The organism is Marinobacterium arenosum (assembly GCF_019795155.1).
Classification (GTDB): domain Bacteria; phylum Pseudomonadota; class Gammaproteobacteria; order Pseudomonadales; family Balneatricaceae; genus Marinobacterium_C; species Marinobacterium_C arenosum.
In genome coordinates this window covers 1-55,184 of the sequence record NZ_JAILYN010000006.1, presented here as the reverse complement: position 1 = coordinate 55,184, position 55,184 = coordinate 1, and the positions used below count along the sequence as shown (strand labels likewise).

The 55,184-nt window shown below is 60.2% G+C and carries 55 protein-coding genes, 1 tRNA gene and 1 riboswitch (1 of these 57 running past the window's edge); of the genes, 35 read left to right on the top strand and 21 right to left on the bottom strand.

Going from position 1 to position 55,184, the window contains the following annotated elements:
• The 5 genes from K6T12_RS04355 to K6T12_RS04335 form a co-directional block, all read right to left on the bottom strand.
• Positions 1–481, bottom strand: the 5' portion of a protein-coding gene (locus tag K6T12_RS04355; protein WP_222219837.1) for a diaminopropionate ammonia-lyase. The gene continues 710 nt to the left of window position 1, outside the view; only the first 481 of its 1,191 coding nucleotides appear in the window; it begins with the start codon at positions 479–481; its stop codon lies beyond the left edge, outside the window.
• Positions 482–845: 364 nt separating this feature from the next.
• The gene (locus tag K6T12_RS04350) at positions 846–2,447 is read right to left on the bottom strand and encodes an alkaline phosphatase (RefSeq protein ID WP_255611536.1); all 1,602 of its coding nucleotides are present in this window, start codon (positions 2,445–2,447) and stop codon (positions 846–848) included.
• 337 nt (positions 2,448–2,784) lie between these two features.
• Complete coding sequence (locus K6T12_RS04345) at positions 2,785–3,105, bottom strand: cupin (RefSeq protein ID WP_255611535.1); 321 nt, start codon at positions 3,103–3,105, stop codon at positions 2,785–2,787.
• An 11-nt stretch (positions 3,106–3,116) separates the two neighbouring features.
• Positions 3,117–3,497, bottom strand: a complete 381-nt coding sequence (locus K6T12_RS04340) for a hypothetical protein (RefSeq protein ID WP_222219833.1) — start codon at positions 3,495–3,497, stop codon at positions 3,117–3,119.
• Between the two features lie 155 nt (positions 3,498–3,652).
• Complete coding sequence (locus K6T12_RS04335) at positions 3,653–4,315, bottom strand: glycine-rich domain-containing protein (RefSeq protein ID WP_222219831.1); 663 nt, start codon at positions 4,313–4,315, stop codon at positions 3,653–3,655.
• A gap of 224 nt (positions 4,316–4,539) precedes the next feature.
• Between K6T12_RS04335 and K6T12_RS04330 the strand changes: the two genes are divergently transcribed.
• The 3 genes from K6T12_RS04330 to metE all read left to right on the top strand — a co-directional run bounded on the left by K6T12_RS04330 (position 4,540) and on the right by metE (position 9,762).
• Entirely contained in the window at positions 4,540–5,439 is a 900-nt protein-coding gene (locus K6T12_RS04330) for a LysR substrate-binding domain-containing protein (protein WP_222219829.1), read from the top strand.
• A gap of 175 nt (positions 5,440–5,614) precedes the next feature.
• Complete coding sequence (locus K6T12_RS04325; RefSeq protein ID WP_222219827.1) at positions 5,615–7,249, top strand: sensor domain-containing diguanylate cyclase; 1,635 nt, start codon at positions 5,615–5,617, stop codon at positions 7,247–7,249.
• A 239-nt stretch (positions 7,250–7,488) separates the two neighbouring features.
• Positions 7,489–9,762 (top strand): 5-methyltetrahydropteroyltriglutamate--homocysteine S-methyltransferase, encoded by a 2,274-nt coding sequence (gene metE / locus K6T12_RS04320; RefSeq protein WP_222219825.1) that lies wholly within the window; start codon positions 7,489–7,491, stop codon positions 9,760–9,762.
• A gap of 218 nt (positions 9,763–9,980) precedes the next feature.
• Here metE and K6T12_RS04315 read toward each other — a convergent pair whose 3' ends face one another.
• Positions 9,981–11,060: a nucleoid-associated protein gene (locus K6T12_RS04315; RefSeq protein ID WP_255611534.1), complete on the bottom strand. Its 1,080-nt coding sequence runs from the start codon at positions 11,058–11,060 to the stop codon at positions 9,981–9,983.
• A 143-nt stretch (positions 11,061–11,203) separates the two neighbouring features.
• Positions 11,204–11,310: riboswitch (SAM-I-IV-variant riboswitch) on the top strand.
• A 43-nt stretch (positions 11,311–11,353) separates the two neighbouring features.
• Between K6T12_RS04315 and K6T12_RS04310 the strand changes: the two genes are divergently transcribed.
• From K6T12_RS04310 to K6T12_RS04275, 8 genes are all read left to right on the top strand, one after another.
• Positions 11,354–11,728: a hypothetical protein gene (locus K6T12_RS04310; protein WP_222219823.1), complete on the top strand. Its 375-nt coding sequence runs from the start codon at positions 11,354–11,356 to the stop codon at positions 11,726–11,728.
• A gap of 60 nt (positions 11,729–11,788) precedes the next feature.
• Positions 11,789–12,322: a YaeQ family protein gene (locus tag K6T12_RS04305; RefSeq protein WP_222219821.1), complete on the top strand. Its 534-nt coding sequence runs from the start codon at positions 11,789–11,791 to the stop codon at positions 12,320–12,322.
• A 108-nt stretch (positions 12,323–12,430) separates the two neighbouring features.
• Entirely contained in the window at positions 12,431–12,646 is a 216-nt protein-coding gene (locus tag K6T12_RS04300) for a hypothetical protein (RefSeq protein WP_222219819.1), read from the top strand.
• Positions 12,647–13,040: 394 nt separating this feature from the next.
• On the top strand, positions 13,041–15,779 hold the full coding sequence (locus tag K6T12_RS04295) for a bifunctional acetate--CoA ligase family protein/GNAT family N-acetyltransferase (protein ID WP_222219818.1): 2,739 nt from the start codon (positions 13,041–13,043) through the stop codon (positions 15,777–15,779).
• Between the two features lie 175 nt (positions 15,780–15,954).
• Positions 15,955–16,929, top strand: coding sequence for a response regulator (locus K6T12_RS04290; protein ID WP_315853561.1), 975 nt, complete (start codon positions 15,955–15,957; stop codon positions 16,927–16,929).
• Positions 16,929–17,897 carry a GGDEF domain-containing protein gene (locus tag K6T12_RS04285; protein ID WP_222219816.1) on the top strand — a complete coding sequence of 323 codons (969 nt, stop codon included), beginning with the start codon at positions 16,929–16,931 and terminating at the stop codon, positions 17,895–17,897. The genes K6T12_RS04290 and K6T12_RS04285 overlap by 1 nt, the downstream gene beginning before the upstream one ends.
• Positions 17,898–18,008: 111 nt before the next feature.
• Positions 18,009–18,653, top strand: a complete 645-nt coding sequence (gene nth / locus K6T12_RS04280; protein ID WP_222219814.1) for an endonuclease III — start codon at positions 18,009–18,011, stop codon at positions 18,651–18,653.
• A 216-nt stretch (positions 18,654–18,869) separates the two neighbouring features.
• Positions 18,870–19,085: a cold-shock protein gene (locus K6T12_RS04275; RefSeq protein WP_222219812.1), complete on the top strand. Its 216-nt coding sequence runs from the start codon at positions 18,870–18,872 to the stop codon at positions 19,083–19,085.
• A gap of 838 nt (positions 19,086–19,923) precedes the next feature.
• Here K6T12_RS04275 and K6T12_RS04270 read toward each other — a convergent pair.
• The 5 genes from K6T12_RS04270 to K6T12_RS04250 all read right to left on the bottom strand — a co-directional run bounded on the left by K6T12_RS04270 (position 19,924) and on the right by K6T12_RS04250 (position 22,409).
• Entirely contained in the window at positions 19,924–20,238 is a 315-nt protein-coding gene (locus tag K6T12_RS04270; RefSeq protein ID WP_222219810.1) for a hypothetical protein, read from the bottom strand.
• Positions 20,239–20,271: 33 nt separating this feature from the next.
• Positions 20,272–20,712: a hypothetical protein gene (locus K6T12_RS04265; protein WP_222219808.1), complete on the bottom strand. Its 441-nt coding sequence runs from the start codon at positions 20,710–20,712 to the stop codon at positions 20,272–20,274.
• A 92-nt stretch (positions 20,713–20,804) separates the two neighbouring features.
• Complete coding sequence (locus tag K6T12_RS04260; RefSeq protein WP_222219806.1) at positions 20,805–21,221, bottom strand: hypothetical protein; 417 nt, start codon at positions 21,219–21,221, stop codon at positions 20,805–20,807.
• Positions 21,222–21,259: 38 nt separating this feature from the next.
• Positions 21,260–21,799 (bottom strand): TetR/AcrR family transcriptional regulator, encoded by a 540-nt coding sequence (locus K6T12_RS04255; RefSeq protein ID WP_222219804.1) that lies wholly within the window; start codon positions 21,797–21,799, stop codon positions 21,260–21,262.
• A 121-nt stretch (positions 21,800–21,920) separates the two neighbouring features.
• The gene (locus K6T12_RS04250) at positions 21,921–22,409 is read right to left on the bottom strand and encodes a MarR family winged helix-turn-helix transcriptional regulator (protein ID WP_222219802.1); all 489 of its coding nucleotides are present in this window, start codon (positions 22,407–22,409) and stop codon (positions 21,921–21,923) included.
• Between the two features lie 99 nt (positions 22,410–22,508).
• Here K6T12_RS04250 and K6T12_RS04245 point away from each other — a divergent pair, with 99 nt between their 5' ends.
• Positions 22,509–23,366 (top strand): EamA family transporter, encoded by an 858-nt coding sequence (locus K6T12_RS04245; protein WP_222219800.1) that lies wholly within the window; start codon positions 22,509–22,511, stop codon positions 23,364–23,366.
• A gap of 67 nt (positions 23,367–23,433) precedes the next feature.
• A complete protein-coding gene (locus tag K6T12_RS04240) occupies positions 23,434–23,781 on the top strand; it encodes a DOPA 4,5-dioxygenase family protein (RefSeq protein ID WP_222219798.1) in 348 nt (115 codons plus the stop codon).
• 31 nt (positions 23,782–23,812) lie between these two features.
• Here the strand turns inward: K6T12_RS04240 and K6T12_RS04235 are convergent, their stop codons facing one another.
• Positions 23,813–24,766: a LysR substrate-binding domain-containing protein gene (locus tag K6T12_RS04235; protein ID WP_222219796.1), complete on the bottom strand. Its 954-nt coding sequence runs from the start codon at positions 24,764–24,766 to the stop codon at positions 23,813–23,815.
• Between the two features lie 105 nt (positions 24,767–24,871).
• Between K6T12_RS04235 and K6T12_RS04230 the strand changes: the two genes are divergently transcribed.
• From K6T12_RS04230 to K6T12_RS04210, 5 genes are all read left to right on the top strand, one after another.
• The gene (locus tag K6T12_RS04230) at positions 24,872–25,069 is read left to right on the top strand and encodes a DUF1127 domain-containing protein (protein ID WP_222219794.1); all 198 of its coding nucleotides are present in this window, start codon (positions 24,872–24,874) and stop codon (positions 25,067–25,069) included.
• A gap of 86 nt (positions 25,070–25,155) precedes the next feature.
• Complete coding sequence (locus tag K6T12_RS04225; protein WP_222219792.1) at positions 25,156–26,115, top strand: bifunctional helix-turn-helix transcriptional regulator/GNAT family N-acetyltransferase; 960 nt, start codon at positions 25,156–25,158, stop codon at positions 26,113–26,115.
• Positions 26,116–26,175: 60 nt separating this feature from the next.
• Positions 26,176–26,949: an AzlC family ABC transporter permease gene (locus K6T12_RS04220; RefSeq protein WP_222219790.1), complete on the top strand. Its 774-nt coding sequence runs from the start codon at positions 26,176–26,178 to the stop codon at positions 26,947–26,949.
• Positions 26,946–27,266: an AzlD domain-containing protein gene (locus K6T12_RS04215; protein WP_222219788.1), complete on the top strand. Its 321-nt coding sequence runs from the start codon at positions 26,946–26,948 to the stop codon at positions 27,264–27,266. Before K6T12_RS04220 ends, K6T12_RS04215 begins: the two co-directional genes overlap by 4 nt.
• Before the next feature lie 251 nt (positions 27,267–27,517).
• Complete coding sequence (locus K6T12_RS04210) at positions 27,518–27,700, top strand: AzlD domain-containing protein (RefSeq protein WP_315853560.1); 183 nt, start codon at positions 27,518–27,520, stop codon at positions 27,698–27,700.
• Positions 27,701–27,960: 260 nt separating this feature from the next.
• On the opposite strand, the gene K6T12_RS04205 is transcribed toward K6T12_RS04210, so the two are convergent.
• Both K6T12_RS04205 and K6T12_RS04200 read right to left on the bottom strand, forming a co-directional pair.
• Complete coding sequence (locus K6T12_RS04205) at positions 27,961–28,602, bottom strand: LysE family translocator (RefSeq protein WP_255611532.1); 642 nt, start codon at positions 28,600–28,602, stop codon at positions 27,961–27,963.
• A gap of 12 nt (positions 28,603–28,614) precedes the next feature.
• Complete coding sequence (locus K6T12_RS04200) at positions 28,615–29,028, bottom strand: DUF2000 domain-containing protein (RefSeq protein ID WP_222219786.1); 414 nt, start codon at positions 29,026–29,028, stop codon at positions 28,615–28,617.
• Between the two features lie 152 nt (positions 29,029–29,180).
• Between K6T12_RS04200 and K6T12_RS04195 the strand changes: the two genes are divergently transcribed.
• Positions 29,181–30,056 carry a LysR family transcriptional regulator gene (locus tag K6T12_RS04195; RefSeq protein WP_222219784.1) on the top strand — a complete coding sequence of 292 codons (876 nt, stop codon included), beginning with the start codon at positions 29,181–29,183 and terminating at the stop codon, positions 30,054–30,056.
• A gap of 146 nt (positions 30,057–30,202) precedes the next feature.
• On the opposite strand, the gene nirD is transcribed toward K6T12_RS04195, so the two are convergent.
• From nirD to K6T12_RS04180, 3 genes are read right to left on the bottom strand one after another with little or no spacing between them, the layout of a single operon-like run.
• Positions 30,203–30,553, bottom strand: a complete 351-nt coding sequence (nirD, locus tag K6T12_RS04190; protein WP_222219782.1) for a nitrite reductase small subunit NirD — start codon at positions 30,551–30,553, stop codon at positions 30,203–30,205.
• A gap of 27 nt (positions 30,554–30,580) precedes the next feature.
• Complete coding sequence (gene nirB / locus K6T12_RS04185) at positions 30,581–33,076, bottom strand: nitrite reductase large subunit NirB (protein ID WP_222219780.1); 2,496 nt, start codon at positions 33,074–33,076, stop codon at positions 30,581–30,583.
• Entirely contained in the window at positions 33,073–34,407 is a 1,335-nt protein-coding gene (locus K6T12_RS04180; RefSeq protein ID WP_222219778.1) for an NAD(P)/FAD-dependent oxidoreductase, read from the bottom strand. The genes nirB and K6T12_RS04180 overlap by 4 nt, the downstream gene beginning before the upstream one ends.
• 348 nt (positions 34,408–34,755) lie before the next feature.
• Here K6T12_RS04180 and K6T12_RS04175 point away from each other — a divergent pair, with 348 nt between their 5' ends.
• Positions 34,756–35,190, top strand: a complete 435-nt coding sequence (locus K6T12_RS04175) for a VOC family protein (RefSeq protein WP_222219776.1) — start codon at positions 34,756–34,758, stop codon at positions 35,188–35,190.
• 33 nt (positions 35,191–35,223) lie between these two features.
• Here K6T12_RS04175 and K6T12_RS04170 read toward each other — a convergent pair whose 3' ends face one another.
• The 4 genes from K6T12_RS04170 to K6T12_RS04155 form a co-directional block, all read right to left on the bottom strand.
• Positions 35,224–35,676 carry a GNAT family N-acetyltransferase gene (locus K6T12_RS04170; RefSeq protein WP_255611531.1) on the bottom strand — a complete coding sequence of 151 codons (453 nt, stop codon included), beginning with the start codon at positions 35,674–35,676 and terminating at the stop codon, positions 35,224–35,226.
• Positions 35,677–36,296: 620 nt separating this feature from the next.
• The gene (locus K6T12_RS04165) at positions 36,297–36,962 is read right to left on the bottom strand and encodes a LutC/YkgG family protein (protein WP_222219774.1); all 666 of its coding nucleotides are present in this window, start codon (positions 36,960–36,962) and stop codon (positions 36,297–36,299) included.
• Positions 36,959–38,362 carry a LutB/LldF family L-lactate oxidation iron-sulfur protein gene (locus K6T12_RS04160; RefSeq protein WP_222219772.1) on the bottom strand — a complete coding sequence of 468 codons (1,404 nt, stop codon included), beginning with the start codon at positions 38,360–38,362 and terminating at the stop codon, positions 36,959–36,961. The genes K6T12_RS04165 and K6T12_RS04160 overlap by 4 nt, the downstream gene beginning before the upstream one ends.
• Before the next feature lie 16 nt (positions 38,363–38,378).
• Entirely contained in the window at positions 38,379–39,167 is a 789-nt protein-coding gene (locus K6T12_RS04155) for a (Fe-S)-binding protein (RefSeq protein ID WP_222219770.1), read from the bottom strand.
• A 159-nt stretch (positions 39,168–39,326) separates the two neighbouring features.
• Between K6T12_RS04155 and K6T12_RS04150 the strand changes: the two genes are divergently transcribed.
• From K6T12_RS04150 to K6T12_RS04075, 15 genes are all read left to right on the top strand, one after another.
• A complete protein-coding gene (locus K6T12_RS04150; RefSeq protein WP_222219768.1) occupies positions 39,327–40,025 on the top strand; it encodes a FadR/GntR family transcriptional regulator in 699 nt (232 codons plus the stop codon).
• Between the two features lie 231 nt (positions 40,026–40,256).
• Entirely contained in the window at positions 40,257–42,173 is a 1,917-nt protein-coding gene (gene thrS / locus K6T12_RS04145; protein ID WP_222219767.1) for a threonine--tRNA ligase, read from the top strand.
• A gap of 19 nt (positions 42,174–42,192) precedes the next feature.
• Positions 42,193–42,735 carry a translation initiation factor IF-3 gene (infC, locus tag K6T12_RS04140; protein WP_222219976.1) on the top strand — a complete coding sequence of 181 codons (543 nt, stop codon included), beginning with the start codon at positions 42,193–42,195 and terminating at the stop codon, positions 42,733–42,735.
• A 102-nt stretch (positions 42,736–42,837) separates the two neighbouring features.
• Positions 42,838–43,032 carry a 50S ribosomal protein L35 gene (gene rpmI, locus K6T12_RS04135; protein ID WP_222219765.1) on the top strand — a complete coding sequence of 65 codons (195 nt, stop codon included), beginning with the start codon at positions 42,838–42,840 and terminating at the stop codon, positions 43,030–43,032.
• Between the two features lie 37 nt (positions 43,033–43,069).
• Positions 43,070–43,426, top strand: a complete 357-nt coding sequence (gene rplT / locus K6T12_RS04130) for a 50S ribosomal protein L20 (protein WP_222219763.1) — start codon at positions 43,070–43,072, stop codon at positions 43,424–43,426.
• Positions 43,427–43,586: 160 nt separating this feature from the next.
• The gene (gene pheS / locus K6T12_RS04125; protein ID WP_222219761.1) at positions 43,587–44,570 is read left to right on the top strand and encodes a phenylalanine--tRNA ligase subunit alpha; all 984 of its coding nucleotides are present in this window, start codon (positions 43,587–43,589) and stop codon (positions 44,568–44,570) included.
• A gap of 55 nt (positions 44,571–44,625) precedes the next feature.
• Positions 44,626–47,016, top strand: coding sequence for a phenylalanine--tRNA ligase subunit beta (gene pheT / locus K6T12_RS04120; RefSeq protein WP_222219758.1), 2,391 nt, complete (start codon positions 44,626–44,628; stop codon positions 47,014–47,016).
• Positions 47,017–47,033: 17 nt separating this feature from the next.
• A complete protein-coding gene (gene ihfA / locus K6T12_RS04115; protein WP_222219756.1) occupies positions 47,034–47,342 on the top strand; it encodes an integration host factor subunit alpha in 309 nt (102 codons plus the stop codon).
• Positions 47,317–47,673 (top strand): MerR family transcriptional regulator, encoded by a 357-nt coding sequence (locus K6T12_RS04110; protein ID WP_222219754.1) that lies wholly within the window; start codon positions 47,317–47,319, stop codon positions 47,671–47,673. The genes ihfA and K6T12_RS04110 overlap by 26 nt, the downstream gene beginning before the upstream one ends.
• 66 nt (positions 47,674–47,739) lie before the next feature.
• Positions 47,740–47,816 (top strand) — tRNA-Pro (locus K6T12_RS04105).
• Between the two features lie 853 nt (positions 47,817–48,669).
• On the top strand, positions 48,670–49,473 hold the full coding sequence (locus tag K6T12_RS04095) for a hypothetical protein (protein ID WP_222219753.1): 804 nt from the start codon (positions 48,670–48,672) through the stop codon (positions 49,471–49,473).
• A gap of 15 nt (positions 49,474–49,488) precedes the next feature.
• Positions 49,489–52,443 (top strand): hypothetical protein, encoded by a 2,955-nt coding sequence (locus K6T12_RS04090; RefSeq protein WP_222219751.1) that lies wholly within the window; start codon positions 49,489–49,491, stop codon positions 52,441–52,443.
• On the top strand, positions 52,440–53,828 hold the full coding sequence (locus tag K6T12_RS04085; RefSeq protein ID WP_222219749.1) for a hypothetical protein: 1,389 nt from the start codon (positions 52,440–52,442) through the stop codon (positions 53,826–53,828). The genes K6T12_RS04090 and K6T12_RS04085 overlap by 4 nt, the downstream gene beginning before the upstream one ends.
• Positions 53,818–54,360: a condensin complex protein MksE gene (locus K6T12_RS04080; protein WP_222219747.1), complete on the top strand. Its 543-nt coding sequence runs from the start codon at positions 53,818–53,820 to the stop codon at positions 54,358–54,360. Before K6T12_RS04085 ends, K6T12_RS04080 begins: the two co-directional genes overlap by 11 nt.
• Before the next feature lie 440 nt (positions 54,361–54,800).
• Positions 54,801–55,184, top strand: a 384-nt coding sequence (locus K6T12_RS04075) for a helix-turn-helix domain-containing protein (protein ID WP_222219745.1), incomplete at its 3' end; no start/stop codon positions are given.

Below are 55,184 nucleotides of genomic sequence, written 5' to 3'. Positions count from 1 at the left end.
GGCCTTCGGAGACATCGCGGTGAATGTAAATCACGCACCCGCAGCCAAAGATCTGCGCGCCCCAGGCAACGGAGCGACCGTGGTTGCCGTCGGTTGCACAGCTGACCACCAGTTCGCTGACCTCGGATTGGTAGCGGCCTTCCAGCAGGTCGCCGATGCTGGGCCGAGTGCCGGTATTCTGCTCGATGATATTTTGCAGCTGGCGGGCCACCGCATAGGCGCCGCCAAGCGCCTTGAAGCTCTTCAGGGAGAAGCGCTGTGCTTCGTCCTTGTACCAGATTTTGCCAAGGCCGGCACTGGCGGCTAACGCGTCGAATGCGTGTAGCGGGGTAACCGAGTAGCCGGGCCAAAGCTGGATGTCACGCTTGGCCTCGGCCGCTTTGGCTACGCTGATCACCTCTCTCTGGGAATCGCTGTAGGCCCTGGCCTTGTCGGTTTTGGGGTTGGCAAAATGAGTCAAAGTTCCACTGAGTTCCAGCATAGCCCGCTATACCCTCTTCAAATCGTTCGGTATGAATTGAGCTTCTCAATCAGCTCGGGATTAAGGCACTCTCTGCAGACAGAAAGCCACCTGAAGCAAACGGGCAGGAACGGGTCGTGCGCCACTTGCTGTAAACGTTTGAAAAGTGTATCGGCTCGTTGTGCGGAAATACTGCGCATTTTGAGTCCTGGCTGTGTGTTCGACTTATTTCCCCGCCTTAAAACAATTTATTTCCGCATCCGTCCATTTCGTCTTACTAAGCGACGCACAGAGAAAAACCTGCACGACCGTTGGCCGCGCAGGTTTTTATGCAGATGCTGTTAGCTTGCAGCTTGCAGCTTGCAGCTTGCAGCTTGCAGCTTGCTTACTTGCTGACCAGGTCCATCATGTAGCTGCCCAGTTCGGCGTGGTGCATCAGGCCGGACAGCGGCTTGGTGACCTGTTCCGGCCCCCAGGCAATCACGTTGACCGGGGTGTGGGTGTGGGTGCCGGTCCCCCAGACCACGTTCTGCTGCTCGGCCAGCGCGCGGCCGATCAGGTTGTGGTGGATCTCTTCGCCGTACACGAAGAACGCCTGGAAATCGTCGACCTGCGGCAGCCGCTCGGCGCTCATGTACTTGTGGTCCTTTTTCAGGAACGGGTTGGCGGTGGTCTTCAGGATCCGTGCCGCCTGCGCCTCGGTGACCTGGAAGGCGTTGTTCTCGTTGATCACCTTGGCTAGATTGGCGGCGTTCTGCTGCTCTTTCGGCAGCGCGTGCAGCTGGGCCATCATCTTCGGGAAGCTGGCATTCTGGGCGTACAGCTTGTCCATCAGCTCAAACGAACCGAAATTGAAGTTGGGCTTGTAGTCGCGGTTGGCGAATGCCGGGCCGCTGCGCTTCTCCGCTTCCGGCAGGTTGGCGGCGGAGTAGGACAGGCCGAAGGAGCCGGTTTCGTGGTCGGCGGTGATCACCACCATGGTGTCGTCGCGACCCTGTACCCACTCGTAGACATACTGAACGGTTTCATCGAACTTCAGCATCTCGTGCAGCATGGTGCCGGCGTCGTTGTTGTGGCCGGCCCAGTCGATCTGGCCACCTTCGATCATCAGGAAGAAGCCGTCTTCATCCTTGGCCAGGATGTCCAGCGCCTTCATGGTCATCTCTTTCAGGGTCGGTTGCACTCGGCTGGCGTCGTCACGGGTCTGGCTGTACTGGATACCGTCCATCATGCCGGAGTAGGCGAACAGGCCCAGCACTTTGCCATTGGCCTGATCCAGCTGCGCGCGGTTGAACGCCAGCTGATAGCCCTTGTCGGCGGCTTCGCTGAGCAGGTTGCGGTCGTCCTTGCGCTTGGACTTCAGTTTGACGGTACCGCCGGTCTGCTCTTGCAGCGCCTGGTAGACCGCGCCTTTGTCGTTGGTGGATTTCGGAATCCAGTGGCGGATGCCGCCGGACAGCATCACGTCCGGACCCACTTCCAGCATCTGCACGGCGATCTCGTTTTCCAGAGAACGGTGCGGCTGGTGGGCGGCGAAGGCGGCCGGAGTGGCGTGGGTCAGGCGGGTGTCGGACACCAGGCCGGTGGCTTTGCCCAGGCGCTTGGCTTTCTCCAGGATGGTTTCGACACTGTTGCCGTCGGCGTCGATACCGATCACTTCGGAACCGGTTTCTATACCCAGTGCCAGTTGGGTAGCGGAGCAGGCCGAGTCAACCACCAGCGCACCCTGCGGGTTGGTCATCGAGAAGCCGGTCACCCCATCCTTCGCAATCTGGGTGATGGCCGTCGGCTTGCCCTGGTAGATGGAGTGCGGCGCCTTGCGGGCGTAGCTCTCCAGCAGGCCGATCTGCTGCGGGCCCATACCGTCGCCGATCATCAGGATCAGGTTGCGGATCTTCTCCTCGGCCTGAGCCGGCATCGCCACCAGACAGCTGGACAGCGCGACTGTGCTCAGCGTTTTCCAGGCCTGGTTTTTCCAAGCGTTCATCATATGAGTGCTTCCTGTGCTACGAGGCCGGGTGAGAAGCCCCGTCTGTGTTGTTGGGTGATGCTGTTGTTATTGATCTGTTGGTGACGATTCGTCACCGGCCCGGCAGACTAAAAGCCGTGGGTGACAAAACGATGACAAATTCGTTTTCCAAGGCCCTGCCGGCTAATCCTGTTTAGCGGAAGTTAACGGGTTTTCCACCTGATATCGGCCAATTGAATGCTGTTCCATAAGCAATAGCGATAGTCAGCAGAGCAGATATTGGTGGGTGCTGATTGCAAGGGAATGACAAAATCAGCGGAGAACGGGCGTGAGAGGCTGACGGTTAGGAGGTTAATTAATAGAACACCGCCAGCCAGATGGTTTCCTGCGCCGGGTCGGTCCAGGCGACCCGGTGGCGGCAGTGGGCGGGGATATTCAGGTGCATGCCGTCGGTCAGCGTCAGCTGCTTGCCATCCTGCTCGAACTCCAGAACGGCGGCACCTTTGACCAGCAATACCCATTCGTGTTGATCCTGGTCGTACCAGCCCTGTTCCGGCGAACACTGGCCTTTGGAGACGATTCGTTCGATCCGCAGCCGGCCACTGCAGAGAATCTGCTCGCACAGTTCATCCGGCAGCTCGGCGGGGATATTGGCAAACAGGCTGGCAATATCCATGGGGCGGCTGATTACTCGGTTGCGGGCTGGGCGGCTTCGGCGGGCGTTGCGGCCTTGGTCGCCTCGCTGCCCTGTGGCTGGCGGGCTTCGCGACGTTGTTGGCGTTGGCGGTCCAGTTCCGCCTGGCGCTGCGCCTTGAGCCGCTTGCGTTCCGCCTGGCGCAGCTGTTCGTGCCGCTTGCGCTGGCTCGGACTCAGCTGCTCGTAGCGGCGGCGCTCCTCCGGGGTCATCTGCTCATAGTGCTTCAACGGCAGCATATCCAGGGTGACCGGTTCGGTCCGGTTGGCGCTGGGCGCGGTTTCGCCGGCCGCCTGGCCGTCGTCGCCATGGACTGGACCGGTGAGCAGCGCCAGTGTCAGCAGGCAGGGAAAGAGCTGGGTGAACCTGGTCATGAAATACCTCGCGGCAGCGCCGTAGAACGGGGGATGCCCTTGTCTCTGGTGTCTTCAACTATAGCGGCTGTGCCGATCGGTAGCGGGCCGCGTCTTGGTGAGGCGATCTTACCTGAATACGATCGGCAAGGTCAGTGGCTTTTGTGCCGCCCCTGCTAGTCGCCCCCGCAGCCACCGCCGCAGTCGCTACCACCACCGTCGCCATCGAACAGGCCGCCATCGCTGTCGCCGGCGCAGTCGGACGCACAGCCGATATGGCCGGCACAGTAGCCGTCGGCGTAGTGAGGGGATGCGGGGTTGCGGCAGTCGAGCCGGTATTTGAAGCCATCCGGAATCGCCAGCTCGGTGTCGAGTGCGAAGATCAGCGGTAGCCGATCCGGCTGCTGCGGATCGATCTTCTGCCGGTGGCAGGCCAGCCGCCAGGCGCGCTTGATGCCCTGCTGGGCATCGGTGGGCGAGTGCATCGCCTCGACCGGGGTGTGGTGCAGGAAGCGGCCTAATGCTGCCTGGCAGAAACGGCGGTATTCGCGGGTGAACAGGATAAAGCTGTGCCAGGCTTCGTCGACGACCTGCGAGGGCATCGACACCATCTTGCGGTCGGCCTGGTTGCAGAGGTGGAAGTAATCGCGCAGTCCCTCCATCACCATTTCCAGCTGGCCGTCATTCAGGTGCGGATAGCGCTGTTGCACCCGTTGGCGGATCGCCGGATGGAAGCGGTAGTTATTGATAAAGGCCAGCCGGCGTGTCTTGCGGCGACGAAACGAAAGCCACAACAACAATACACACACCAAGAGCGCGATCAGCAGGGGCATATTCATCAGCAGCAATCCTTTCCGGGCTCCTGGGCCGGCGTGCGTTTGCGTATCAGAGAGCACCCTGGCTTGGGCGCATTGCTTCAACTATAGGTAACCTGTTTGTCCCACGCAGGCAAATCGGCATGGTCCGTTGCTCGCCATCGTTTTTATCCGATCCGCTTCTATGCTTAAGGAACCTCTGCATAAGTCGATAGACTTGCCAGAGACGCCGTCGATGGAGAGACCCGATGCGACAACTGCCTCCGCTTAATCTGCTGCCGGCCTTCGAGGCGGTGGCCCGCCACTCCAGCCTGCAGGCGGCGGCCGAAGAGCTGACGATCCCGGCGGCGGAGCTGGAAAGCCAGCTCTGCGCTTTGGAGCGTTTTCTCGGCTTCAGTCTGCTGGAGCGCAAGCAGGGCGGCCTGGCGCTGAACTGCAGCGGACTTCAGTACTACCGGGCAGTGCAGCAGATGCTCGATCGGCTGGCGGCGGTCACCGCCAGTGTGCGGCAGCAGAATCCGCCCCGGCCGTTGCGACTGCGCGCCTTCGAACCTTTTCTCGAACGCTGGCTGCTGCCGCGGATTCTCGATTTCCAGGGCCGTCATCCCGCTATCGATATCGACCTGGGCGGCAGCCGCCTGCCTCATACCTGGCTGGAGGGGGACGCCGATATCTGGATCAGCTTCGACGAACGACCGCCGGCGGGGCTGGACTACGACCGGCTCTACCGCGAGGTGTTGATCCCGGTCTGCGCGCCGACCCTGCGGGCCCAGCTTGGCCATGCGCCGGCCTTTCGCGAGCTGTTCACCACTCAGCTGCTGTATGACCAGGGGCGGGCGGAGGACTGGCGCCTTTGGTGGGCGGCGGTGGGCGACGGCCCCTGGCCGGAGGGCGAAAGCATGCTGGGTTTCAATCGCTATGGTTTGTTGATTGAATCGGCGCTGCTCGGTCTCGGTGTGGCGATCGGACATCTCAGTCTGGTCAAGTCGGAGCTGGACGCCGGGCGGCTGGTGGAACTCTATGACCGCTATGCCATGGCGCCGCAACGCTACTATGCGGTCTATGCCGAAGGCGCGCTTGAGCGCCCGGCGGTCCGCCAGTTCCGCGAATGGTTGCACCAGCAGGTCTGCCTGAACCAACCGGCCTGATAAGTTCCCGATCGGTTGCCCAAGCCGTTACAATAGGCCCCGCCAGGCCGGCGGCGGTTGCCTGCGCCTGGGGCCAACAGACTGTTTTAATTAGCGAATTTGCTCAGGACTAAGCATTGCATAGGCTCGGAAAAAACGTTTTACTGCGGTTAATATCCATCGTGCGGAGCGTTCCATGAAGGAGCCACAAAACACCTCCCAGAAATCCGGCCTACTGAATCGGCATGGCTGGGTGGTTCTACTGGCGATCAGCGGCATCCTGATGTCGGTTTTGGCGTCGCGGATCATGGTCTCGCTGGAACGTCAGAACATCGTGGCCGATTTTCACGCCGAGATGGGGCACCGGGCCAAGCGGCTGGACCAGGTGATGCACAGCAACCTGCATGTGCTGGAAGCGCTCTGGGCGATGTTCGCCGGTACCGACGATGTCTCACTGCCGGAGTTCCGCCGGGTGTCTGAAAAGCTGCTGGTAAGCCATCCGGGCATCCAGGCACTGGAGTGGATTCCGCGCGTCGAAGCGGTTCAGCGGGATAAGCTCGAGGCCAGCCTGCGCACCCATTATCCCGGTTTCAGCTTTACCGAGCTCAATGAACAGCAGCAACCGGTCACTGCCGCCCAACGTCCGGTCTACTATCCGGTCTACTACATGGTGCCCTACAAGGGTAACGAGCGGGCCTTGGGCGTGGATCTGGCCTCCAATCCGCAGTGGCTGGCACAACTGGAGCAGGCCCGGGCCAACGCGGATATCCAGCTGTCGCACGGCTTCAAACTGGTGCAGGAGGCGGGCGACAGTCTCGGCATCATGGCGATCATGGCGCTGCATGCTCAACAGCTGACCGGGCTGCCACCGTTGGGTAGCGAGCGGGGCTTCCTGATGGCGGTGCTACGTATCCATGACCTGATCGAGGTGGCTGGCCTGGCTGATGGCCTTGAACAGGTCGATATCCGCCTGGTTGACCAGGGTGAGGCGGGTGAGCCGAAACTGCTGTTCAGCAAGGTCTATGGCGGGGATTTGGCGATGGACGCCGAGTACCGGCTCGCTATCGCTGCCAGCCGGAACCGCGGCTGGCAGCTCAGTGCCACCCCCGGTGACGCCTATATCGATGCCCGGCGCAGTAGCCTGCCGCTGATCATGCTGCTGCTCGGCTTGGCGCTGACCGCTGTGTTCGTTACCTATATTAGTACCCTGAGCCGCCGCTCCCGGGCGATCGAAGCGGTGGTGCAGGAGCGTACCCAAGCCTTGCACGAGGCGATGGAACAACTGGCCGAGCTGGCCACTACCGACCAGCTGACCGGTGTCGCCAACCGGCGTGAGTTCGACCAGGCATTGAATGTCGAGTGCCGGCGTGCGGTGCGGGAGTTCTCGCCGATCACCCTGATGATGGTGGATGTCGACTTCTTCAAGAAATACAACGATCACTACGGCCATCCGGCCGGCGACGAGTGCCTGCGTCAATTGGCTGCCACCCTGCAGCAGCTGGTCTGCCGACCGGGCGATCTGGTGGCCCGCTACGGCGGCGAAGAATTTGCGCTGCTGCTGCCGGCAACCAACGAGCAGGCCTCCGAGCTGGCCGAGCGTTGCCGCCAGGCGGTACGTCAGCTGGAGATTCCGCATGAGGATTCCGATGTCGCCGAGGTGGTGACTGTCAGTATCGGCATGTGCACCCTGCAGCCCTCGTCGTCGTTGACCGCTCAGCGATTGGTGGAGCTGGCTGACCAGGCCCTCTATGAAGCCAAGAACAAGGGGCGCGACTGCGTGCATGTCTATGCCGAAGAGGCGATGCAGCCGCCGCTGACCTACACCTTCTGATGCTCTCTTTTCACATAGATAAAACCGCCTCCGGGCGGTTTTTTTATAACTACAGATTTTGTCTGCGGCAGTTGCACGATATGGAAGCGACTCACGGGCTAGTGGATCAGTTGTCGGGAAAAGCGATGTTTTGTATTAATTAAATTCAATAAATATTAAAAACATATCAATTTAATTCATATTCGTGCTGCGCCATACTGGTCCTGACTTTTCAGATGGACAACCAAGGATAGATTCAGATGGCACAGTTACATAGCCTCGGGTTGCCGCGTATCGGCGCCGACCGGGAACTGAAATTCGCGTTGGAAGCGTACTGGCGCGGCGACGCTTCGGCCGAGGCGCTGCAGGCGGTGGCGGTGCAGATCCGCCGCGCAAACTGGGCGGCGCAGGCGGCGGCCGGCGCGGAGCGGGTCAGCGTCGGCGACTTCTCGCTGTACGATCAGGTGCTCGATCACAGCCTGATGTTCGACGCAATCCCGCAGCGCTTCCAACAGGGCGCCTCCGGCAATCCGTTGGACAACTATTTCCGCATGGCCCGTGGTCGGGCGCCGAGCGGTAGTCCGCAACGGGCCTGCGAGATGACCAAGTGGTTCGACACCAACTACCACTACCTGGTGCCGGAACTGGCGGCGGATCAGCAATTCAGCCTGAACCCGGCCAAACTGCTGGCCGAGATCGACGAGGCCCGGGCACAGGGGTATCGGGTAAAGCCGGTGCTGATCGGTCCGCTGAGCTGGCTCTGGCTGGCCAAGACCAGCGATGGCAGTGATCGACTGGCGCTGCTGCCGGCACTGCTGGAATGCTACCGGCAGCTGTTCGCACTGCTGACGGAGCGGGGTATCGACTGGCTGCAGATCGACGAGCCGGCGCTGGTGCTGGAGCTGGATGACGCCTGGCAGCAGGGCTATCGGGAGGCCTACCGGACACTGGCTGAGACGCCGCCAAAGCTGCTGCTGACCACGTATTTCGGCAGCCTGGCGGACAACTTCGCACTGGCGGCGAGTCTGCCGGTGGCCGGTTTTCACCTGGACGCGCTGCGCGGGGGTGACGAGTACCTGCAGCTGGCCGGGCAGTTGGCGGATGATCAGGTACTGTCGGTCGGTGCGATCGACGGCCGCAATATCTGGAAGAGTGATCTGACCGCGCTGCGCGAGCGCTTGCAGCCGCTGGCGACCGCGCTGGGTGACCGGCTCTGGCTGTCCAGCTCCTGCTCGCTGCTGCACGTGCCGGTGTCGCTGGCCAGGGAGGCCGAGCTGGATGACGAGCTGAAGAGCTGGCTGGCGTTCGCCGCCGAGAAGTTGGATGAGCTGAAGCTGCTGCGGGCGGCATTGAACGGCGAACCGGTCGACGCGCAACTGGCCGACAACGCCGAGGCGCTGGCGAGCCGACGCCGTTCAGGCCGGGTGCACCGCAACGCGGTCAAGGCGCGGCTGCAGGCGCTGTCGCTGAAGGATGGCGAGCGTCAGCACCCCTATCCGGTGCGTGCCGTGGCGCAGGCGGCCCGGCTACAGCTACCGTTGCTGCCGACCACCACCATCGGTTCCTTCCCGCAGACCGCCGATATCCGTCAGGCCCGCGCCGCCTTCCGGCGTGGCGAACTGGCGGCGGAGGATTATCGTCAGCAGATGGAGGCGGAGATCCGCCACTGCGTCGAGCAGCAGCAGGCCTGCGGGCTGGATATGCTGGTGCATGGCGAACCGGAGCGCAACGACATGGTGGAGTATTTCGGCGAACTGCTGGAGGGCTATACCGCCAGCCGGTTCGGTTGGGTGCAGTCTTACGGCTCGCGCTGCGTCAAGCCGCCAATCATCTACGGCGACGTGGTGCGGCCGCAACCGATGACGGTGGCCTGGGCCCGCTACGCCCAGTCGCTGACCGACAAGCCAATGAAGGGGATGTTGACCGGCCCGGTCACCATGCTGCAGTGGGCCTTCGTCCGGGACGACCAGCCGCGTTCGCAGACCTGCCTGCAGATCGCCCTGGCGCTGCGCGACGAGGTGGTCGACTTGGAGAGCGCCGGTATCGCCGCGATCCAGATCGACGAGCCGGCGATCCGCGAGGGGCTGCCGCTCAAACGCAATGACTGGCGCGAGTATCTGGACTGGGCGGTGTACGCCTTCCGGGTGTCCGCCAGTGGGGTGCAGGACGCCACCCAGATCCATACCCATATGTGTTATTCGGAGTTCAACGAGATTATCGAGGCGATTGCGGCGATGGATGCCGACGTGATCACCATCGAGACCAGCCGCTCCAACATGGAGCTGCTGGACGCTTTCGTCGACTTCAAGTATCCGAACGAGATCGGCCCGGGCGTCTACGACATCCACAGTCCGAACGTGCCCAGTGTCGCGCAGATGGTGGCGCTGATGCGCAAGGCTGCCGAGCAGGTGCCGGTGGAGCGGCTCTGGCTCAACCCGGATTGCGGCCTGAAAACCCGTGGCTGGCCGGAGGTCAGCGAGAGCCTGGTCAATATGGTGGCGGCGGCCCGGCAGCTGCGGGCCGAGCTGGGGTAGATGGAAGCCTGAAGCGACCGGCTTCAAGCGGCAGGCAGCGCGTCGAACCGGATGGTCCGGCGCGTTGTCGATGGAACGTGGCGCGGTAGGTTGGGGTTCGCACCTTGCCCTAACCTACAGCTGGCGCGGTCGGAGCCCGCGGCTACGGAGCTGCGCTTTGTAGCCGCCTGTTTTTATGCCCGCGGGTGCCGCGGGCGGCCTGTTTTTGAAAGCAGCGCTCAACTTTCCTCGTTCTGCTGCAGCGCTTCCCTGATCTGGTTGATCACCTTGGTCGGCAGCCGGCGCAGGGTGATGGTCTGGCTGGCCTCGTCGAACTCGATCTCCTTGTTGGAGTTCATCTCGCCCAGCGAACGCTTGGCGAAATCCAGCTGCCAGTTGTCGGCCTTGGCCTTCATTTTGGCGAACCGGTTAAGGGTGCTGGTGTGGGGCTGGAACTCCTGGCTCACCTGGTAGGGCTCGCCGTTGGCAAACTTGCTGAAGGTGCCGCTGACCTGTTCCACTTTCTCGTCCGGGATATAGGCGTCGAACAACTGCTCGATCTCCGGCAGGCTGGCGTGCTGCTTCTCCGAGCGCTGCCGCTCCAGGTAGCTGACCACATCCTCGACCACCTGCTCCTTCTGCTCGTACAGTTCATGCTCGTTGCAGAAATCGCGTGCCGCGCGGATCAGTTCACCGGTGGATTTACGCGACGGAGTCACGTCGGTGCAGCCGAACGCGGCCGAGAAGTATTGGGTGATTTCCCCTTTCTGCTTGCTGCCGATAAAACTCAGGTAGCTGTCGCGGCCTTTCTGGAAGCTGGTCAGGTTGACCCGTGCCGCCTGGTGCAGCTGCTCCAGGTTGACCTCCATCACCTCGGTCGGATTCAGGTTGGCGTCCAGCGCGATGCCGGCCTTGTCGCGTACCAGCGCCACCAGCAGGTAGTCGTAACGCTCGTCACCGTACTGGGTGAAGATCACGTAGCCGCCACTGGCGGCGATGGCTGCCGGTGCGCTGATCGCGCTGACCAGCTGGGCCATGCCGATATCGGTCAGCTGCTGAAAGTCCTCCGCCTGGATGCCGCTCTGCAGGTAATGTTCGAAGGCGGAGATAAACGGGTAGTCGGCCTCGTTTTCCAGGTTGAACGAGCCGTGGGTCAGCGAGCTGCGCCGGGCGAAGGCGGCGATCAGCCCTTCGAACAGTTGTTGGGCCATCGCCGAGTGGACGTCGATCAGACCGCCCCGATCGCTGACTTCGGCGTGGCTGTCGTCGGCTTCCTTGATCAGTTCGCGAATGACCAGATGTTTCAGCTTCAAGTCCATGGCAGTGCTCCCGAGGGTGAGAATCAGGCCGCGATTGTAAGTCAATTCCGCCGGCCTGGCAGCCTTCGGATGCCGAGTGCGCCAGGGGTTGCGCCGCGCGCCGGGATCGGTATACTCGGTGACTCTGTACAAACTGTTACAGCAAACAACATCAAGAGAAGGGCTGACGTCCTCGCCAACCTGCCGACCTGGGCAAGGTGGTTGCTGCCAAGCAGCGATGTGGTCGATACCGGCAACTATTCAGGTTATCCCCGCAGTTACGTCAGCTCTCATAACCGTTATGGGAGCGTCTCATGTTTGAAGCACACACATTCTCTTTTCAGGATGCCGGGCTGGACGGAAGTGCCGTGCCGGTCGAAACCTCAGTGCCCGTGGGCGACGCCGAGCTGCCCGATGCGATTCAACTGATCCACCGCGATTACCGCTGCCCGCTCTATGTCTGGTTTGCCGAGGGCAAACGCAAGGACCGGCAGCGCCAGCCGCAGCCGGTCTGGTTCATCTATGTCGAGTATCGCCGTGGCGACGGCAGCCGGGCCAGTCGGGTGCTGGAGCGGCCGCGCACGGGGCCGTTGCCGGCGGCGCTGTGGCACGAACTGGCGACCCTGCCGCTGGCCGATATCTCGCCGGCGCAGTGCCGGGCCAATCCGGTACGGCGCGCGCAGGGCTAATCGCCTATAATCGGCGCTTCGTTTAATTCCCGATAGCCAGCGAATCACAGCGGAGCGCCCATGGCCCTGAAACCCACCATCTACAAGATCGACCTGAACCTGGCCGATATGGACCGCCATGTCTACGAGACCCTCAGGTTGACGGTGGCCCAGCATCCCTCGGAAACCCTGCAGCGGATGATGGTGCGGGTGCTGGTGTATGCGCTGAATTACGATGCCGAGCTGTCCTTTACCAAGGGGCTGTCGAGCCAGGACGAGCCGGATCTGTGGCATTGCACCGCCGACGGCCGGATCGCCCAGTGGATCGAATTGGGCCAGGCGACGCCGGAGCGGATGCGCAAGGCGATCAGCCGGGCCGAGCAGGTTCTGCTGTACGCTTACGGCAGCGAAACCGATATCTGGTGGCAGAAAAACCGGCAGTCGCTCGGTTCCTTGCCTAAACTTTCCGTTAAGCGTTTTGACTGGCTTCAGGTCGAGCAGCTGGATCGTTTTGTTTCGCGCACCATGGCGCTATCCATTTCGATCAGCGATGGCGAGCTCTACCTCAGTGGCGATGCGGACCCGTTGAGTTTGACGTTGGAATCGCTGCAGTAACAACAGGTCCGTAGGCAGCATGGAAACCCCGGAAATGAAGTCCGGCTCAGAAACGCAGGCGCGCGGTACCGAACCGCAGGTGTAGCACGGACAACCGGGAGAGTAGCCATGGCACACCATTGTGAACACTGCATTCGTTTGATTGAGTCCAGCTTTGCATCGGAGCCCCATGCCGAGCTTGAACTGCTGTTGGAAGTGGGGCAGGACAGGGTCTATCGGTGCCGCAGTTGCGGTTCGCTGTTCGAATTTGACGACCGGGGGATCTATCTATTGCCGGGGTCGGCGTTGAAATCCCTGGAATCGCAGGCTGAACGCCAGACATAAACTTGCGCCGCTCGACGCGATCATCGACAGGGGGCTGGGCCCCCTTTTTTGTCGGTCCGTCCCGCCCGGTGAACACATATGGCCAGGGCCACCGGGTTTTTTGCCTGTAACTTCACGCCCTGCCTTTTCGCCTACCGAAATTGTCCATCCGGCCCGCGCCCGGCTGTTTCTGTCAGTCGGCCGGCCAGTAATCAGTTGTTACCGGGCTGTGCTATACGCTGCGCTGGGTGACGACCTGATTCAGGTCATACCAGTTGTCGATTTTCTGTATGTTGCACCTGCACAAAGATGCGACTTTGGTTGTAAAATTGCGCCATCTGAGCCCCCCTTGTCAGGGTAGGCCAGCGACCGAAGTTGAGAGAACCTGCCGAGTGGCGGCGTTGGGGGGGATCCATTGAGCACCAAGTACCTGAAACGTTTCTTCAAGCCCGAATCCATCGCGGTGTTTGGCGCTTCCGAGCGCGACAACAGCATGGGTGGAGTGGTGTTGCTGAACCTGCTGGAGGGGGGCTATGCCGGCCGGCTGATGGCGGTCAACTCGCAGGGCTACGAACAGGTGCACGGCGTCAAATGCTACAAAGCCGTTCAGGATCTGCCGGAGATGCCGGACCTGGCGATCATCTGTTCGCCGCCGGCTACGGTGCCGGATATCATCCGCAAACTGGGTGCCAATATGGTCAAGGCGGCGATGATACTGTCCGGCGGTTTGTCCCGTCCCGACAGCGCCACCGACCGCTCGCTGCGCGAAGAGGTGCGCGAGGCGGCCCATCCCTATGGTATCCGCATTCTCGGCCCGGACTGCATGGGGATGCTGGTACCGGGCCACAACATGAATGCCAGCTATTCGCACGTCAATATCGGTAAGGGCAAGGTGGCCTACATTGGCCAGTCCGGCCTGCTGGGCACGGCGATGATCGACTGGGCCAACGGCCAGGAGATCGGTTTCTCCCACTTCCTGACACTGGGCGAAGGGGTCGATGTCGACCTGCCGTCGGTGATCGACTACCTGGCACAGGACCCCTATACCCAGGCGATCCTGCTGCAGATGGACCGGATTGTCGGCCGGGCGCGGGATTTCATCTCGGCGGTACGGGCAGCCTCGCGCAACAAGTTGGTGCTGGTACTGAAATCCGGCATCATCGGCGACTACGAGCTGAAGCAGCCGCTGGCGCCGGGGGTATCCGATGAGAACCAGGTCTATGATGCGGCCTTGCGAAGGGCCGGTGCGGTGCGGGTGGAAACCTCCGATCAGCTCTACAACGCGCTGGAAACCCTGTCGCGGATGAAACCGCTGCGCGGCGAGCGGCTGGCGATCGTCTGCAACGGCATGGGGCCGGCGGCGCTGGCGGCGGACCGGTTGATGAGGCGGCAGGGGCAGCTGGCCGAACTGACCGAAGAAACCCTCGCCGCGCTGAGCGAAGTGCTGCCGGAGCACTGGGATCGCTGTAACCCGATCGATCTGCACGCCGATGCGAGACCGGAGAGGTTTGCCGAAGCGGTCCGGCTGTTGAGCAAGGACAAGAACGTCGATGCGGTGCTGGTGATCCACGCCCCGACCCGGCTGGCACCGGCGGTCGAGACCGCCGATGCGGTAATCACGGTAGCGCGCAACACGCCGCGCAATATCCTGACCAGTTGGATGGGCCGGGCTACGGCGATCGAGGCGCGTAACCATTTCAATGCCGCCGGGGTCACCACCTTTATTACCCCGGAAGAGGCGGTCGACGCCTTCATGTATATGGTGGATTACCACCGCAACCAGGCGGTGATGCGCCAGACGCCGCCGCCGTACCAGGACAATCACGACGACAACCTGCACCAGGCGCGGGAGCTGATCGCCAATGCGGCCGAGCAGCAGCGCGACTTCCTGACCCATTCGGAGGCCAGCCAACTGCTGACGCTGTTCGACATCCCGCTGGTCAACAACGGCTATGCCAGCACGGTCGACGAGGTGGCCGAGGTGGCGGAGCAGCTGGGCGGCTCGGTGGCGGTCAAGGCGCTGCACCGGCACAACGTCTATCCGTTCAGCTACGATGACCGCGGTAACCTGCGTTGGCAGGACCTGGCCTATGATCTCTATTCCGGCAGCGAGGTGCAGCACGCGGTGCGCCAACTGGATGCCCGGGTAGCCGAGCGGATGGCGGATGCCAGCCACCGGATGGGTTATTTCGTGCAGGAGATGAAGCGTGGCTTCCAGTCGATGCAGATGAGCGTCGGTATCACCCGTGATCCTGCCTTCGGCCCGTTGATCCTGTTCGGCAGCGGTGGGTTCACCGTCGACGTGCTGGCCGACCGTCACTTCATGCTGCCCCCGATGAACCTGGCGCTGGCCAAGGAGCTGGTCAAGCGATCGCGGATCAGCCGGATCATCGCCGAGAACAGCTATCAGCCGGAGCGGGATATCGAGCAGATCGCCGAGTTGCTGGTGAAACTGTCCGAAATGGTGGTCGATCTGCCGGAACTTAAAGGGTTGGAGATCAACCCGCTACTGCTCAACAAGAGCGGTATCCTGGCGCTGGATATCGCAGTGTCGATCGGCAGTCCGGCCCAGCCGGCGATCTCTCCCTATCCTGAGCACCTGAGCGAACAGATCCGCCTGCGCCGCTCCGGCCGGCCGGCCGTGGTGCGGGCGATCCGCGGCGAGGACGAACCCAACCACCTGGAGTTCTACAACCAGCTCAGCCCGGAATCGATCCGGCTGCGCTACTTCTACAGCCGTGGTGTGCCGACCCATATGGAGCTGGCCAACTGGACCCAGATCGACTATGACCGTGAGATGGCGTTCATCGTCTCGGCGCCGCGCCAGGACCGCGACGGCGAAGAGACGCTCGGTGTGGTGCGGGCGGTGACCGATGCCGACAACATCCGCAGCGAGTTCTCGGTGGTGATCCGCGATGACTTGCAGGGCGAGGGGCTCGGTGTGGTGCTGATGCAGAAAATCATCGATTACTGCAAGGCGCGTGGCACCTTGCAGATCTATGGCTCGACCCTGCCATCCAATAAAGGGATGCAGGGGCTGGCGAAGAAGCTCGGCTTCAAGAACAGCTACAACATGGAAGAAGATGTGGTCGATATGAAGATGATGCTGAACGAGCCGAGCGAGGATTGGCAGATCTACCGCTTGCAGCACTGAGCGGCGGGCTCGAGCTGGCGGCGCGCATGGTCGCGGGCAAGGAGGCGAGCGGCCTGACGCCAGTATATTTGTTTAAATGCTCGTTCAGAAATACTCCATTTCTAATGATTGTGCAGCGAGATGGATTTCTATAGCCTGATCGGTTTTCAACCAATGCACGCAGCAAGGACCGTCCGTGAGCTCAGCGATACCGATTGTCATCTGTGATGATTCCCGTCTGGCGCGCCGCCAGATGACGCAGGCACTGCAGGGGTGGAACGTCGAGGTGACCCACGCCGAGCACGGTCTCGAGGCTTTGCAGGCGATCCGTCAGGGCAGGGCCGATCTGCTGTTCCTCGATCTGAATATGCCGATCATGGACGGCTACGAGGTGCTGGAGCGGATCCGCCGTGACGACCTGCAGGCCATGGTGATCGTGGTGTCGGGCGATATTCAGCCGGAAGCGCATGACCGGGTGATGGCGCTGGGGGCATTGGCGTTCATCAAGAAGCCGACCTCGCCGCAGGAGGTCTCCGACGTGTTGCGCCGGTTCGGCCTGCTCAGTGAACTGCAGCAGCCGCAGGCGCTGGCCGCCGACCGGCCGGAGGACTTGCCGGAGTACTATCAGGAGATCGCCAACGTGGCGATGGGGCGGGCCGGTGACCTGTTGGCCCGGCTGCTCAACGTGTTCGTGACGCTGCCGATTCCGGAGGTGAGATTCGTCACCTGGGAGGAGCTCAATGGCCAGCTGCACGAGGCCGCCGAGCAGCAGATCCACACCGTCTGCCAGGGCTTCGTCGGGCTGGGGATCGCCGGCGAAGCGCTGCTGCTGTTCCGCGATTCCAACTTCGAGGCGTTGGCGCGGCTGCTGAGGGCTGATCCGGCCGAGGATAGCAGCCTGCAGGCCGAATTGTTGATGGAGATGGCCAATACCCTGATTGCGGCCTTCCTTGGCAGCCTGGAACAGCAGCTGGATATGAGTTTCGGCCGTGCCTCGCCGATCCTGCTGAGCGACTTTGACGGCCTGGCCGGTGGCGATAACCAATGGCAACGGGCGCTGTCGATCACGATCCGCTACGAGATCAAGCAGTACGATATCCAGTGCGAGCTGATGCTGGTGTTCACCGAAGATTCAACCTGTCAGTTGGAGCAGATGGCGGCCTATTTCTGATGACTACACTGAATGAATCCCAGGCGATCGAGGAGCTGCACTGGCAGCTGGGGCTGCTGCAGACATTGGATGTCGGGCTGCTGGTGTTGGATCGCCAGTACAATGTGCAGCTCTGGAACAGTTTCATGGAGCACCACTCCGGGGTGGTGGCATCCGATACCCGTGGCCGCAACCTGTTCAATGTGATCGCCAACCTGCCCGTCGACTGGCTTAAGCGCAAGCTCGATGCGGTTTTCATGCTGAAGAATCCGGCCTACATCTCCTGGGAGCAGCGCCCCTACCTGTTCCGTTTCAAGAGTTACCGGCCGATCACCGGCGGGGCGGCCCATATGTACCAGAATGTGTCGCTGATCCCGCTACGCTCGCCCAGTGGCGAGGTCAACCATATCGGCATTCTGGTCTATGACGTGACCGATATCGCGCTCGGCAAGCTGCAGTTGCAGCAGGCCAACGCCCAGCTCAAGGCGCTCAGTCGCCAGGATGGCCTGACCGGCCTCTATAACCGGGCCTACTGGGAGCAGTGCCTGGATCTGGAGTTCAGCCGCTTTGCCCGCCGGCAGGTGGCCAGCAGCTTGGTGCTGCTGGATATCGACCATTTCAAGGCGATCAACGACAACTATGGCCACCCGGCCGGCGACGAAGTGATCCGCCAACTGGCCGCGTTGCTGACCCGGTTGGCGCGCCGCACCGATATCGTCGGGCGTTACGGCGGCGAGGAGTTCGGGGTGCTGCTGGTCGACACCGGCAGTGTCAACGCCGAGATCTACTGCGAACGGCTGCGCCGTGCCGCCGAGGCGCTGGAGGTCGAGCATGGCGGTCAGCGGATCAGCTTTACCATCAGCCTGGGGGTGGCGGAGCTGACTTCCGAGGCCTGCGGCCCTGCCGAGTGGATCGAACAGGCCGACCGGGCACTGTACCGCTCCAAGCAGGCCGGCCGTAACCGTTTCACGGTCTACGGCCTGGAGTAATCCGCAGCGCCCCGGTAAGATGGCCAGCATCGTGGCTGATCGGCCTCTGAAGTATGCCCGTCGCCCGTCGCCAGTTTTTTACTTGCCGCGTTATCAGGACCACCCCGCTCGATGAACAAGCAGAAAAGGCATGAGATTTTTTCCCGTCTGCGGGAGCAGAACCCCAATCCGACTACCGAACTGGAATACGACAATCCGTTCGAGCTGCTGATCGCCGTCATTCTGTCGGCCCAGGCCACCGATGTCGGTGTCAACAAGGCGACCCGCCAGCTGTTTCCGGTCGCCAACACGCCGGAGGCGATCCTGGAGCTGGGTGTCGAGGGGCTGAAGGAGTACATCAAGACCATCGGCCTGTTCAATTCGAAAGCGGAGAACGTGATCAAGGCCTGCCGGATGCTGGTCGAGCTGCACGACTCCGAGGTGCCGGATAACCGGACAGCGCTGGAAGCGCTACCGGGGGTGGGACGCAAGACCGCTAACGTGGTGCTCAATACCGCTTTCGGCCATCCGACCATGGCGGTCGACACGCATATCTACCGGGTCTCGAACCGGACCCGTATCGCACCGGGCAAGAACGTCAACGAAGTCGAACAGAAGCTGCTGCGGTTCGTGCCCAAGGAGTTCCTGCAGGATGCGCACCACTGGCTGATCCTGCATGGCCGCTACGTCTGCACCGCTCGCAAGCCCCGTTGTGGCGCCTGTATCATCGAAGATTTGTGCGAATTCAAGGAAAAAACCGAGTACCTTGACGATTGAAAAAAGAAGCAAAAAAATTTCTTTGTTTCCCTTGCAAAATGGGTATATAGTTTTTCCTGCTATTGTTTTTGAAGCCGTGCAAGACGCGCTAGATCGTTCTGTTAGAACCGCTTTCTGCTGCTTTCTGCCTTCTTCGGATTCATGACGCGGGAAACCATTGCCGGGTGACAGATGCCAGGCGATGGCTAAATTTTACTTAGATTGAGATCGACAAACATGTCCGAAAAAATGACCGGAACCGTTAAGTGGTTCAACGACGAGAAAGGTTATGGCTTTATCGAGCGCGAAGGCGGTAAAGACCTGTTCGTTCACTTCCGCTCCATCGTTAGCAATGGCCCGGGTCGTCGTACCCTGCACGAAGGCCAGGCTGTGAGCTTCGTGGAAGTGATGGGCCAGAAAGGTCCGCAGGCTGACGAGGTTTCTCCTCTGTAAGCCAAACCGCTTGGCGGATTCGATAAAGCAGGCAGTTTGCCTGCTTTTTTATTGCCTGCGATCTGCCTGATACCCTTCGCAATTGGTTCCCTGCCTGAACTTCCTTCCTTTTCGCCCACTGATGGTCATCGATGGCCCATCCGGCCAGCTCCTGTAGCAGTCAGCTTAAGTGGCTTCGGTGTTACCCCTCAAGACGCTTATGACGATCGCATGCCTGCTCCAGTCGAGTGATTCGGGCCTGGAAAGTTATCCCCTGATTCTGTGGATAAAATTGGTGATAACGGCTGGGCAGATCGCTACAGGCGGCATCATTGCAATATTCTGTACATTTTGGTGAAAAAGTAGCCGAATGGCTAATCTTTAATCAAAACAAACAGTTAGCGTTGTCAATAGGTCATGGGGTGCGGGTTTGCCTACCTTATGCACAGAGGAGCGCCGGCTGTCAGGCCGGATGTGGATGAGCGTTGTTTGAGCGACCTGTCAGGGGCCGTTTTCTATTTCAGAAATGGTGGGCGCTACAAGGCAAGTGAGCACTCCGGAACCGGCGGGGCTGGCTGTTTGAATTGCTGTTTTTCGGTTGGCGGCCGACCAATGATTTGATTGATCCCGGTCAGTGGAACTTCGCTGCATCTTCACGGCTATTCCAACGTTGTCCGTAGCAGATTGGCTGTTGGTCTATTGGGCTGTTAATTGCTTGAATCGATCCCATAACCGTGGTTCTCAGAGGGGGGGGATCAGGGGAAGGGGGAGCAAGCATCGGCCGGAGCGATGAGCGCGTAATTACTGACATTACCGCTAATGACGCACAACTGGTAGGGGGGCGGTTCGCCCCGTTTATTCAAAGCGCGGCGCGCAGGCTGTTGTAGAACACCTCCAGCGCGGCGTTGACCGCTTTTTGGGCAGAGGTCTTGGCCATGATCTGAGCGGTCAGCAGTTCGGCTTCCAGAACCCGCTTTTCCCGTGCCAGTTCGGCTGCGAGGGTCGCCTCGTCGATGACGCCCTCCAGGCGGGCTTTGGCCAGATCCTTGAGGCTCTCCTTTTCGTTGTCGAGCAGTTGCTCGGCGTAGCCAGCGAAGTTCGGCAGGTCGTCCTTTACCGCCTGTCGGGCGGCCTCGGCCATCTCCTTGAATAGGCTGTCGAAATCGATCGTCATCGGTGCACTCCTTGGTCAGTTCCCTGTGTCTGGTTAGTCGGTTTGTTTGGCCTGCTCGCCGCGGGCCATTGCGGTAAAGATGCGGATGAACTGCTGGCGGTGGCGCTTGGCCAGGAAGTCGCTGAAGCTGTCTTTCAATTTGTGATCGGCGCGGTCCTGCTGCCAGAGTTCGAGCGCGATCGCAGTCTGGCGGGTCGATTCCCGGTTGAACGGCCGGATGTCATTGCGCATTTGCAGCATCCGCAGGTCGGACTCGATCTCGTTGTAGCTGTCGGCGAACTGGACGTACTGGCGCTGCTCGACCGGTGTCTCCAGCAGCCAGCCCCAGAACAGGTCGACCTTGCGGGCGACCTCGATGATCTGTTCCTGAACCGTGGCGTCATAGGGCGCAACGAACCGGGCTGAGCAGCCGCTGGCAACCAGCAGCATCAGTATCAGCAGCGGGGCGGCAACAATACGCAGCGGGGCGGTCATCGGTAACTCCTTTTATTCTGTCCCGGGGCGCCGGCGCGTGCCGGCCTGTATCCGTTCGATAGTAGTGCGCTTTGGCGGCGGATGCACCGCTGTTAAGACCAATGGCTCAGTGGCAACACTCCCAGCAGATGGCTGAGGCCGAACCCGGCGCAGATCAGCGAGCTCCAGATCATGAATGGGGTGCGGAACAGTGGCACGACGGGTGCCAGCAGTAGCGGATAGAGAGCGCGGATCAGGTAGATGGCGGTGATCAGTTGCACGATTGGCAGCATCCAGGGCAGCGGCGGCAGCAGGCCGGCTAGCGCCAGGCAGTAGCATCCCCAGCCGGCCAGTACCGCGGCGATCATCAGCGTCAGCAGGGCGGGCCAGGGATTGCCACGTTCCGCCAACTGGGCCATGTGCTCGCCGGCACCGAAGAAACGGTACCAGGCGGGGCCGCCCAGAATCACCGCCAGGTGCAGCAGCGCGGCGAGAAAGTTCAGCGTGGCGGCCAGGATCAGTGCAGTCATATCGATCTCCTTTCGATAATTTTTTATCGCTATCCAGATTAGTGGTCGCGGTTGGTCAAGGTCTGGCGCAACAGCTGGTTCATCGCCTGCCACTGGTCGCCGTCGATCAGGTGGCCGAGTTGCTGGACACCGACGAAATGGGCATAGGCCAATTTGGCGATCAGTTCAGTTTGGCTTGGGTCCGGTAGCTGCGGGCCGATCAACCGGCACAGGTAGTCGACCCGCTGGCGATCGACCTCGGCCACTCGATCAGCCACCAGGGGCTCGTACTGGCTCCAGCCGCGAATTGCCCGCTCCGGGCCGCTGTCGGCAGCACAGGCCAGCAGATCGAGCGCACCGCTGCGGGCCTCAAGCGGGCCGATATCGTCCACTTCGGCGATGATCTGCTCGGTGTTGATCCGCTGCCAGTGGTCCAGCAAGGCGTCTATATAGTCGGCGCGGTTGCCAAAGTGGTGGTAGAAGGAGCCCTTGGTGACCTGAAGGTGGCGGCAGAGCCGATCGATCTTCAGGTGCTCCGGGCCGTGCGTTGTCAGTATCTCGAGGCCGCGTACCAGCCAGTTATCGCGTGTCCGTTTCATAAGGCATACCATACGGTATGGTATGCATTTTGAGAATAGCGGACGGATAATTTATCTCCACTACGATTGCCGACCTCTTGGTGCGGCGAACAGCGGCTCATACTCGCCCTGGCTACGAGAATTATTCGAATTTGGCCAGCCAGATCTTCAGCAACTGGTTCAGCTGTTGCTGCTGTGCCGGGCTGAGCGGGCTGGCGAGCTGCTGTTCATGGGCGACATGCTGCGGCAGGGCGTCGTCGATCGTTTGGCGACCTTGCTCGGTCAGTTGCACTTCGATACTGCGGCGGTCGGTGGCCGAGTGGTGCCGCTCGATCAGGCCGGCCTGTTCCAGCTTGTCCAGCCGATTGGTCATCGCGCCGGAGGTAAGCATCGAAGCTTGGTACAGCTCGGTGGGGGTCAGCCGGTAGGGTGGGCCGCTACGTCTCAGGGTTGCCAGCACGTCGAAGTCGAAGCGTGACAAGCCGAGCGATTTATGGTGCTCCCAGATCCGGTTGGCCAGGTGATTTTGTAATCGGGCCAGGCGACCGAACAGCGCCATGGTTTCGGCATCCAGCTCGGGGCGTTGCTCGGCCCACTGGTCGACCAAGAGATCAAGTGTGTCTTTCTTCATCGATAAATCTTTAAGTTATTTTTCTTGATATAAAGATACACAGGTATATCATTATGTAAAGTATCTTTATGAAAAGATAAATGCGAAAGGGATCGCCTGATGACTCTGTTTCTGTTTACCGCATTGGCGCCGGTTCTCTGGGGGAGCACCTATATGCTCACCAGTCTCTATCTGCCGGCGGATACTCCGCTCTGGGTGGCCACCTTTCGGGCGTTGCCGGTCGGCGTGCTGATGGTGCTGCTGGCGATGAAGCCGCTGCCGAAGGGCTGGTACCGACGGATGCTGCTACTTGGCGGCATCAATATCAGCGCCTTCTTTGCGTTGCTGTTCGTCGCGGCCTATCGGTTGCCGGGTGGTGTGGCCGCTACATTGTTGGCAACCCTGCCGCTGCTGGCGCTGCTGTTCCAGTGGTTGGCGCAGGGGCAGCGTCATCAGCCGCTGCAGTGGCTGGCGGCGCTGGTCGGCCTGCTTGGCGTCGCGGTGCTGGTATTGAGCCCGGCGGCCCAACTGGACCTGCTGGGGATCGCCGCCGCGTTCGGCGCCTGCCTGATGGTGCTGAGTGGCACCCTGCTGATCCAGCGCTGGGGCGTGCCGATCGGCTTGATCCCCTTTACCGGCTGGCAGTTGCTGCTGGGCGGACTGTTGCTGCTGCCGCTGGCGTACTGGGCGGAAGGTCTGCCGCCGGCGCTGAATGAAACCCACCTGGCCGGTCTGCTCTGGCTGGGGTTGGTCAATACCGCGCTGGGCTACCTGATCTGGTTCCGTGGCGTGTCCGGGCTGGCGACCAACCAGTTGGCATTCCTGTCATTACTGAGCCCGGTGACCGCGGTAGTGCTCGGCGTCGGCTGGGTGGGCGAAACCCTGAGCGGCTGGCAGTGGCTGGCGGTGGCGGTGATTCTGCTGAGCCTGCCGCTGGTACAGTTCAGTAGCCGAAAGCGGGTCGCCGAACCGGCCTGATGGCACCGCAAATCGAGGAACTCTGCTAGGCTCTCAGTTGATCAGGGGACGAAAGGAGGATATCGCTATGGTTTACAGGACGACAGAGAAGATCTGCGGCTACCACGCCCACGTTTATTTCGACGAACAGCAATATGACCAGGCACAGGCGCTGTGCGAGGCGGCCGCCGAACGGTTCGATCTGGTGATGGGGCGGATGCACCGCGAACCCGTCGGGCCGCATCCGACCGGCAGTTGCCAGTTGGCGTTCGGGCCGGCCGTATTTGCCGAGCTGGTGCCCTGGCTGGCGCTGAATCACGGCGAACTGACGGTGCTGATTCATACCTGCACCGGCGATGACCTGCCCGATCACCGCGACCATGCGCTCTGGCTTGGCAAGCAGTGGCCGCTGAACCTGGCGGCGTTGCAGTCCTAAGGCTCATTTTTCTTTTGCAGACAGCGGCTGCTCAGACGAATTTCAGTGGCTCCGTGTTCTGCAGATTTTCGGCATGAAAGGCCTGCCAGGCTTTCTCCACCTGACGGCATTCGGCCTGCAACCAGCGGCGGAACTGCTGTACCTTCGGTCGTTTCATATAGCTGGGCGGCGCCACCAGGTAGTAGGAAAACGGCGTCGGCAGATAACCGGCCAGCGGGCAGATCAACAGGCCACGCTCAATCAATCCATAGACCAGGCTGAATCGCAGCAAAGCCAGCCCCTGGCCGCTTAGCACCGCTTCGGTCAACAGGGTGGCATCGGACACCAGCAAGCGGCGGGAGCGTTGCCCGCTCAAACCCGGTAGTCGGCCGTCGAAGCTGCGTAGTATCGGTTCCAGATCCTCCGAATCGTCGATCAACAGCGGTAGTGCGGACAGCTGTTCGTTGACCTCCTGGCTCCCATCGAGCAGATGGGGGCTGCACAACGGCACCAGATAGTCGTCCATCAGCCGTTCGCTGTGCAGGCCGGAGTAGTTTCCCTGGCCGAAGCGGATCGCCAGGTCTACCTCCGGGGTGGCGAACCGTTCCAGCGTATTGCCGGGCATAACCCGTACACTAAGCTCGGGCGCCAGTTCGTTGAAACGGCCCAGCTTAGGTACCAACCAGCGCGAAGCGAAGGAGGGCAGGGTGCTGACGGTCAGCTGGTTGGGCTCCGGGTCCGACTGCAGGCTGTTGACACCGGCCTCGAACGCCTCGAAGCCGCGCTGCACATAGGGCAGTAGCTGTTCGCCGCTGCAGGTTAGCCGGATCTCCCGGTTCAGACGGACAAACAGCGGCTCGCCCAGATGCTCCTCCAGCGTGCGGATCTGCTGGCTGATCGCCGCCTGGGTGACGTGCAGCTGTTCGGCGGCCGCCTTGAAACTGCCCAGCTCGGCGGCGGAGCGGAATACCCGCAAGGCATTCAGTGGGGGGAGGCGTGTGTTCATTGCGCTTAATTAAAACTTAATTCGGTGCAAGGATTGTCGTTTGTCAGTATACCGCTCAGAGCCAACAATTCATCTGTAATTTACAGTGAGAAAGAGGGCTCTATCATGAATCGATACTCGTACAATGAAACTAAATCTAATTCGAATGGCAGCCATTCCCTAACCCGGCGCCTCGCCTGCTGGTACCGCAACTGGCATGGCCGTCGACTGCTGCAGCAGTTGGATGCCTCTGCTTTACATGATATTGGCGTCAGTCGGGCCGATGCGTTGCAGGAGGGGGGCAAACCTTTCTGGCGTTGCTAACCCTGCAACGCTTGCCTGCAGACTCTGATCTCTAATATTATGTAACTAGTTACGTAATTGGTTGTGTAGTTGGGTGCGATAATTTAATGGATCAGATGCAGAGCTTTGGCAGCCTGTCGCTGGGCAGCCGCTTGCGGCGGTTGTCCGACCGGCTGGTGGCCGATGTGGTCGAGATCTACCAGGCGCAGGGGGTGGAGCTGAATCCGACCTTCTTCCCGCTGTTCAACCTGCTCTACCGGCAGGGAGCGATGTCGGTTACCGAGGCGGCCGAACTGCTGGGCGTCAGCCATCCGGCGATCAGCAAGATCGCCCGCAAGATGTTGTCCGAACAGTGGCTCAGCAAGACCACCGACCCGACCGACGAGCGCCGCCAACTGCTGGCGTTGAGCGAGCGCAGCCATCAGCTGTTGGAGCGTATCAAACCGATCTGGCAGCAGATCCAGTCGCACCTGGATCAACTGATGGCGCAACAGCGCCATCCATTGCTGGCGGCGCTGGATGAGTTCGAGCTGAAAGTTGAACAGCAGGGCTTCAAGGTGCCGGTATTGGCGGCGCTGGCCGATGTACAGCCTTGTGGCGAGGTCGAGATCATCGGCTGGGACAGCCGGCTGCGCGATCATTTCCGCGATCTCAATCTGGACTGGCTGGAGCGTTATTTCAACGGTGAGCTCACCGAGCAGGATCAGCAGGCGCTGTATAACCCCGAAGGCTACTACCTGGCCCGTGGCGGCTATATCTGGTTCGCCCGTTCGGAGGGCCGCATCGTTGGCTGCTGTGCGCTGGCTCGGCATGGCGAGCAGCGGTTCGAGATCTCCAAGATGGGGGTCGACGACGGCTGCCAGGGGCAGGGCGTCGGGCGGCGGCTGATGCTGGCGGCACTGGCCAAGGCGCGCGAGCTGGGTGCCCGCGAAGTCTACCTGGAAAGCGCCACCAAGCTGGAGCGGGCGATCAACCTGTACCGCAACCTGGGCTTTCGGGCGGTGCCTCATCCGGATGGCCAGTCGATCTACCCCCGTTCCGATATCTATATGACGCTGACCCTGTAAGCGGAAAGCGATCCCGGGTACGGATTTTTTAACTAGTAGAAAAATGGGCAGGAGAAACTGATGTCCAGTAGCGATCATCCCCAGGTGGCGGGACGCCGCCACGAGTTCGTCGCCGGTGCCAAGGCGACCATCCCGTTGATTGTCGGCGCGATTCCGTTCGGCATTTTGTTCGGAACCCTGGCCGAGCCGAGTGGGCTGTCGGCGCTGGGTGCACTGGCGATGTCGTTGATCGTGTTTGCCGGTGCCAGCCAGTTCATCGCGCTGGGGCTGCTGGCTGCCGGTGCCGCCTTGCCGGTGATCGTTGCCACCACCCTGGTGGTCAACCTGCGTCACCTGCTGTACGCCGCCAACCTGGTACCCAAAGTGCGCCACCTGCCGCAACGCTGGCGGATGCTGATGGCGTTCGGGCTGACCGACGAGACCTTCGCCGCGGTCAGCAACCGTTACCTGCAGCAGCAGGACACCAGCCAGGCGCACTGGTTCTATCTCGGCTCCTTCCTGGCGATGTACGGCAACTGGGTGCTCTGTACCGCGTTGGGCGTCGGCTTGGGTGAGCTGTTTCCGGACATGACCAGTTGGGGGTTGGATTTCGCGATGTCGGTGACCTTTATCGGCATGGTGGTGCCCTACCTGCGCAATACTCCGATGTGGGCGGCGGTGATCGTTGCCGGCGCGATGGCGATCGCCACGGCCACGATGCCGCATAAGCTGGGGCTGATGGTGGCGGCGCTGAGCGGTATCGCGGTGGGGCTGTCGCTGCATCTGCTGAAGCAGCGTGGTGCGGATAATGGTGAGGTCGAAGCGGTGGAGACTGTCGAGGAGGCACGGGGATGAACGAAGCGGCTTTGATTGTGGGGATGTTCCTGGCGACCTTCAGTGTGCGTTATATGCTGTTCGCGGTGGCCGGCCGGGTGCATTTTCCGGCCTGGCTCAGCACCGCGCTGGGCTTCGTGCCACCGGCGGTACTGACCGCGATTATCGTGCCGGCGGTGCTGATGCCGCAGGGCGAGCTCTGGCTCAGCCCGACCAACCCCTGGTTGCTGGCGGCGCTGGTGGCGGTGCTGGTGGCGCTGGTTCGGCGCGACCTGCTGACCACCATCGTCGGCGGCATGGCGGCGTTTATGCTGCTGCGGTTTGGTTTCGGGCTTTAATCGTTTTTTATGGTTTTTTTGCGGTCTGAGTAGGCACACCGTAGGGCGCCATCTGTCGCTGCGGATTGGTTTTATCGCCGGCCCGGTCGCCCACAGAGTGGGCTGCTACGAAGTGTAATACCCCGTAGCAGCGGGCTCCGACCGCGACCCACGGTGGTATTGCAGAACTCGGCGGCCTGTCGCCCTCGGAGCGGGCTGCTACGAAGCACGGGCCTTGTAGGGCGCCACCCGAGGCGCCACCGCCGCAGGCGGTGCTGACTGCGATCATCGTGCCGGCGGTGCTGATGCCGCAGGGCGAGCTCTGGCTCAGCCCGACCAACCCCTGGCTGCTGGCGGCATTGGTGCTGGTGGCGCTGGTTCGGCGCGATCTGCTGACCACCATCGTCGGCGGGATGGCGGCGTTTATGCTGCTGCGGTTTGGTTTCGGTTTTTAATGTTTTTTTATGGTTTTTTACGGTCTGAGTAGGCACACCGTAGGGCGCCATCTGTCGCAGCGGATTGGTTTTATCGCCGGCCCGGTCGCCCACAGAGTGGGCTGCTACGAAGTGTAATACCCCGTAGCAGCGGGCTCCGACCGCGACCCACGGCGGTATTGCAGAACTCGGCGGCCTGTCGCCCTCGGAGCGGGCTGCTACGAAGCACGGGCCTTGTAGGGCGCCACCCGAGGCGCCAGGAATATCTAACACTGTCGAACTCAGCTGCCCTGCTCCATGGTTGCGGCTAAAACGCCGCAACCGATCAGCGCCGCGCCCGAGGCGTTCTTGATGGCCAGTTTACTGCGCCGGCCGGCGATGAAGCTGCCTACGGATACCGCGAACAGGGCGTAGCCGCACAGGATCACAAACACGATTAGCAGGAACAGTGGGCCGAGCAATAGCAGCTGGCTGGCGATACTCTGCTGAGGGTCCAGAAACTGCGGAAAGAAGGCCACGAAGAAGCCGATGATCTTCGGGTTCAGCAAGGTGGTCGCCAGTCCCTGCAGAAATGCATGGCGGCGAGGGGCCGCGACCGGTTGGTTGTGATCGGTTTCATTGCGTTCATCCGGCTGCGGCAGGAAAGCCAGTTGCTTTATCCCCAGATAAACCAAAAAACATACGCCGGCCCATTTCAGTATCGAAAAAGCCATCGCCGAGCTGTACAGCAGGGTGCCGATGCCGGACAGGGTCAGCACCAGCAGCAGCGCGTCGGCCACCACCACCCCGAGGGCGGTCTGCACCCCCGATAACAGGCCGCGCTGGGCGGCATTCAGCATCACGATGATCATCGATGGGCCGGGCATCAGCGTTACCACGCAACTGGCGATCACAAAACTCAGCAGCACTCTCTGTTCCTCCATCCAGCGATTCCGTTAGCGCAGCAGGCCCAGGTTGCCGGTCAGCCGGTTGACCAGTTTTTTCGGGCCATAGAGCGCGATGCCCTGGTATTCCAGCTGGTCGGTCGGGGTGGCCTGTATCTGCGCCTGGTACTCCTGATAGCTGCGGCTGGTCCGGGTGGCGCTGGCCAGGTCGATCACCATCAACTCCGGTTCGTATTGCCGGGCCGATTCACGCATCTGTTTGACCGATTCGGCGCAGCCCTTGAGCACCGGCACCGGCAGGGTGGTGATGCCCCGGTGGGGTCGTCCCTCGCCGTCATGGAAATCGTCACCGACGATCTCCGGCGACAGTTTGCCGACACTCAGCGACAGCACCGCGGCGGTGTTGGCGATAATGCCAGCCGGCAGCGTCTGGTCGATCACGATCACGTATTTCTGTTCGGACATTTCTATTTACTCTGTTCAGCGGTTGGGGCGGTAAAACGGCGCTGATCGGAGACCAGGCCATGCAGAGACTATAGGTCGAACGCTATTCGGTGATAAGCTGGGTTAATCTGAATTAACTGTTCGGCTGGGTGCTTTAATGATTGGTGTCTTTAATGATTGACGAGCTTAGATCGATGGCGATCTTCGCCAAAACCGTGGAGGCGGGCTCTTTCCGAGGTGCCGCCCGCGAGTTGGGGTTGTCGCCGTCGGTGGTCAGCCACCATGTTGCCCAACTGGAGACGCGGCTGGGCGTGGCGCTGCTGTACCGCTCGACCCGACGGCTGTCGCTGACCCATGACGGTGAGCGGCTGTTCGAATCCGCCAAGACGGTGCTGGCCGCCGCCGAGCAGGGGCTGAACGCGATGGCACAGAATTCCGCCGAGCCGGCTGGCCGGTTGTCCATCACGGTGCCGGCGATGCTGGCGCGTGGTTCCTTGGTCGGCGATATCGCCGCCTTTGCCAGGCAGTACCCGAAGGTGGCGCTGACGATCAGTTTCAGCGATACCCAGCAGGACCTGGTACGCGACGGCATCGACCTGGCGATCCGCATTGGCCGCCTGAGCGACAGTGGGTTGAAGGCCCGCAAGCTGTTCGATCTCGAACGCAGCCTGGTGGTGGCGCCCGGCTATGTGGCACAGCGGTCGGCGGTGACGGAACCGGCGGAGCTGGCCGGGTGGGACTGGATCGGCCTGCTGATGCGGCCCGATTGCAAGGTGCTGGTTAACGGGGACGGTGACAGCCAGCGGATCGACTTCCAGCCGCGAATCCGGGTCGACAGTCTGGAGGCGGTCTGTCAGTTGGCGGTCGCCGGGCTGGGGCTGGCGTCGCCGCCGACCTTCCTGATCGAACCGGAGCTGCGCAGCGGCCGGTTGGTCGAGGCGCTGCCGGGCTGGACCGTCGAGTCGCTGGGTGTCTATGCGGTCTGGCCGCCGAATGCGGCGCGGGAGAGCCTGACCCACCGGTTGATCCGTTTCCTGTTGGCGCGGTAGCGGTGTATCCCGATGGGGCTGTGCTGCCGAGTCACTGTCAGCTGGAAACTGTTCACTGGTAACTGACAATAAAAAAGACCGCCCGAAGGCGGCCAGGAGTTTGCTCATTGATGGAAACGCCCAAAGGCGGCAGGTTGATGAGCGCGTCAGTCCATTGATCCGATCTCTACGGTCTTGTCGTTGATCCGTACCGGCCAGGTGGTCAGGCCGACCTCCGGCTGCTCCAGGCAGGCACCGTCCTGCAGCCGGTAATGCTGTTTGTAGAGCGGCGAGGCGACCATCGGTTCGCCCTTCAGGTCGCCGATCAGGCCACGGGCGATCACGTTGGCGCCCGACACCGGGTCGTGGTTGCTGACCGCGTACAGCGGACGCGGCTGGTCCGGCAGGTAGAACAGCGCGATCTGCTGGCCGTCGATCAGCGCGGCGACGCCGGAGTGGGGCACCAGGTCGTCCAGCGCGCAGAGTTGTTTCCATTTCAGGTCGAGTTTGGCATTCATAGTCGAGTCTCCTTGGCTATCGGACGATCAGGCGGGGCGCAGCTGGCCACGCTCCTGTACCATGACGATCTGCGGGTCGGCGGCATCGTCGTTGACGAAGGTGCGGAACCGCTTCAATTTTTCCGGGTCTTCCAGGGTGGCTTTCCACTCGCACTCGTAGCGGCTGACGATGTGGGCCATCTGCGCTTCCAGCTCTTCGCCGAGGCCGAGCTTGTCGTCGATCACCACTTCGCGCAGGTAGTCGAGGCCGCCCTCCAGGTTCTCCATCCACACCGAGGTGCGCTGCAGCCGGTCGGCGGTCTTGATGTAGAACATCAGCACCCGGTCGATGTACTTGATCAGCGTTTCGTCATCCAGGTCGGTGGCGAACAGGTCGGCGTGGCGCGGCCGCATGCCGCCGTTGCCGCAGACGTAGAGGTTCCAGCCGTTCTCGGTGGCGATCACGCCGATATCCTTGCTCTGCGCCTCGGCGCACTCGCGGGTGCAGCCGGATACCGCGAACTTGATCTTGTGCGGCGCGCGCAGACCCTTGTAGCGGTGCTCGATCTGGATCGCCATGCCGACCGAGTCCTGCACCCCGTAGCGGCACCAGGTGCTGCCGACGCAGGATTTCACGGTACGCATCGACTTGCCGTAGGCGTGGCCGGTCTCGAAGCCGGCGTCGATCAGCTTCTGCCAGATCTCCGGCAGCTGGTGCAGCTGGGCACCGAACAGGTCGATCCGCTGGCCGCCGGTGACCTTGGTGTAGAGGCCGTATTCCTTGGCGACTTCGCCCAGCACGATCAGCTTGTCCGGCGTGATCTCGCCACCCGGCACCCGCGGCACGATGGAGTAGGTGCCGTTCTTCTGCATATTGGCCATGAAGGTGTCGTTGGTGTCCTGCAGGCTGACATGCTGCGGCTCCATGATGTGATCGTTCCAGCAGGAGGCGAGGATCGATGCGGCGACCGGCTTGCAGATATCGCAGCCCAGCCCCTTACCGTGCTTGCTCAGCAGCTCGCGGAAACTGCGAATGCCCTCGATCCGGACGATGTGGTACAGCTCCTCGCGGGTGTGAGCGAAGTGCTCGCAGAGGTCGGTGTTGACCTCCACGCCGCGTTTTTCCAGCTCGTTGTCGACCACCGACTTCAGCAACGCGGTACAGCCGCCGCAGCCGGTCGAGGCCTTGGTGGCGTCCTTGACGCCGGCCAGGTCGATGGCGCCGCTGTCGATGGCGCAGCAGACCTGGCCCTTGCTGACGTTCAGGCAGGAACAGAGGGTGGCGCTGTCCGGCAGGGCGTCGGGGCCCAGCGTCGGCGCGCCGGCGCCGCTGCTCTCCGGCAGGATCAGGCTGGCCGGGTCGGCCGGCAGTTCGATGCCGTTCAGCGCGTACTGCAGCAGGGTGTCGTAGCGGCTGTTGTCGCCGACCAGCACCGCGCCGAGCAGCTGCTTGCCGTCTGCCGATACCACGATGCGGCGGTAAACTTCGGCGGCATCGTCGCTGTAGCGGTAGCTCAAGGCGCCCGGCGTGTGGCCCTGGGCGTCGCCGATCGAGCCGACATCGACGCCCAGCAGTTTCAATTTGGTGCTCATGTCGGCGCCGAGGAACTGCTCGTCGCCATCGGCCAGGTGGGAGGCCACTGTTTTGGCCATGCTGTAACCGGGGGCCACCAGGCCGAAGATGCGGCCGTTCCACAGCGCGCACTCGCCGATCGCGTAGATATCCTGGTCGGAGGTCTGGCAGCTGCTGTTGACCACGATGCCGCCGCGCTCGCCGATCTCCAGGCCGCTCTGGCGGGCCAGCTCGTCCTGCGGCCGGATACCGGCGGAGAACAGGATCAGGTCGGTCTCCAGCGCCTCGCCGTCGGCGAAGTTCATGCGGTGGACATGGCTTTCGCCGTCGTCGATCAGCTGGGTGTTCTTGCCGGTGTGTACCTGCACGCCCAGCCCCTCGATCTTGCGACGCAGCAGCGCGCCGCCGTCCTCGTCCAGCTGCACCGCCATCAGACGCGGTGCGAACTCCACCACGTGGGTCTCCAGGCCCAGGTCGGTCAACGCCTTGGCCGCTTCCAGACCGAGCAGACCGCCGCCAACCACCACGCCGACCTTGGCGTTCTCGGCGCTGGCACTGATCGCTTCCAGGTCCTCGATGGTGCGGTAGACCAGGCAGTGCTCGCGGTCATGGCCCGGCACCGGCGGCACGAACGGGTAGGAGCCGGTGGCCAGCACCAGCTTGTCGTAAGTGATCAGCTCGCCATGCTGGGAGGTGACGGTCTTGCGCTCGCGGTCGATGCCGACCACCTTGTCGCCGAGCCGCACGTTCAGCCCCCACTGCCGGTACAGCTCCGGCTTGCCCATCGCCAGGTCGTCGGCGCTGGCGCCGGAGAAGTAGCTGCTCAGGTGGACCCGGTCGTAGGCCAGTCGCGGCTCCTCGCAGAAAACGGTGATCTCGTAACTATCGCTGTGGCCGCGTTCCACCAGGGTTTCCAGGAAATGGTGGCCGACCATGCCGTTGCCGATCACTACCAGTTTTGTCTTGCTCATAGGGTTGCTCCTGTCGGGCGGGTGGTCGCCGGGATATTGTTGTTATGGATCGGCGAGAATGACTCTGAAGAGACCGCCACCGGTTCGGATACCGGTGCAGCGGTCGAAAAACGTGCCGCCTGCTGGCGGGCGAACTCGACGCCGAACATCAGCCACGGGCGCAATTCCTCGACATCGGCCTGCTGTTCGATCAGTTCGAAATACTGGTTGCCGTCGGCCACGTCGCCGTACAGCACGGCGCCGACCAGTCGGCGGCCGTGAAACAGCAGCTTGCGGTAGTGGCCCAGCTCCGGGTCGCGATAGACCTGGCTGTCGTACTCCGGTCGGCTGATGAATTCGCCGGCCGAGAACAGGTCGATGCCGGACACCTTCAACTTGGTGGCGGTCGGGCGTACTCGGTAGGGGGCGCCGTTGAAGCCGCACAGCTGGTCGGCCAATACCCGGGTCTGGTCCCAGATCGGTGCCACCAGGCCGAAGGTCTGGCCGTCGAACTGGCAGCATTCGCCCAGCGCGTAGATCGCCGGATCGCTGCTCTGCAGCTGTTCGTCGACCAGGATGCCGCGCTCGCAGGCGAGCCCTGCGCGGCGCGCCAGGCCGGCGTTGGGGCTGATGCCGATGGCGATCACCACCAGCTGTACATTGAGCGTGCTGCCGTCATTCAGATGCACGGCGGCGATGCGGTCGTTGCCGATAAAGCGCTCGGCTTCGGCATCCAGGCGCAGGTCGATGCCGCGGCCTTTCAGTTCATCGGCCAGCAGACCGGCCGCCGCTTCGTCCAGCTGGCGGTTCAGCAGCCACTCGCCGCGGTGCAATACCGTGACGTCGCAACCGCTCTGGCGCAGTCCGTAGGCCGCTTCCAGTCCCAGCAGGCCGCCGCCGATCACCAGCGCATGGCGGCAGTGCTCGGCGGCCTGTTTAATGGCTGCCACATCGCCCAGCGTACGGAAGCTCAGCACGCCCTCCAGGTCGTTCGGCGTACCGGCCGGCAGCAGCGGTGAGGAACCGGTGGCGATCACCAGCTTGTCGTAGTTCAGGCAACGGCCGGAGGCGCTGAATACCTGCTGGCTGGCGCGGTCGATCTCGACCACCGGATCGCCGCTGTACAGCTCGATGCCATGCTTGGCATACCAGTCGAGCGGGTTCAGCATGATCTCGTCGGCGCTCATCTCGCCGGCCAGCACCGGCGATAGCATGATGCGGTTATAGTTGCCGTGCGGCTCGTCGCCGAACAGGCTGATCCGGTAGCGGTCGGCGTCACGCTCGAGAATCTCCCCCAGCAGGCGGCCGGCGGCCATGCCGTTGCCGATGATGATCAGATGTTCTTTTGCCATGGGTCTGTTCCCGCCTGTCTTGAATTCGCTTGCTGACAAACAAAAAAGGCGCTCAACAGCTACCCCGGGTGAGGGAGGGGTAGGAGTTGAACGCCTTTGTTCGAACTTGCTTGTCGATCTCTCTAAAGCAGATGGCGTGCCATTTTTTTTATTTCTTTTATTAACAACAGGTTAGGTGCTTTTGTGCGAGTTCGGTTAGCCACTGGACGGGGGGCGGGTACAAAAAAAATGCGCGTCGATGGTGCAGTGCGGCGGGGTATTGCACCAGATTGAGCAGTCTGCGGTGACTCTGGAAACCGTTGCAGCAACTATCATCAGGATAAATGGCCTGAGCCGAGGGAGGATGCCATGGCGATCTCGCTGACCCATATTGCACTGCACGTGCGCGACCAGGATGCCTGCGTCGCCTTCTACCGGGACTATGCCGGCCTCGAGGTGGTTCACGACCGCGCGTCGCACGGCCACCACGTGGTCTGGCTGGCGGAGCCGGGTCGGGAGAGCGAGTTCATTCTGGTGGTCCTGCCGGGCGGTCCCGGCCGCAATCAGGACGAGCAGGATTTCTCCCACCTGGGATTTGCGCTGGACAGCCATGAGGCGGTGGACGCGATCGCCGAGCGTGCTGCGGCCGACGGTATCCTGGTCTGGCAGCCGCGCCAGGAACCCTATCCGGTCGGTTATTACTGCGGCATCCGCGACCCGGACGGCAACTTCGTCGAGTTCAGCTACGGCCAGCCGCTGGGGCCGGGCGCGGAGGCGTTGAAAGCGGCCCAGCCGCCGCTGTGAGCGGGGCTTTGCAGGCTGTAGAAAAACTGCCTGTTAGAGCGTCAGGTGCAGCAGCGGGAATGGCTTGCCCATGCCGTCGAGTGGCGAACGGCCGACTTCGCGGAACCCCAGCTGTTTGTAGAACGCGACCGCCTGCGGGTTCTGTTCGTTCACATCCACTTTTTTCGCCGCAAAATTAACTCGGACATGCTCGACCAGCAGTCTGCCGATCCCCTGGTGGCGGTGTTCGGGCGCGATAAACAGCATCTCGATATTGCCGCTGGCAACACCGATAAAGCCCAGAATCTTGCCGGACGGGTCTCGGGCGACGCGCAGCTCGACCGCATCGAGGTACTGTTCCAGGATCAACGGCTTGTAAAACTGGATATCGCTCTCCGACAGGAAATCGTGGGTCGTTCGCACCGAGGCCTCCCAGAGATCGACCAGCACCGGATACTCATCTTTGTTTACAGCTGATACCTGCATTGCGGGTCCCTGAGTGTGCATTGTGTTCATCCTTGGTAAGTGTGTAACAACTGATGACCGGAGTGGTTGGCCGATGGCATGGTAAACGCTTGGTGGAATGTGGGCCAGTACTGGGGAGTGGGGCGTCGTTCTTCGCCAGTCTACCTGGGGGCGGTTGTTGCCAGAGCGCGTGGTTCGCGTGGCGCGCCGCGCGTAGCCGCATAAAAAATGGGCGCCCGGTTCGTTTGCTGCAAAACCGGACGCCCCCTGCCAAAGCGGAGCAAAATGAGGTTCTGCACGAAGAACCTCTCTGGACTGACTGCAAGCCACCGTGGAGGAGTGACTGCAGTTTTAATACTGCATCAGCTGTGCCAATACCCAGATGTTTTCGTCAAAGCTAGAGTTCATGCGGGTCGCAGGCGCTTGTCGGGGGAAAGGCGGGCGCGGGGAGATCGTTGTGTTTTGGTGCGGTGCGGTATCAAGGTGGTCCGATCTGGTGCTCTTGGCACGTAGTGATCAGTCATCGTGTGGGCACAAAAGACGTGCCCACCCTACCGAACGCGTAACGGTCAAAAAATAAAAAAGAGCCACCGGGCGGTGGCTCAAAGGTGAGGTACTTGAACATGGAAAATGTCGCAAGTGCCAGAAAGAAGGTGGGGGTATTATTCGTCGACCAGCAGGATCACCAGAGTGCGCGGGCCGTGGGCGCCCATCTGCAGTTTCTGCTCGATATCGGCGCTGCGCGACGGGCCGGTGATCATGTTGACGGTACGCGGCAGTTGGTCACCGACCTTGGCGCGCAGCTTTTTCCAGGCGTCCTCGTAAGGGCCGACGATGGCGGAGCGTTTCAGCACCACCATGTGCACGTCCGGCAGGAAGTTCAGCGTGGTCGGGCTGTCGCCGCGTGAGTGCAGCATCAGGGTGCCGGTTTCGGCGATGCCGGCGAAGCTGGTGGTGATGCTGGCCTGATCGCCGGCCTGGGCGACCCGCTCGACCCGCCGGATCTCGCCCAACGGGCTCCAGTCCAGTTCGGTCAGCTCGGCGTCGCTGGCGCTGACCAGTTCAGTGAGCTGCTGCTTATCGAGCCAGTCGGCCACTGCCTGGGGCACCTGGGCGCTGCTATCCAGCTCGATCAGCTCGGCGGCCGCTTCCAGCGCCATCGTTTTGAACAGTTCCACCTGCTCATCATGGGGCTTCTGGGCGCGCATGGGCACCAGGTTATTGGCATGGGCCTGCAGCCGGTTCATCACCGCCTGGCGCTGGCCGTCGGTCGGTGTGCCGCGACCCAGGCCGCGGCGGATGGTGCCGAGAATCTCTGCCTTACTCATCGCTTGTTCTCCTTCCACTGCTGCATGAATGTCTTGCCGGACGGGGCCGGCATATCGCGCCAGTCGGTCCAGCCGCCGGCCAGCGGCAGTTTCTTGATCTTGCCTTTCTTGCCGGCTAGGGTGCGCAGGAACCAGTTGGAGGTGGTCGACAGGGTGCGGTACAGCGCCGGTCGCTTGGCGAAGAAGCCCCAGCCGGCCAGCCCCCAGCGCACCGCTTTCGGGCTCAGGTGTTTCTCGAACTCCTTCTCGCGCCAGTGGCGCATCAGTTTCGGCAACGGAATCCGCACCGGGCAGACCGATTCGCACTTGCCGCAGAAGGTGGAGGCGTTCGGCAGGTTGCCGGCTTTTTCGATGCCGATCATCTGCGGCGTCAGTACCGAGCCCATCGGGCCCGGGTAGACCCAGCCGTAGGCGTGGCCGCCGACCGCGCCGTACACCGGGCAGTGGTTCATGCAGGCGGAGCAGCGAATGCAGCGCAGCATCTCCTGGAACTCGGTGCCGACCATGTCGCTGCGACCGTTGTCGACCAGCACCACGTGGAAGTTCTCCGGGCCGTCGACGTCGCCTTCACGACGCGGACCGGTGGACAGGGTGTTGTAGACGGTGAACTCCTGGCCGGTGGCCGAGCGGGCCAGCAGACGCAGGAACAGCGTCATATCCTCCAGCGTCGGCACCACCTTCTCGATCGAGGTGACCACGATATGGGTCTTCGGCAGCGTCTGGGTCAGGTCGCCGTTGCCCTCGTTGGTGACGATGATGGTGGAGCCGGTTTCGGCAACGAAGAAATTGGCGCCGGTGATGCCGACGTCGGCGGCGACGAACTTCTTGCGCAGCATCTCGCGGGCTTCCTTCATCAGCACCGCCGGGTCGTCCGACTTGGGCCGGTGATGGGCCTGATGGAACGCCTCGGAGACATCCTCCAGGTTCAGGTGGATCGCCGGTGCGATGATGTGGCTCGGGTGGTCGTGGCGCAGTTGCAGGATGTACTCGCCCAGGTCGGTCTCGATCGGCTGGATGCCGTTGGCCTCCAGGTACTCGTTTAGATTGATCTCCTCCGACACCATCGACTTGCCCTTGGTGACGGTCTTGGCGTCGACCTGGCGGCAGATCTCCAGGATCTGCTTCTGGGCATCCTCGGCGGTGCGGCACCAGTGCACGTGGCCGCCGTTCTCGACCACCTTGGATTCGAACTGCTCCAGGTAGATGTCGAGGTTTTCCAGGATATGGTTCTTCAGGTCGCGCGCTTCGTCGCGCAGCTGCTCGAACTCCGGCATCCGCGCCACCGCGGCGGCGCGTTTTTCCGGGAAACCGGCTTTCAGGTTGCCCAGTGCTTTCTGCAGGCTGGCGTCGTGCAGCGCGATATGGGCGTTCTGCTTGAACTCGGGACTGTTGATCTGCATCTCTCGCTCTCCTGCCTTACAGCGCCTTGCCAAGGTCGTAATCGGGTTCGCCGATCGCCGGCTGATCGGTCATGCCGGCCAGTACCTCGACCACATGGCGCGCCTCGATCTGTTTGCCTTCGCGCTTCAGTTTGCCGGCCATGTTCAGCAGGCAACCGAGATCGCCGCCGAGCAGCGTCTGGGCGCCGGAGTCGCTGATGAACTCGCTCTTGTTGCTGACCATTCGGTTGGAGATCTCCGGGTACTTGACGCAGAAGGTGCCGCCGAAGCCGCAGCAGGTTTCCGCTTCGGTCATCTCGGTCAATTCCACCCCGTCGACCTGGCCGAGCAGCTTGCGCGGTTGCTGCTTGATGCCGAGCTGGCGCAGGCCGGAGCAGGAGTCGTGGTAGGTGACCTGCTGCTCGAACTTGGCCAGGATCTGGTCGAAGTCGAGTACGTCGACCAGGAACGAAGTGATCTCGAACGCGCGGGCTTTCAGATCTTCGGCGCGGGCCTTCCACGGATCGCCGTCGACGAACAGCTCCGGGTAGTAGTGCAGCATGCCGATGCAGGAGCCGGACGGGCCAACCACGTACTGGTAGCCGTCGAACGCCTCGATGGTCTGCTTGGCGATATCGGCGGTGGTGGCGCGGTCGCCGGAGTTGTAGGCCGGCTGGCCGCAGCAGGTCTGGGCTTCGGGCACTTCGACGGTGCAACCGGCCTGTTCCAGCAACTTGACGGTGGCGAAACCGATGCTCGGTCGGAACATATCCACCAGGCAGGTGACGAACAGGCCGACCCGGATAGGAGGAGCTGTGTTAGGCATATTTCTCACCAATGATTTTGTTCTTATAAGGGCTGAACACTGCACGGGCTATCTCTTATAGATAGCAGCTATCAGCCGAAGCGATGGGGGCAAGATAGGAGAGGCGGTGGGGGAAATAAATGCTACACTGGCAACTGGTCTGACCAAGTAGGATCTCTGATGGCGGAACTGCATTCCGGGCGCCAGCAACTGCTGACGACCCTCAAGGCGCGGATGGCGAGTGCGGATCTGCGTCCCGGTGAAAAGATGCCGTCGCAGCGTCAGCTGGCCGACGAGTTTGCGTTGGCGCGCTCGACCGTGCGTGAGGTGTTCACCGAGCTGGAATCCGACGGCCTGATCGAGACCCGCCAGGGCGCCGCCAGCCGCTGCTGCAACTTGCTGGAATCCTATATCCAGCTGCCGTTGGAGGGGTTGGGCGACAACCTTGATTTCCAGCTGCAGGTGCTGGAAGCGCGCGCCATCCTGGAAGGGGAGGCGGCCTATTTTGCCGCCCGCCGCGCCAGCGATCGGGAACTGGCCGCGCTGGCCGCCGAATATGAGCGGATGCAGGCGCGTAGCAGCGGCGAAACCACGCTGACCAAGGCCAAGGCCGACCTGCGTTTTCACACCATGATCGCCGAAGCCAGCCACCACCTGTTGATCATTTCGTTCAGTCAGCTGTTCTACGCCCGCTATTTCAACGCGATCTACGGCGTGCTGAACCGTACCCTGATCCGTTACGGTCGTTACCCGGACGGTATCCGCTCACAACATGGCCAGATCCACCAGGCGCTGAAGCAGCGCGATGCCGAAACGGCCCGCCAGGTGGCGCGTGAGCATATCCTCTATACTCGCCGGCTGTTGGAAGACGCGGAGTAGGTTTTTTACGGCATTCCAGAAAGTATGGGCGCTTGCTGTCGGTCCCGGAACTATAGTCCCGGTTATCGCAATCAATGACTATCCTGAAAGTCACCGGTCGCGACTTGCGACACCCTACCTATCCACCTAGAATGCTGGCCCACGCTACGTACTTGGTCTGTACGATGCGTAATGAAACCCTATTTTGAAGCGGCCTTGCGTATGGGTCGTCTCCGACATCAAGGATATATCATGCCTGTCATTACTCTCCCCGACGGTAGCAAACGCGAGTTTGCCAACCCGGTTACTGTTTTCGAAGTTGCCGCCGATATCGGCGCAGGCCTGGCGAAAGCCGCCCTGGCCGGCAAGGTGAACGGCACGCTGGTGGATACCAGCCACCTGATCAGCGATGACACCGAACTGGCGATTATCACCGGCCGCGACGAGGAAGGCCTGGAGGTGATCCGTCACTCCTGCGCCCACCTGATGGCGATGGCGGTCCAGGATCTGTTCCCGGGCGCCCAGGTGACCATCGGTCCGGTGATCGAAAACGGCTTCTACTACGACTTCGCCTACGAGCGTCCGTTTACGCCGGAAGATCTGCAGAAGATCGAAGCCAAGATGAAGGAACTGTCCAAGCAGAACCTGGTCGTTGAGCGCTCGCTGATGAGCCGCGACGACGCGGTGGCGATGTTCGAGCAGATGGGTGAGAAGTACAAGGTCGAGATCATCAAGGATATCCCGGGTGACGAACAGCTGTCGTTCTACAAGCAGGGCGACTTCATCGATCTGTGCCGTGGTCCGCACGTGCCGTCAACTGGCCACATCAAGGCGTTCAAGCTGATGAAGGTGGCCGGTGCCTACTGGCGCGGCAACTCCGAAAACGAGATGCTGCAGCGTATCTACGGCACCTGCTGGAACGACAAGAAAGACCTGAAAGAGTATCTGCACCGTCTGGAAGAGGCCGAGAAGCGCGACCACCGCAAACTGGGCAAGCAGCTGAACCTGTTCCACTTGCAGGAAGAAGCGCCGGGCATGGTGTTCTGGCACCCGCACGGCTGGACCCTGTACCAGCAGATCGAAAGCTACATGCGCGACAAGCTGCGTCGTCACGGCTACAACGAGATCAAGACGCCGCAGGTGGTCGAACGTACCCTGTGGGAGAAATCCGGCCACTGGGACAAGTTCTCCGAGGAGATGTTCACCACTCACTCCGAGAGCCGCGATTTCGCCATCAAGCCGATGAACTGCCCGTGTCACGTGCAGGTGTTCAACCAGGGGCTGCGCTCTTACCGCGACCTGCCGCTGCGGCTGGCCGAATTCGGTTGCTGTCACCGTAACGAGCCGTCCGGCGCGCTGCACGGCATCATGCGGGTGCGTGGTTTCGTGCAGGACGATGCGCACATCTTCTGTGCCGAAGACGATATCCAGGCGGAAGTATCCCGCTTTATCGATTTTCTGCATGAGGTCTACGCGGATTTCGGCTTCACCGAGGTAATTTACAAGCTGTCTACCCGTCCGGAGCAGCGGGTCGGTTCCGACGAGATCTGGGACAAGGCCGAGAAAGCGCTGGCCGACGCGCTGGATTCTGCCGGTCTGGATTGGGACGAGCTGCCGGGCGAAGGCGCTTTCTATGGTCCGAAAGTGGAATTCTCGCTAAAAGATTGCCTGGGCCGCGTATGGCAGTGTGGTACTATTCAGGTCGACTTCTCGATGCCGGGTCGCCTGGGCGCCCAGTTCGTCAACGAATCAGGCGAGCGGGAAACGCCGGTAATGCTGCACCGCGCGATCCTCGGTTCCTTCGAGCGCTTCATCGGTATTCTGATCGAAAACTACGCCGGAGCGCTGCCGGGCTGGCTGGCGCCGCAGCAGGCGGTGGTGCTGAATATCACCGACAATCAGGCGGAATACTGTCAGAATGTCGCTAACCGATTGGAAGAACTCGGTTTCCGCGCACAAGCAGACTTGAGAAACGAGAAGATCGGCTTTAAAATTCGCGAACACACCCTGCAGAAGGTTCCTTACCTTCTGGTCGTGGGTGACAAAGAGGTCGAAGCCGGGGCAGTGGCCGTACGTACCCGTACGGGCGAGGATCTCGGCACCATGACCGTAGCAGAATTTGAAAACCTCATTGGCCAGGATGTGGCCAAGAAAGGTCGTCAGGTATAACTGATCAGGAGATAGAACCATCAGGCGCGATAACAGAAGGGGTGCACGCCGTGAACAGCGTCCACCGATTAATGAAAATATTCGAGCACGTGAATGTCGACTGATTGGTCCCGACGGCACACAGATCGGTGTTGTATCGATCAAAGAGGCACTGGAGGCCGCTCAAGAGGTAGAACTTGATCTGGTTCAGATCTCTGACGCTGACCCCATCGTCTGTAAGGTGATGGATTATGGCAAGCATCTGTACGAACAGAAGAAGCAGGCCAACGAAGCGAAGAAGAAGCAGCACCAGACCCAGGTCAAGGAAGTGAAATTCCGTCCTAATACGGATATAGGTGATTACCAGGTAAAACTGCGCAACCTGGTACGTTTCCTTGAAGACGGGGACAAGGTCAAGGTAACCCTGCGTTACCGCGGTCGTGAGATGGCTCACCAGGAGCTGGGTATGCAGTTGATGCAGCGGGTCGAAAAGGACCTGATCGAACTGGGTACCGTTGAACAGCGTCCGAAGATGGAAGGCCGTCAACTGATCATGGTCATTGCCCCGAAGAAGAAAAAGTAACCTGCGTTACGCCCAACCCGTGGTTGGCTTCTAGGAGTCAGTCACGGGTTTTGCCGTTTGTTCAGGTGAACACAACTAAACGAATGCGTGGAGATTTTAGACATGCCTAAAATTAAATCTTGCCGTGGCGCGGCTAAGCGTTTCAAGAAAACTGCGAATGGCTTCAAGCACAAGCAGTCCTTCACTAGCCACATTCTGACCAAGAAGAGCACCAAGCGTAAGCGTCAGCTGCGTCCGATGCTGCAGGTTAATGCAGCGGACAAGGCACTCGTTAAGCGTATGCTGCCGTACATCTAATTGGTTTTTTAACAGAATTTGATATAGGAAGGTTCCAATGGCTCGCGTAAAACGTGGTGTTATTGCTCGTCGTCGTCACAAGAAAGTCCTGAAGCAGGCAAAAGGTTACTACGGTGCTCGTAGCCGTGTATTCCGTGTTGCTAAACAGGCGGTTATCAAAGCTGGTCAGTACGCTTACCGCGACCGTCGTCAGCGCAAGCGTCAGTTCCGTGCCCTGTGGATCGCGCGTATCAACGCTGCGGCTCGCATCAACGGCCTGTCCTACAGCCGTTTCATCGCTGGTCTGAAAAAGGCTAACGTTGAGATCGACCGTAAGGTTCTGGCTGATCTGGCTGTGCACGAAGCAAACGCTTTTGCGGCTGTGGTAGAGAAAGCGAAAGCTGCTCTGGCATAAGCACCAGCCTGATTACAGGTGACTGATCGCTGAGATAGGGGAAGGGTGCAAGCTCTTCCCCTATTTTTTCGAATGCTGTTTTACTTTTATCGATCTCTGATGAAGCCATGTCGAAACCGTGGGTTGATCAGAGATCTGTTGTTAATTTCTGGAGCCGGAAATGGAAAACATCGAAACCCTGCTGGCTGACGGGGTGCAGGCCGTTGAGCAGGCCAGCAGTGCGCAGGACCTGGATCAGGTACGTGTTGAGTACCTGGGCAAGAAAGGCCTGCTGACTCAGCTGTTGAAAGGGCTGGGCAAGCTGTCCGCCGAAGAGCGTCCGGCGGCGGGCGCGCGCATTAACGAAGCGAAGCAGGCGCTGCAAGAGAAGATCAACCAGCGCAAGTACGATATCGACACCGCCGCGCTGGCCGCCAAGCTGGCCGCCGAGCAGATCGACGTGACCCTGCCGGGCCGTGGCGAGGAGCTGGGCGGGCTGCATCCGGTCACCAAGACCATGCAGCGGATCGAGCAGTTCTTCACCGGTATCGGCTACAGCATCGAGGAAGGTCCGGAGATCGAAGACGACTATCACAACTTCGAAGCGCTGAACATTCCGGCTCACCATCCGGCCCGTGCGATGCACGACACCTTCTACTTCAATGCCAACACCCTGCTGCGGACCCACACCTCCGGCGTGCAGGTGCGCACCATGGAAACCCAGCAGCCGCCGATCCGGATCATCTGCCCGGGCCGGGTGTACCGCTGCGACTACGACCAGACCCACTCGCCGATGTTCCACCAGGTGGAAGGTCTGCTGGTCGACAAGGATATCAGCTTCGCCGACCTGAAGGGCACGCTGCAGCAGTTCCTGCGCGAGTTCTTCGAAGAGGACGTACGGGTGCGCTTCCGTCCCTCCTACTTCCCGTTCACCGAACCGTCCATCGAGGTGGATATCGATCGCGGCGACGGCAAGTGGCTGGAGGTACTCGGCTGCGGCATGGTGCATCCGAAAGTATTCGAATACTCCAACATCGATCCGGAGCAGTACACCGGCTTCGCATTCGGCATGGGTGTCGAGCGACTGGCGATGCTGCGTTACGGCGTCAACGACCTGCGCCTGTTCTTCGAAAACGATCTGCGTTTCCTGGGCCAGTTCCGCTAATCGCGCCCAATCGTTGCAAGAACAGCGTCATTAACAGAATTTTCAGGACAGCAAGATGAAATTCAGTGAACAATGGTTGCGAGAGCTGGTAAACCCGGCGATCGATACCCAGGGTCTGGTCGACCAGGTCACCATGGCCGGTCTGGAAGTGGACGACGTCGAAGCGGTTGCCGGCGATTTTTCCGGCGTGGTGGTCGGTGAGATCCTGACCGCCGAGCAGCACCCCAATGCCGACAAACTGCAGGTCTGCACCGTGTCCGACGGCAGCGAGCAGTTCCAGGTGGTCTGCGGCGCGCCGAACGCCCGCGCCGGCTTGAAGACCGCCTTCGCCAAGGTCGGCGCGGTACTGCCGACCCCGGACGGCAGCGAGTTCAAGATCAAGAAAGCCAAGCTGCGCCAGGTCGAATCCTTCGGCATGCTTTGCGCCGACGACGAGCTGGGCATCTCCGATGACCACGGCGGCATCATGGAGCTGGCGGCCGATGCGCCGGTCGGTGAGGACCTGCGAGCATACCTCGGTCTGGACGACCAGATCATCGATATCGACCTGACGCCGAACCGCGGCGACTGCCTGAGCATCCGTGGCCTGGCGCGCGAAGTCGGCGTGCTGAACAAGGCGCCGGTGCAGTTCCTCGAAACCCAGCCGACCGCCGCGCAGATCGACGACAGCTTCCCGATCGCGCTGGAAGCGCCGCAGGCCTGCCCGCGTTATGTCGGCCGGGTGATCCGCAACATCAATCCGCAGGCGGCCGCGCCGTTGTGGATGGTCGAGAAACTGCGCCGCTCCGGCATCCGCTCCATCGATCCGGTGGTCGACGTGACCAACTACGTACTGCTGGAGCTCGGCCAGCCGATGCACGCCTTCGACCTGGACAAGCTGTCCGGCAAGATCACCGTACGGATGGCCAAGCAGGGCGAACCGCTGACGCTGCTGGACGGCCAGCAGGTTGAGCTGAACGACGATACCCTGGTGATCGCCGACGACAATGGCGCGGTGGCGATGGCCGGCATCATGGGCGGCGAAGCGACCGGCTGTACCGCCGAAACGAACAACATCTTCCTGGAAAGCGCCTTCTTCAGCCAGCTGGCGATTGCCGGTCGTGCCCGTGCCTATGGCCTGCACACCGACTCCTCGCACCGCTTCGAGCGCGGCGTCGACTGGCAGCTGCAGGCCCAGGCGGTCGATCGTGCCACCGAGCTGCTGCTGCAGATCGTCGGCGGTGAAGCCGGCCCGGTTACCGAAGTGGCCAGCGAAGACCACCTGCCGAAGGTCGAGAACATCCGCCTGCGTCACAGCAAGGTCAACCAGTTGCTGGCATTCGAGATGCCGGCGGCCGAGATCGAAGAGATCCTGACCCGGCTGGGTCTGCAGGTTGAAGCGTCCGGCGAAGGCGAGTGGCAGGTCACGGTACCGTCCTACCGCTTCGACATCAGCATCGAGGTCGACCTGATTGAAGAGCTGGCCCGCGTTTACGGCTACAACAACCTGCCGGTACGCACGCCGACTGCCTCGCTGCCGCTGAAGCCGGACCAGGAAGCCAAGGTGTCCGAGCAGAAGGTGCGCGACAGCCTGATCGCCCGTGGCTATCAGGAAGCGATCACCTACAGCTTCATCGAAGCCGGCCTGCAGCAGCAGTTCGACGACAAGTATGAAGCGATGGCGCTGGCCAACCCGATCTCCGCCGAGATGGCGGTGATGCGCACCACCCTGTGGCCGGGCCTGGTTAAGGCGGCCCAGTACAACCAGAACCGCCAGCAGAGCCGTATCCGACTGTTCGAGACCGGCCAGCGCTTCCTGCCGCAGGGCGAAGAGCTGCTGCAGCAGAACGCCATTGCCGGCGTGATCACCGGCAACCGCCAGCCGGAAGGCTGGACCGGTGCCAACGAACCGGTCGACTTCTTCGATATCAAGGGCGATGTCGAGAGCCTGCTGGCACTGGCCGGCGCGGCTGACGAGTACAGCTTCGTGGCTGGCAGCCATGTGGCGCTGCACCCGGGTCAGACCGCTGTGATTCAGCGCAACGGCAACACCGTTGGCTACGTCGGCGCGTTGCACCCGTCGCTGGCTAAGACGCTGGGTATGAAGGGCGCGGTGTTCCTGTTCGAGATCGAACTGGACTGCCTGCGTGAAGGGCGACTGTCGCGCTTCAGCGAACTGTCCAAGTTCCCGGAGTCTCGTCGCGACATCGCGCTGGTGGTGGATGAAAATGTCACCTTCGAAGCGGTACGTCAGTGTGTGCTCGGCAAGGCCGGAGATTACTGCAAAGAGGTCAACCTGTTTGACGTCTATCGCGGCCAAGGTATTGAATCCGGTAAAAAATCTCTGGCGCTGGGCTTGACCTGGCAACATCCATCACGCACTCTTACTGATGAAGAAATCAACAGCGTCATCAATGAGGCTGTGTCTGCGCTGAATACTGAATTCGGTGCCGTGCTTCGAGAGTAATCACAAGGGTGAGTGATATGGGCTCTTTGACTAAAGCGGATATGGCCGAGCGTCTCAATGAAGAGCTGGGCCTCAACAAGCGTGAAGCCAAAGATATGGTGGAATCCTTCTTTGAAGAGATCCGCACCAGTCTGGCGTCAAATGAGCAGGTAAAGCTGTCCGGCTTCGGTAACTTCGATCTGCGCGACAAGCGCCAGCGACCGGGCCGGAACCCGAAAACGGGGGAGGAGGTGCCGATCTCGGCGCGCCGGGTCGTCACCTTCCGTCCGGGTCAGAAGCTGAAGGATCGAGTTGAAGCCTATGCCGACAACGGCGGAGAACTCTGACAGTTCCCTGATTCCCGGCAAGCGTTACTTCACCATCGGCGAGGTCGCCAAACTGTGCGACCTCAAGCCGCATGTGCTGCGGTACTGGGAACAGGAGTTCGATCAGATCGAACCGGTCAAGCGCAGCAACCGTCGCTACTACCAGCGCCAGGATGTGCTGCTGATCCGACAGATTCGTAGCCTGCTCTACGAGCAGGGCTATACGATCAGTGGGGCTCGCCAGTGGCTGGCGGGCAGCTCGGCCGATCAGGACAGCTCGCAGATGAAGCAGGTGATCCGGCAAACCATCGGCGAACTCGAAGAGATCCTATCAATACTCAAATCAGGTTGAAAAAACCTTCACATAATCAACCTGTTAGGTTAGTATACCGCTCCTCCTTAGGGAGCTTTCAAGTGTCGGGGCATAGCGCAGTCTGGTAGCGCACCTGCATGGGGTGCAGGGGGTCGCAGGTTCAAATCCTGCTGTCCCGACCATCTAATTCAATAACTTAGGCCGGTTGAGCGATCACCGGCCTTTGTTGTTTCTGGAATATAGATATCTGGTCACCGTACGGTCGCCGTTCGCCAATCGATTGACTCCTTTTCCTCTTTCCTGTGTTTTCATAGCCCTTTCGTAAGAATGGTAACGAGGCTTGCTAGGTCCGCCTGCAGAAATATTCGGTCGGCTATGGTGCGCTTAGCTAGTCAGAGTTAATTGCGGACCGTCTGCACCATCTGTTCGACCTCAACGTCGGCATCCGTGGCCGTATATCATGTATTGCGTTTACCCGCCAGCAAACCGGTGGACAGGTCTGGTTCCCGGTTAACTTCATCAGCAACCTGTATTCGTGTAGCCGACTGAAGGCCGACATTAGCCGGCGGTAAGCCCGAGCCGCGACACTTTCCGAAATTGTCGAGCGTTATCTCAGAACCGCCATTTTGATCGACCACTTCAGCGACGCAGTCGGCGCGGTGGCATTGGAGGTTGATCCGCAACGCACCGTAATAGCGCTTTTGCGATTGGGGCGCCGAGGGCGACCGGCGATCGCTGTGGGTCCTTCCCGAGGAGATTCAATGCGGGGGGGGGGCAGCGCGGATTTTAGCTAGCTGTGTAAAGCCAATAGGTTGTTCACAGACTCAAGCCTTCTTCCAGAATACGGCGGACAAGAATTTCTCGACCGTGAGGTGTTAATCGGGCATTTTTATGAATGTTCATCTGAGGTCCTCGGAGGCTTGGTTTGGTTGGCGCCTCCAATTCTCCAAATCGGCCTCAGATGAACAACCTACTGAAAGATCACAGTTAGCTGGTACTTTTAAACGCTGCACTGCAGCAGGGAGATACGCCAGGATGGCAAAAACATCACAAACACGACTGTCTGACTACCTTGAGAAAGTCGCCGCTGGCAAGCCGGTAAACTACAGTGCCTTTGAGAAACAGCTTGAGCTTGCCGGCATCACAAGCCGTCAGCGACGCGAACTGTTCCGTGTGGAGCTGGCCGGCCCCAATCGTCACACCGTCGAAATTCTCGATCAGGTAGCACTCAAAGAGTTGCAAAGTCGATTCTCAAAGCAAGCGCTGAATGACCGTGTGAGCGCCGCAGCGGCCGGTAATAGTCATCGCGTGAGCGTGAGCGGTGCATGTTTGCTACTGCGCCGTGAGTCCATACCCCATCCTCAGGTTATATTGTTCGAAGGCCGGGAGTGGCAGTGCCCGGTCAAACCGGCTGAACGCACACTGCTGGTCGAGAACCTTGAGAATTTCCTGGCGCTTGAGCGAACCTTGGCTATTTTGCCTGACTGTGGCTGGGCCTTGAGCGAGCCGGTCGATCTTTTATATGCGGCGGGCAACCAAATCACCAATGCGATATTGCAGCCGTTTTTGGCGCGCTACGCCGAGTTGAACTGTCTGTTCGATCCTGACCTGGGGGGCATTCATATGTTCAGAACCCTGCGTCAACGTATGCCACAGCTTCCCATGCGCTTTCTCTACCCTCAGGATATCGAAGCGCGACTGGCAGCCTCCAACCGGTTGCTGAGTGTTCACGCGCGAACAGATTTGACTAACTACACGGGGGTGAGCCCGGAGGTGGACCGGCTGATCGCATTGCTACGGCAGACTAACAGGACCCTCGAACAGGAAACCTACCTCTAACGGAAGAGAATAAGCATGGATACGCTGTTTCAACAAATCGATACCTGCCCTGATCTGTACGCCATTCGCCAGCTGGTGTTCGTGAACAGTGCCGCTTATGCCTATACCGAGATTCGGGTTGATCAGCACACGGCGCTGTTTGGCCGTAATAACCTCGGTAAAACCTCAATGCTGAATGCGCTCAAGCTGTTTTTGTTGCCAGAAGAGAACTTCAAGAAGTGTGAACGAAAGTTTGGTTTCCGCAGTCGCTCAGGGGATTTTTACAGCGCGCAGGAGAGCTTTAAATATTACTTTCCAGACCAGAATTCATTCATCTTGCTGGAAGCCGAAAACCTCTATGGGCCTTTTTGCATTCTGCTTCATCAGGGGCGTAAGGAGTTCAGCTATGCACGTATTGTTGTGCCCTGTGCCTACGACGAGATTCGACATCTGTTCTGGGATTTTGCCGCTGACTGTAATGAGGGCCTGGGCGCGCCGCTGGAAACGCTGTCGCTCGCTTCCATCCAGCCTGAGCTCAGTCAATTGGGCGGTGAAGCATTGCATGACAGCAAAACCATCCGGGAACGGCTTTTTTCCCATCGTCCACTGAGCCGCGAAGAAGGCCGCTATTGCTTGCTGCCGCTGAAGCAGGGCGGTACGGAACGGGAATTGGCGGCCTGGAAACAGCTGATCCATCTGGCCTTTGATATCGGGGCCAACGACAGTCGAACCTTGCCCGATGCGTTGGCGACGATCATCGAAGGAGAAAAACAGCGTAAGTCGGATGAGTTGAGCGTCGATCTCAATCAGATCCTGCAGGATTATGAACAATTGCGTGCGGAACGGGATGAGCTGCAGCGGATCAGTAATGCGCAGGAAGATTGGGAGCGTTTCGATACCAGTTATCGGCAGTATGAGGCTCAATCACGCGATGTGGGGCAGTTTTATGTCGACTTGAAGGCGGTGCTGGCAGCTGAGCATTCAAAAATAGAACCTCTGATTGAGAAGGCCGTACAGACACATGGGGCTGCTCAAGAGGCGTTGAATAAGGCCAAAGCAGGCTTCAGGGGTTCAAGTGATCGTGTCAAACATATGGAGGGTAGTCAGGCAGAGCGTGAGCGGCGGCTAAGACAAAGTGAAACGGCGGTTAAGCGGATCAGCGAGATCCAGCGTGCGCATCCGGGCCTTGAGCCTGAGGAGTTGTTGGCTGAGTTGCAGCAACAGGCAAATCGTAAAGCCGCACTCGTTGCGGATCTGCAGGATGAAGGCCAGCGCCAAGCGCGTATGGAGCAGCTTAATCATGCTTTGATCCGTGACCGTAAAAAGCGTGATCGAATTAAGGATCAGCTGGAGCACTTTAAGCCTTCAGTGCTGGATCAGCTGGATCCACAATCCGCCACGGTGCTGTATAACCTGGCCCCCTCCCTTGCCGAAGCAACACCTGTTTTGGATCAGCCATCTCGTGAGGTGATGCAACAATTTGCTGGTCTTTTTGCGCCAACAGAAGATGCGTTGGTGTTGTGCGGTGAACCCGTGCCCAATGTCACGGCATCGCCTTATAACCCTGAAGCAGTACGAGCGCAGCTCGAGCAGCAATTGATAAAGCTGAAAGATGCCATTCAGGAACAGGAGTTGGAATTTACAGAGCACCTGGCCAATACGCGACTCACTCAGGCAGAGCAGCGTGAAAAGCTGAAGGCAGAGCAGGCTGAGCTGAGTATTCTCGAAACCAATATCACGCACCTAAAGGCCAGTGATACCCACTTTCAGCAGTTCAATGAGGCACAAGCATCGCTTGAAGAATTGCAGCAACAGATCGCTGAAGCCCGGCAAGATACAGAGCGCTACAAAAAACAGTATGACGGGGCGTTGGGACAGGAGCAGCAAGCACGGGAATCACTGGAAGGCCTGAAGGCGCAAAAACAGACCTTGTCTGAACAACTGGACCGTCTGGGGTTGCTGAGTAACAGTCATGGTGTATTACAGGGCTGGGCCTCAAGTCTTAAGCCCATGGCCCGAACGCTGCCGGAGAATGCGCTTGCTGTGTTGGAGCGTCAGTGCACTGAAATGGGTGGACTCTATCAGGAGCTTATGGAGGCACTGCGCAAGCTGCTGAGCCAGCAGTTGTTGGAAAGTGACGGTAGTGAGTCTTACCGGGTGAGCTTCGAGATGGCGCATCTGAAGGCATTGCGTCAGCAGTTTGAGCGGCTGTTTAGTACCCTTGAAGGGCAGCAGATGGACTATGAGAACCGGGTACGTGCGCATAACAAACACACATCCATACAGATGGACGCGTTGCGAGAGGCCGGACGGCAGATCAAAGGTTTTATCGCTGAGATCAATCGCGAGTTTGGCGCCTACAGCGTATCGAACCTGGAAGAGGTGCAGTTTGCCTGTGACCTTCACCCCCGCTTTCAGCTGCTGCTGAGCGATCTGGACAAGATCAATCTGTTTGGCGAGGAGTTGCATGAACAGCGCTTGTATCAACGTCTGAATGACTTCTGTGACGAGTTCTTCCGCGATTCCGGGCGCTACGGACGGGTACTGCAGATGCATCAGTTGATCGAGAAGGTGCGGTATCGGTTCCGTCTGGCTGGGCAGGATCAGTTCACTGAGAATGCGCAATCCAACGGCACCACCAGCATGGTCAACAGCCTGCTGCTATCTATCCTGCTGAAGCGCTTGCTGGCGCAGGATGCGCAGATCTGCCTGCCGCTGGTGATGGATGAAATGGCATCGATCGACCAGCAAAACCTGCAGACGGCGGTTGAGATAGCCCAGCAGCATGGCTTTGTGCTGTTTGGAGCGAGCCCGGATATGTCGGCCGAGATTGTGCAGGCGGTGCGCCATTACATTTATCTGGGCATGTTCAAAGCCACGGAGAAGGCTTACAGCGAGCGACGCCGTGTGGTCTACCACGGTGCCTGTGAGTCACTGCGCCCACTGGCGAAAAACAGCGCTACCGCTGAGTTCGTTGAGGCGAATGCATGATCGTCTCAACGGACAAAACGCTAATCGCCATGATCGAGCACAAGGCGATCTTCCTTGCACTGATTGACCATATTGACCAGCAGGGCGGCCCCGGCGAAGTACCGATCAAGCTATATCATCAGCTGGTAAGGGCGATGCTCGAGCAGCAAACAGATGTGGAGCAGAAGCGTCTTCGCGCCATATTCGAACTGGACAACCTGCGCCGTGCGGATCTGGTAATTGAGATAGACCGGAATCGAGCGGTTTTCGTGCTGGCCCCCTTTGTGGTTGATATGTTTCGCCACTTCGACCGCCGCCGTTTGCGCGAGCTGTCCAGTGCTCAGTTGGAGGACCTGCGACGGCGTTTTCACGATAGTCTGGAAGCGCTGACTCGATGCACATTACACGAAGGGGATCGGCAATTTGATGAGCAGCTGGAACTGCTCAGGGAGCATGTCCGTTATACCCAGGCAAAGATGCGGGACAATGTAAGCAGCTTGCAAGGTCAGGCCGAGCGTCTGTCAGAGATGGTAGAACAGCTGGAGCTTGGCGATCTCGAACAAAGTCGGCAGGCGAGCAGGGCGTTGGAGCAGATCGACCAGATTTACCGGCACCATGTATTGCCGAGCCTGCAGTTCCTCAATGAGCGTGAATCACTCAAGGACGGGCAGCCGGCCCTGACCTCACTGAAGGACATTGCGACCCTGTTGCATAAAGCCGGGTTACCCCACATTAGCCAGCAGCTCCGATATGCAAGTGCCTCGATTCGTGCACATGCCAAAGATGTTGAGAAAATCAGGCGCTCGCTGGAGCGCTACGTACGGCAAAACGCCCGTCAGCGCTTGCAATACAACGCAATTGAGACTGCGTTTAATGAAATGCTGCAGGCGGCGCGGTCGCTTCAGGACGGCAGCCTCAGGAATAATCAGCTGCGTCCAGATGAGCCTGTTTTCCGATTTGGGCAGATATTTTCAGGCATGCGTGCCGTTCGTTACAGGGCTCGATTGGAGTGGCATGGGCATGATCAGCGGCTTCATTTTGAAGAATTCTTGCGAGCCCGTGTGGATCAGCTCCGTCAACAGAGCAGTGTGCCTCGGGTTGTCGAACTGGATGCTGAGAGTGAGGACTTTGAGCGGCAGCAGCAATATCGAAAAGAGATGATTCGGCAATGGGTGAGCGAATGGACACCACCAGATGACTGCGATGACCTTCACAAGGCGCTTCATCTCCACATGCGCCGGGCATTGCCCGACTACCAGCTGAGCGATCTGCTGGAAGCCATCAAATGGTGTATGAGCGAAAAGGGTTTTACCGTCATGCCAACGTTCCGCCAACGTGCGTTGCAGCATAACGGGTACGAACTGGTTTATTACGTCAGAGCACTGGAGCCTGCACATGCAAGTTGATCAACAGAAAAGTCGAAAGCTGTATGAAGCGCTTATCAATGGGCAGGCTGTGAATGAGTACATTTTCAAAGACAGCGGCCTGGTGCCGAACCCCTTGTATGAAGAACTGTTTTCAAATCTCGATCGCTATTACCGTGACCTGTATTCCAATATCGGTTTCGAGTTGGTGATGCGTGAAGGGTTTGCTTACATCCGTTCATACAACTCCGATGAAGCGCAGAATGATGCCGTGCGCAAAGTACAAGGCCTGCTGTTGGTGCTGGGCCGGGGAGCGACCGAGTTGGGGTATCAGTTTGAGCTGCTGACCAATCCAGATGCAGGTGTCAGCCAGGAAGTCCTGAAGCAGATTGAACAGGGCGAAGATAAGCAGGAAATCCTGTCAGCCTGTGATTTGAAGGGCGGTTTGGCATCCAATATCGACAAAATACTGGCCAAGCGCTGTATAGCTTTCCAAAACGCCAAGGGAAACTGGGTGCTGAGCAATGCAGGAAAAGCGTTTTTTAACGAGCTATTCTCCGAGGTGACCGAGTAGTACAGGCTAATATCACCCTGATGGCATTATTTGCTGTCAAAGCTGGAGCTCCGCTCAATATGAAGAGATTTGATCCAGAAAAAGTGCTGGGGCAAAGCGTCATTTGTCCCAACTTTTGTCCCAAATGCCCCAAAACACCCTAATCCAACTCTGTAACGGCAAATATCCTGATTATGCTCCAAGCCTCGTACTCTCTGGGGTTGAGTAAGGTTGTTGTGGGTGGAGCAGAAAAGGAAAAAATGGCCAGAATAGGTTCAAATCCTGCTGTCCCGACCATCTAATTCAATAACTTAGGCCGGTTGAGCAATCACCGGCCTTTTTTGTTTCTAGGCCGGACCTGAATTCAGATAATAAGTGCAACACTCATGGTTGAAAGGCGGGAGGTGGCCAACTGCTGACAGTGATACGCTTCAGCTCGCCAAAGTAGAAGAAGTACCACTATGAGTTATCAGCAGTTGACCGAGGGGAAACGATACCAGATTTCCCTTCTGATCGCGCAGGGATGTACGCCTGCCGAGATTGCCCGCCGTATTGATGTGAACAGATCCACCGTCTACCGGGAGCTGAAGCGTAACAGTCAGGGGGGCACGTACGATCCTGATGTTGCCCAGTACAAGGCAACCCGTAGGCGCAAGCAGGCGGTTAAGTATCGGGTGCCACAGGATACGGTCGTCTACGTGGAATGGGCGCTGAGACTCGACTGGAGCCCTGAGCAGATCAGCGGTGTGGCCGACTTGATTGGTTATCCGGTCAGTCATGAATGGATCTACCGGTACGTGGCCGCTGACAAGGCCTCCGGCGGCAAACTGTTTCGCCATTTACGC

What these genes read in the sequence shown, in the direction of transcription:
- K6T12_RS04350 (WP_255611536.1), bottom strand. Translation starts at nt 2,447, where the DNA reads ATGAACGCTTGGAAAAACCAGGCCTGGAAAACGCTGAGCACAGTCGCG.
- K6T12_RS04345 (WP_255611535.1), bottom strand. Translation starts at nt 3,105, where the DNA reads ATGGATATTGCCAGCCTGTTTGCCAATATCCCCGCCGAGCTGCCGGAT.
- K6T12_RS04340 (WP_222219833.1), bottom strand. Translation starts at nt 3,497, where the DNA reads ATGACCAGGTTCACCCAGCTCTTTCCCTGCCTGCTGACACTGGCGCTG.
- K6T12_RS04335 (WP_222219831.1), bottom strand. Translation starts at nt 4,315, where the DNA reads ATGAATATGCCCCTGCTGATCGCGCTCTTGGTGTGTGTATTGTTGTTG.
- K6T12_RS04330 (WP_222219829.1), top strand. Translation starts at nt 4,540, where the DNA reads ATGCGACAACTGCCTCCGCTTAATCTGCTGCCGGCCTTCGAGGCGGTG.
- K6T12_RS04325 (WP_222219827.1), top strand. Translation starts at nt 5,615, where the DNA reads ATGAAGGAGCCACAAAACACCTCCCAGAAATCCGGCCTACTGAATCGG.
- metE (WP_222219825.1), top strand. Translation starts at nt 7,489, where the DNA reads ATGGCACAGTTACATAGCCTCGGGTTGCCGCGTATCGGCGCCGACCGG.
- K6T12_RS04315 (WP_255611534.1), bottom strand. Translation starts at nt 11,060, where the DNA reads ATGGACTTGAAGCTGAAACATCTGGTCATTCGCGAACTGATCAAGGAA.
- K6T12_RS04310 (WP_222219823.1), top strand. Translation starts at nt 11,354, where the DNA reads ATGTTTGAAGCACACACATTCTCTTTTCAGGATGCCGGGCTGGACGGA.
- K6T12_RS04305 (WP_222219821.1), top strand. Translation starts at nt 11,789, where the DNA reads ATGGCCCTGAAACCCACCATCTACAAGATCGACCTGAACCTGGCCGAT.
- K6T12_RS04300 (WP_222219819.1), top strand. Translation starts at nt 12,431, where the DNA reads ATGGCACACCATTGTGAACACTGCATTCGTTTGATTGAGTCCAGCTTT.
- K6T12_RS04285 (WP_222219816.1), top strand. Translation starts at nt 16,929, where the DNA reads ATGACTACACTGAATGAATCCCAGGCGATCGAGGAGCTGCACTGGCAG.
- nth (WP_222219814.1), top strand. Translation starts at nt 18,009, where the DNA reads ATGAACAAGCAGAAAAGGCATGAGATTTTTTCCCGTCTGCGGGAGCAG.
- K6T12_RS04275 (WP_222219812.1), top strand. Translation starts at nt 18,870, where the DNA reads ATGTCCGAAAAAATGACCGGAACCGTTAAGTGGTTCAACGACGAGAAA.
- K6T12_RS04270 (WP_222219810.1), bottom strand. Translation starts at nt 20,238, where the DNA reads ATGACGATCGATTTCGACAGCCTATTCAAGGAGATGGCCGAGGCCGCC.
- K6T12_RS04265 (WP_222219808.1), bottom strand. Translation starts at nt 20,712, where the DNA reads ATGACCGCCCCGCTGCGTATTGTTGCCGCCCCGCTGCTGATACTGATG.
- K6T12_RS04260 (WP_222219806.1), bottom strand. Translation starts at nt 21,221, where the DNA reads ATGACTGCACTGATCCTGGCCGCCACGCTGAACTTTCTCGCCGCGCTG.
- K6T12_RS04255 (WP_222219804.1), bottom strand. Translation starts at nt 21,799, where the DNA reads ATGAAACGGACACGCGATAACTGGCTGGTACGCGGCCTCGAGATACTG.
- K6T12_RS04250 (WP_222219802.1), bottom strand. Translation starts at nt 22,409, where the DNA reads ATGAAGAAAGACACACTTGATCTCTTGGTCGACCAGTGGGCCGAGCAA.
- K6T12_RS04245 (WP_222219800.1), top strand. Translation starts at nt 22,509, where the DNA reads ATGACTCTGTTTCTGTTTACCGCATTGGCGCCGGTTCTCTGGGGGAGC.
- K6T12_RS04240 (WP_222219798.1), top strand. Translation starts at nt 23,434, where the DNA reads ATGGTTTACAGGACGACAGAGAAGATCTGCGGCTACCACGCCCACGTT.
- K6T12_RS04235 (WP_222219796.1), bottom strand. Translation starts at nt 24,766, where the DNA reads ATGAACACACGCCTCCCCCCACTGAATGCCTTGCGGGTATTCCGCTCC.
- K6T12_RS04230 (WP_222219794.1), top strand. Translation starts at nt 24,872, where the DNA reads ATGAATCGATACTCGTACAATGAAACTAAATCTAATTCGAATGGCAGC.
- K6T12_RS04225 (WP_222219792.1), top strand. Translation starts at nt 25,156, where the DNA reads ATGGATCAGATGCAGAGCTTTGGCAGCCTGTCGCTGGGCAGCCGCTTG.
- K6T12_RS04220 (WP_222219790.1), top strand. Translation starts at nt 26,176, where the DNA reads ATGTCCAGTAGCGATCATCCCCAGGTGGCGGGACGCCGCCACGAGTTC.
- K6T12_RS04215 (WP_222219788.1), top strand. Translation starts at nt 26,946, where the DNA reads ATGAACGAAGCGGCTTTGATTGTGGGGATGTTCCTGGCGACCTTCAGT.
- K6T12_RS04205 (WP_255611532.1), bottom strand. Translation starts at nt 28,602, where the DNA reads ATGGAGGAACAGAGAGTGCTGCTGAGTTTTGTGATCGCCAGTTGCGTG.
- K6T12_RS04200 (WP_222219786.1), bottom strand. Translation starts at nt 29,028, where the DNA reads ATGTCCGAACAGAAATACGTGATCGTGATCGACCAGACGCTGCCGGCT.
- K6T12_RS04195 (WP_222219784.1), top strand. Translation starts at nt 29,181, where the DNA reads ATGATTGACGAGCTTAGATCGATGGCGATCTTCGCCAAAACCGTGGAG.
- nirD (WP_222219782.1), bottom strand. Translation starts at nt 30,553, where the DNA reads ATGAATGCCAAACTCGACCTGAAATGGAAACAACTCTGCGCGCTGGAC.
- nirB (WP_222219780.1), bottom strand. Translation starts at nt 33,076, where the DNA reads ATGAGCAAGACAAAACTGGTAGTGATCGGCAACGGCATGGTCGGCCAC.
- K6T12_RS04180 (WP_222219778.1), bottom strand. Translation starts at nt 34,407, where the DNA reads ATGGCAAAAGAACATCTGATCATCATCGGCAACGGCATGGCCGCCGGC.
- K6T12_RS04175 (WP_222219776.1), top strand. Translation starts at nt 34,756, where the DNA reads ATGGCGATCTCGCTGACCCATATTGCACTGCACGTGCGCGACCAGGAT.
- K6T12_RS04170 (WP_255611531.1), bottom strand. Translation starts at nt 35,676, where the DNA reads ATGCACACTCAGGGACCCGCAATGCAGGTATCAGCTGTAAACAAAGAT.
- K6T12_RS04165 (WP_222219774.1), bottom strand. Translation starts at nt 36,962, where the DNA reads ATGAGTAAGGCAGAGATTCTCGGCACCATCCGCCGCGGCCTGGGTCGC.
- K6T12_RS04160 (WP_222219772.1), bottom strand. Translation starts at nt 38,362, where the DNA reads ATGCAGATCAACAGTCCCGAGTTCAAGCAGAACGCCCATATCGCGCTG.
- K6T12_RS04155 (WP_222219770.1), bottom strand. Translation starts at nt 39,167, where the DNA reads ATGCCTAACACAGCTCCTCCTATCCGGGTCGGCCTGTTCGTCACCTGC.
- K6T12_RS04150 (WP_222219768.1), top strand. Translation starts at nt 39,327, where the DNA reads ATGGCGGAACTGCATTCCGGGCGCCAGCAACTGCTGACGACCCTCAAG.
- thrS (WP_222219767.1), top strand. Translation starts at nt 40,257, where the DNA reads ATGCCTGTCATTACTCTCCCCGACGGTAGCAAACGCGAGTTTGCCAAC.
- rpmI (WP_222219765.1), top strand. Translation starts at nt 42,838, where the DNA reads ATGCCTAAAATTAAATCTTGCCGTGGCGCGGCTAAGCGTTTCAAGAAA.
- rplT (WP_222219763.1), top strand. Translation starts at nt 43,070, where the DNA reads ATGGCTCGCGTAAAACGTGGTGTTATTGCTCGTCGTCGTCACAAGAAA.
- pheS (WP_222219761.1), top strand. Translation starts at nt 43,587, where the DNA reads ATGGAAAACATCGAAACCCTGCTGGCTGACGGGGTGCAGGCCGTTGAG.
- pheT (WP_222219758.1), top strand. Translation starts at nt 44,626, where the DNA reads ATGAAATTCAGTGAACAATGGTTGCGAGAGCTGGTAAACCCGGCGATC.
- ihfA (WP_222219756.1), top strand. Translation starts at nt 47,034, where the DNA reads ATGGGCTCTTTGACTAAAGCGGATATGGCCGAGCGTCTCAATGAAGAG.
- K6T12_RS04110 (WP_222219754.1), top strand. Translation starts at nt 47,317, where the DNA reads ATGCCGACAACGGCGGAGAACTCTGACAGTTCCCTGATTCCCGGCAAG.
- K6T12_RS04095 (WP_222219753.1), top strand. Translation starts at nt 48,670, where the DNA reads ATGGCAAAAACATCACAAACACGACTGTCTGACTACCTTGAGAAAGTC.
- K6T12_RS04090 (WP_222219751.1), top strand. Translation starts at nt 49,489, where the DNA reads ATGGATACGCTGTTTCAACAAATCGATACCTGCCCTGATCTGTACGCC.
- K6T12_RS04085 (WP_222219749.1), top strand. Translation starts at nt 52,440, where the DNA reads ATGATCGTCTCAACGGACAAAACGCTAATCGCCATGATCGAGCACAAG.
- K6T12_RS04080 (WP_222219747.1), top strand. Translation starts at nt 53,818, where the DNA reads ATGCAAGTTGATCAACAGAAAAGTCGAAAGCTGTATGAAGCGCTTATC.